This window comes from Veillonella magna (assembly GCF_959600285.1).
Taxonomy (GTDB): domain Bacteria; phylum Bacillota; class Negativicutes; order Veillonellales; family Veillonellaceae; genus Veillonella_A; species Veillonella_A magna.
Genome location: NZ_CAUGKU010000001.1, coordinates 1 through 57,671, shown reverse-complemented (window position 1 = coordinate 57,671; position 57,671 = coordinate 1). Strand labels below are relative to the sequence as shown.

Sequence of the window (57,671 nt, the reverse complement as noted above, 5' to 3'; positions counted from 1 at the left end):
GGAGAGCGATATTCTTTCTTGTGGTAGTTTATCTTTTCGAGTAATTGAAACGCCGGGACATACACCGGGTGGCGTGTGCTATTACGGGGAAGGAGTTTTATTGGCCGGAGATACTCTCTTTAGGGAGTCTGTGGGGCGTACAGATTTTCCCGGTGGATCGTTTGATGATTTGGCGGCAGCTGTCAGTGAGAAGCTATTTCCCCTACCGGAAGAAACGGTCGTATACCCGGGGCATGGTCCGGAAACAACGATAGCACATGAGAAAGAATATAATCCTTTTGTGCGATAGGTGGTGAAACTATGGTACAGCGATCGACCCAATACTGGTTACGCTTGCTATTGCTGGTCGCTGGTGTAGCATTGCTTATCTGGGTTACGCCAGTGACCTTACCGTTGCTACTGGCGTTAGTACTTACTGTAATTCTTTTGCCGGTAGTCAATGGTATTCAAGATTATACGCGGAAAAGAGTGGGGTTGAAATGGTTTCCACGGAGCCTAGCCATTTTGCCGGCTTTCTTATTGGTAGCGTTGGCGACAGTAGTTATTATTCAATATATTATTGTCCCATTTTTGGTAGAATTTACAAAGCTGTTAAATAATTTGCCGATACTTATTAATCAGCTTCTTCATGTATGGAAAGAAACACAAGCGCAATATGCGCTGGTGTTACCGCCGGAGATAAACGGGCTTATTGGGAGTACGTTGAATAAAATAGGAAATTATAGCGTTGATCTAGCTCAGCGTGGGATTTTTGCTATCGTATCGTTGGCAACGACATTATTACAGCTGTTACTAGTACCCATCATGACTTTTTACTTACTGAAGGATGGGCGTATATTGAAACAACGTATGGTTTCTATCTTTTCAGAACCGATAGCTTCACATTTGGATGAGATTGTTAATCAAGTACATCATACGATGGGTGGCTATTTGCGAGGGCAATTGGTACTGGCGACTAATATGTTTTGTATTATTTCCGTGGTGGCGTACATTTTTGATTTACCATATCCTTTAGTTTTGGCATTGTTAGCCGGTATAGCTGAATGGATTCCCATTATAGGGCCTATTGCGGCGGCATTGCCGGCTATTATTCTAGCAGCTTTGAGTAGTGGTACATTAGCTTTACAAGTTATGATTACTTATATGGTAATTCAATTAATTGATGGACAAATTATTATGCCGAAGATTATGGGCCGTGTCATTAAACTACATCCTTTGGTAATTATTACAGTTATTTTTATCGGAGGATATCTATACGGTATTATCGGCATGATGACGGCGGTTCCTATTACCGCTATTTTACAAATTGTTATCAATAAACTTTGGTATTTTAATCAGTATTACAAAAAGGATGGAGCGTTATGAACACAACATTAGAAAAATTAAAAGAACGTATTAAAGACAAGAAATATAAATTAACCACGCAGCGACAAACCATTTTACAGGCGTTCATTGATGCGGAAGAAAAGCATCTCAGTGCAGAAGATGTATATGTACTGGTAAAAGCAGTGGCACCGGATATCGGCTTGGCAACAATTTATAGAACATTGGATTTATTTACGGAATTGGATTTGTTAAAGCGTCTTGATTTTGGAGATGGTCGTAATCGTTACGAGTTGAATGATGAAGAATTCTCTCATTTCCATCATCACTTAATCTGCGTGAAATGTGGTTGTGTCAAAGAATTTGAAGACGATATGTTGGAAACCTTGGAATCTATTATCGCAAAAAAATTAAACTTCCGTACTATTGACCATCAGCTCAAAGTGTATGGTTACTGTGGTGAATGTCAGGAAAAAATGAAAGAGGAAGAAGAAGCGCGCAATGCACAATAAGTATCATTACGAAGGGCCGTTACCGCTAGGATCGGTAGTAGCTCATAATTGTGCTGGTGCCGGACTGTTTGTTGCTACTCACGGTGAGGAGGTAGCATGGCGTCTAACGGGTTCGGAAGAAAATGGTTTCTACACACTTTGCATAGTTGGACCGAATCAACAGACAAAGCGTTTTTCCTCGGAGGCTACAGCTGAGGGGCGGCGTATTATTGGACGTGATGTGTTGTATTATTTACGCGAAGCCCAAGGGTTTATCCGCGTGGGAAAGTGGGGTAGTTTAGTCGGCGTACGTCCAACCAAGCTTTTTCACAAATTGTGGGATGAGACAGGTAAAGCGGGAGTAGCGGCACAAATACTGAGGGATAGATATGACATAAGCCTGGAGAAGTTGTCTATATTACAGTCGATTACAGAGTTGCAACGACCATGGGTGGCAGTCGATGAAGAAAGCGATCGACGCATCAGCGTGTATGGTGGAATTCCTTTTTGCGAGAGCCATTGCACATATTGCTCTTTTCCGTTTGGACTTGTACAGCAATACAATAGATTGGATGAATTCGTGCAAGCATTTGTTCAGGATGCTTCACAACTGGCGGCTTTGCAAAGAGAATTTAACCTAAGCGTGGACAGCTTATATATGGGGGGCGGAACTCCGACCAGTTTAAATCATGAAGCATTTGAGAAGGTCGTAGAGGCTTTGGCTATGTTACGCATGGAAGGAAAGGAATTTACCGTGGAGGCTGGTCGCCCTGACTCGGTGACGCCGGAAAAAATAGATACGATGCTTCGACATGGTGTGAATCGCATGAGTATTAATCCGCAAAGTATGCAGGATCATATATTAAAGGCTGTCGGTCGCGCCCACACAGCTGGGGCTGTGGTTGATTTATATGACTATGTACGAGAGCATACCTCTTTGGCAATCAATATGGACTTTATTGCTGGATTGCCACAACAGACAATGTCGGATATGCAGGAAAATATGAAATTCATTTGTCGTACTATGCCGGAAAATGTTACAATTCATACATTGGCATTAAAAAAAGGCAGTCCTCTCTATGATATGAGGGAAACGGCATTGCTACCTGAAGAAAGACAGGTAGAGGAAATGGTTTCTTATGCAGGAGAATACTTGCGTAAGATAGGCTATGTGCCGTATTATCTATACAGACAGAAATATATGACGGGGCAGATGGAAAATATAGGCTATACTCTGCCCGGTTATGCCTGCGAATATAATATTCGTATTATGGAAGAGCGGCAGACAATTGTAGCCGTCGGACCGGGGAGCTCATCGAAATGGATGCGCGCACCGGAATTCCGTCAACTGCAATTGCATACGCCGAAGGATGTGTCGGTTTATATTGATACATTGGATACGCTGTTGGCAAAACGCCGAGAGCGATGTGAACAATTTTGGGAGGCTTGAGGAACGATGGCAATTCAAAAACCGAGAGGAACACAGGATATTTTGCCCAGCACAATAGCAAACTGGCATTATATCGAAGGTCGTATTCGTAAACTTTGTAAGACATATGGCTTTCAGGAAATTCGTACACCTATGTTTGAGGAAACAGGTTTATTTTTGCGTGGTATCGGTGAGACTACCGATGTAGTGCAAAAGGAAATGTATTCATTCCCCACGGGTGACAAAAAGGAGCAAACCTATACATTGCGTCCGGAAAATACCGCATCAGCAGTGCGTGCATACCTGGAAAATAAAATTTACGGTCAAGAAGCATTAACAAAATGGTTCTATATCGGGCCTATGTTCCGTCATGATAAACCGCAGGCAGGACGTTATCGTCAATTTCATCAGTTTGGCGTAGAGGTGTTGGGAACACAGGCGCCGATGGCAGATGCAGAAGTTATTATGTTAGTCTTGCAACTCTTTAAGGATTTTGGTTTGAAAGATTTAAGTGTAGAGGTTAATTCGGTAGGATGCCCGAATTGTCGTCCGGCATATCGTGATAAGCTCATAGCTTTCTTTGAACCGAAGAAAGATCAGCTTTGTGATGACTGTAAATCGCGTCTCTATAAAAATCCGTTGCGCATTTTAGACTGTAAGAATGAAAGTTGTAAGGCATTAACGATAGGTGTTCCGGAAATTCATGAAAATCTTTGTGACGAGTGTCATGATCATTTTGAAGAATTAAAACAATATTTGACAGCAGCCGGGGTTAACTATAATGTGAACCCTCGTTTGGTGCGCGGTTTGGATTATTATACCAAAACAGCCTTTGAAGTGCAGTATGCACCGTTGGGGTCACAAAGTGCAGTGGCTGGTGGCGGTCGTTACGATGGTTTAGTAGAGGAATTAGATGGGCCTCATACACCGGCAGTTGGCTTTGCCATGGGAATGGAACGACTGTTATTAGCTTTGGAAAAACAAGGGTTGTTGCCGGAAGAGGTACAGGAACCATCGGTATTCGTGGTTTCTCTTGGAGATGCCGCCAAAGTAGCAGGCTTTACATTGGTGAAAGAACTTCGTGAACGTTATATTATTGCGGAAACCAGTGGTGAAGCAAAAAGTATGAAAAGCCAATTAAAACATGCTAACAAAATTAATGCAAAATATGTTATTATAGTGGGTGATGACGAATTGGCTCGTCGTGAAGCTATCCTTCGTGATATGGAAAATGGCGAGCAAGAAACCGTAGCTATCGATGCGATAGTAGATCGGGTAACTTCACTAGTGAAAGGATGACAATAATGGAAACAATGAAAGGTTTGCACCGTACCCATGGTTGTGGTACCATCAGCGAAGAACAGGTAGGTAAAGAGGTTGTTCTTTGCGGTTGGGTAGAACGACGTCGCGACCATGGCGGGCTTATCTTTATCGATTTGCGCGACCGTTCCGGGGTTGTACAGATTGTAGCTTCTCCGGATCACAATATGGAATCGTTCCATAAAGCAGAAGATGTGCGCAATGAGTATGTGCTTTGTGTACGCGGTACTATCACTAAGCGTGATGCAGATGCAGTAAATCCGAATTTGGCTACCGGTGCCTATGAAATGTACTGCGAAGAACTTCGTGTCTTGAATAGCTCTAAGACACCGCCGTTCTACATTCAGGATAATGTAGATGTTGATGAAAATATTCGTTTGAAATATCGCTATTTGGATTTACGTCGTCCAGAAATGCAACGTAATTTAATGTTGCGTCACCGTGTGACCAAGGCTATGCGCGATTATTTGGATTCTCGAGATTTCCTTGAAATTGAAACACCGATGTTAACGAAAAGTACACCGGAAGGGGCGCGCGACTACTTAGTACCGTCTCGTGTGAATCCGGGAACTTTTTATGCGTTGCCGCAGTCTCCTCAAATTTTTAAACAAATTTTAATGGTGGCCGGTTATGAAAAATACTTCCAAATTGTTCGTTGTTTCCGTGACGAAGATTTGCGAGCTGACCGTCAGCCGGAATTCACGCAGCTGGATTTGGAAATGAGCTTTGTTGATCAGGAACAAATTTTGGCTCTATTGGAAGGTTTGGTAAAACATGTCTTTAAAGAAGCCATGAATGTAGATGTGGTGACACCGATGCATCGTATTACCTGGGATGAAGCCATGGATAAATACGGTTCCGATAAGCCGGATTTACGATTCGGTATGGAATTTACGAATGTAACAGAATTAGTGAAGGATACAGAATTTAAGGTATTCCGCAGTGTTATTGACAATGGTGGTGTTGTTAAGGGAATCGTAGTTCCGGGAGATGCCGGTATTCCGCGCCGTGAATTGGATGCGTTGGTTGATTACGTAGGACAGTATGGTGCTAAGGGATTGGCCTGGGCATGCTTTAATGAAGACGGCTCTATTAAATCCCAGATTATGAAATTCCTCGGTGAAGATACGATTCGTGCCATTGGTAAAGCCATGAATGCACAGCCTGGTGATTTGGTACTTATGATTGCCGATAAACCTGCCGTAGTAGCCAAAGCATTAGGCGAACTTCGTTTAGAAATGGGACGCCGCATGAATCTTATTGACGAAGATAAGTTGGCATTCACATGGGTAACGGACTTCCCCATGTTCGAATACAGTGAAGAAGAAAAACGTTATGTGGCTATGCACCATCCGTTTACTTCTCCGCGCGAAGAAGATATGGATAAATTAGAAACAGCACCGGGTGATGTAAAAGCAATCGCTTACGATATGGTATTGAACGGTGTCGAAATCGGTGGCGGTAGTATCCGTATTTATCAGTCGGATGTACAGGAACGTGTATTTAAAGCCATTGGGTTATCTGAGGAAGAAAGTCGCCAGAAGTTTGGCTTTATGCTGGATGCCTTCCAGTTTGGTGCGCCTCCGCACGGAGGCTGCGCATTTGGGTTGGATCGCCTTGTTATGCTCATGGCAAAACGACAATCTATTCGGGATGTAATTGCTTTCCCGAAAACACAAAGTGCTTCTGACCTCATGAGCCAAGCTCCGTCCGAAGTAGCACCGAAGCAATTGCGTGAGCTTCACATTAAGACGGATACTACAAAAGAAAAGCTAGTATAATTAAGGTGTCTTGCTGAGAAGCACAGTTCACGGGGCGGGGTGTTGAAAAGAACAATTTGTAATTGTCAAGACCTACACAATATCAAATGAGTATTACTCCATTTGTGAAAAGCCTTGAAAATACTGGATTATTCTGTTAATATAATAGCAAAGATATCCCTGCTGTGTGCGTGTGGTATCGCAGTTTTGAGCCAACATATTAACTTAGGGAGCCTGGACTCTCGTATCGGCGCTACGCCTGTGAAGGACAGCAATGTTATGAGGAGGGCACCCACCTGCCCTTGCAGGATCAAAACGCGGTACATATACGGCATGGTGGGGCTCTTTTTATATGTACTTTGTAAGGTCGCCGTAAGCGACCTTTTTTTGTGCATAATTTAGTAGAAGGACCATTTATAAAAAAATAAAGCGATGAATGGTAATTTGAGAGAGGTGATAAAGATATGGCAATGGACAATCTATTTGCATCGCTGGAAACACATAATTTTGAACCTCTGGCGGTACGTATGAGGCCTACATCACTGGATCATTTTTACGGTCAAGAAAAGGTGGTTGGAAAGGGCAGTTTTTTGCGAGCTATGATTGAGAAGGATACGATACCGTCATTACTTCTTTACGGGCCATCGGGCACAGGTAAGACGACATTAGCGCGGATTATTGCAGAAATGACACATAGTCGTTTCGTTTCATTAAATGCTACCAATACGGGTACAGGTGAATTGCGCAATGTCATTGAGGAGGCACGTAAACATATTCGTGCCTTTCAGCAACGAACGATTTTATTCTTAGATGAAATTCATCGTTTTAATAAAAGTCAACAGGATGTACTCCTACCATGTGTTGAGGATGGTACGATTATTTTAATCGGTGCAACTACAGAAAATCCATTTTTTGAAGTGAATCGTCCGTTGCTGTCCCGTCTGCGATTGCTTACTTTACAAGCATTGTCGCCAAAAGCAGTCGCCAACATACTAAAAAGAGCATTGACAGATGCTGATATAGGGCTGGGCCATCGAAAATTAAAGGCTGAGGAAGACTTATTGGAAGAAATAGGAATTTTTGTCAATGGGGATGCCCGTATGGCTCTCAATATCTTAGAACAAGCGGCGGCTATGATTGAAGATGGCGGTACTATTAATGGAACGGTGTTGGAGCAGGTTATCGGTCGACGCATATACAGCTATGATAAAAAAGGGGATAACCATTACGACACAATTTCAGCGTTCATTAAGAGCATGCGCGGTTCCGATCCACAAGCAACCAGCTATTACTTGGCAAGAATGATAGAAGCCGGCGAAGACCCTAATTTTATTGCAAGGCGTATCGTTATATGCGCAGCAGAAGATGTAGGCTTGGCCGATCCGAATGCTTTGATGGTGGCGAATGCAGCCGCACAGGCATCACATTTGGTGGGTTTTCCAGAAGCACGCATCATTTTATCGGAAGCGGCTTTATATGTAGCGTTAGCTCCTAAAAGTAACAGCGCTTACTTGGCAATCGATAGTGCTATTGCGGCAGTGCGGCATCAAGTAAATGGAGAAGTTCCGTTGCATTTACGGGATACGCATTACAGTGGTGCATCTAAATTAGGACACGGGACCGAATATAGGTATGCACATAATTATCCGAATGGGTATGTAAAGCAACAATACTTACCGAATGAATTAGTAGGGACTGTGTATTATAAGGGAATACAACGAGGAAAAGAAAAAGAAATACTTTTAAATTGGTGCGAACGTACAGGCGAAAAAATATGATGGAGTATAGGTATATTCATTGGTTATGTGCTATAATGGATTGTTGAAGAGATTATAGATTAACGTAATAGGAGTGTACTGTATAGATGGCAGAAAGGAAAAAAAGGACAACGGCCGGAAAGGCTAAGACAACTGCAAAGATGGCCGGCGGTAGCACACAACGCAAACGCGTCGTACGTAAAGCAACATCGAATACGGCCACGGCGAAAAAGGTAAAGGCAGCATCCGGAAAAGGTTTTACCCTGCGTAAGGAGATTAAAGGATTATTGGTAATGGTGTTTGCCATTATTATATTGTTAGGCATAATAGGATATCCCATGGGAACCGTAGGTGAGTTTATGTCAAAGGTCTTTATGTATGCCTTTGGTCTTGGCGCTATGATTCCGGTACTCTTTTTTGGGTATATGGGATGGCGCATGTTATATTCGGAAAATGGTTTGAGAATAACACGGCGAGGAGTTCTTTTTTCATCCCTATTCCTTTTGCTTGTTACAATAGTTCCTTTAGTGTCAGTTGATGCTGGCCATGAACTGGATACGGATGTATTGACTACTAAGGGTGGTATTATTGGTGGCGCATTAGCTGCTATGTTGCGGTCTTTGGTAGGTGACGTGGGTAGCCTATTGTTGACAGTTATTCTATTGATAAGCTGCTTACTTCTTATTACACGATTATCTTTACGAAAGGGTCTTCATAAGGCTAAAGAACATACAGAGGTTGGGTTGGATAAGGCTATTGGTATGGCCGGTGAAACGGCACAAGTGATGAAAGAGCGTTTTGAAGAGTGGAATGAGCAACGCAAGTCTCAGCATGCAGTATATAATCAGGTTGAAGATACACGTTTTGGTCGAAGTGCAGCAGCCGAGGCTATTTTAGCCGCCTCGCAAACATCATCGGATGCCAAAGAGAAAGCAGCGCTAGAGCTGGCTCAGGCAGAAGAAGAGCAGCATGAGGCGGATAGTAGTAAGAATAATCTCTATCCCGATGGCAATAGAGAGTTCGATTCTGATAGCGATAGAGAGTTTGATTCCGATAGTGATGGAATAATTAGCTCTGCTGAGATAGAGCGTATGCCTTGGGAGACTGCAATAGTAGAACAAGGGGAAGAGCACACTGCAGAGCATGAGAAATATGACTTACAAGTAAGCGCGGAAGAAGAGACTGTTACGGGTAATGATTGGATAGAAGTTGATCAAAACCGATTAGAAGATATGGAAGACTGCGAAAATAAAATGGACCTCCACGCTGAGAGTCAGACCCAAGCTATGGCAGGTGGGGTGTCGCCAATGCTTCCAGATACATCTGTTCGGAATGCTGTAGAGAATACATCGACGTTAGTACCGACTATGGAAAGTACTGATGCGGATATTGCTGCTGTGGCTGTATCTACGGAAGGGGAACAACGTCTTCGGCGTCCGGAGCGCTTGTATCGTTTTCCTTCTCTGGAAATGTTATCTAAAGGTAAACCCAGTGAAGTATCGGCAGAGGAAATCAACCAGAATGTAACTACGTTGGAATCTACTTTAAAAAGTTTTGGTGTAACGGCTCGTGTTGTTAATGCCACGAAGGGGCCGACGGTAACGCGCTATGAACTGGAGCCGGCACCGGGGACAAAGGTGAGCAAAATTTTAAATCTTACCGATGACTTGAAGCTAAGCCTAGCGGCTACAGATATTCGTATTGAAGCACCTATTCCCGGTAAATCGGCAGTGGGCATCGAAGTGCCGAACCGCACCGTTTCTCCGGTACATTTACGAGATGTATTGGAATCTGATGACTTTAAAAAGGCTAAAGGTGGTATTCCCGTGGGCCTAGGTAAAGACATTGCGGGTAAGGCTATTATAACCAATTTGGCAAAAATGCCGCATTTGTTAGTTGCGGGTTCGACGGGCTCCGGTAAATCGGTTTGCGTGAATACATTGATTGCCAGCATTTTATTCAGTCGCAAGCCGGAAGAAGTAAAGCTAATTTTGGTGGATCCTAAAATGGTAGAGCTGTCGAATTATAACGGTATCCCTCATTTGATGGTGCCGGTTGTGACAGATATGAAGAAAGCAGCCGCTGTATTACGTTGGGCAGTTCGTGAAATGGAGGCACGCTACCGTACGTTGGCTACGGTGGGCTTACGTAATATAGACAGCTATAACGAGCAACACCCTGATACGGCAATGCCATTTATTTTAATTATTATCGATGAAATGGCAGACTTAATGCTTACAGCGCCGGATGTGGAAGAATCGATTAATCGGTTAGCGGCAAAAGCACGAGCTGCAGGGATTCATATGGTGTTGGCTACGCAGCGTCCATCGGTTAATGTAATAACAGGTACAATTAAGGCAAATGTGCCAAGTCGAATTTCTTTTGCAGTAGCGACACAGATTGATTCTCGAACTATCCTTGACATGGCAGGAGCCGAAAAATTATTAGGGAAAGGTGATATGCTTTTCCATCCTATAGGAGCTAATAAACCGATACGAATTCAAGGAGCCTTCATTTCTGATGATGAAGTTGAAAGTCTAGTAAATTTTGTAAAGACACAAGGTGAACCGGAATATGATGAATCTGTAACAGCGGCAGAGGAAGAAGCTGTAGCGACAACGGAAGAAGAAAAAGAGGAAGAGCCGCGCGATGAATACTTGGAACGGGCGGTAGACTTGGTTATGGATTCAGGACAAGCATCGGTTTCCATGTTGCAACGGCGTTTTCGTATAGGATACACGCGAGCGGCACGTTTAGTGGATACGATGGAAGACATGAAAATCATCGGTCCCAATAATGGTAGCAAAGCACGAGATATTCTTATGTCCCGTGAGCAAGTAAAACAGTTATATTTTTCGAATACAAGTAATAACGTATAGGAGGAATTACAGTGGCATCCATCGGAGAAGAATTACAGCGTGAACGCCATCGAAGAGGTCTCACATTACATGATGCGGAAGAGGTACTGCATATTAAAGCTGCCTATTTGGAAGCACTGGAACAAGATAATTATGGAGTTATCCCCGGAGCTGTGTATGTAAAGGGCTTTATTAGTAATTATGCTGAGTTTCTCGGATTGGATAAACAGCGACTGGTCGATGCGTACAAGGCTTCTATTGGTGAAACAATAGGTGTTCCTTTGCGTCGTATGCAACCACGTAAATTAAGAGCACATGAAGATGTCGAGCATAAGCCAGAAATGATAAAGCCTACACCGCAACGCTTGCCATACACAACGCGAAGGGAACGGCGTAAAAAGGTTATGGCACAAGAAAGAATTACAGTGGCAGTTATTGCCGTGCTGGTAATAATCTTTTTATTTTGGCTGTTTATTTTTTAGAACAAAGTACGCCGTAGAAAGGTACATAACAGTATGATGAATGAATTTTTGATTACTACATCGGAAGAAATGAAGCAACGAGGTTGGGAAGAGTTGGATTTTGTTTTGGTTACCGGTGATGCGTATGTGGACCATCCTTCTTTCGCCGGCTCCGTTATTGGACGTTTGCTGGAGCATAAAGGCTACCGTGTTGGTATTATTGCTCAACCGGATTGGCATGATGTTAATGCATTTAAAGTTTTGGGAAGGCCGCGCTTGGCCTCATTGGTGACGGCCGGAAACTTGGACTCGATGTTAAATAAATTTACGGCGGCCAAACGAATTCGACACAATGATGATTATTCGCCGGGGGGCGAAGAAGGGCATCGTCCCGAACGGGCTACATTGGTGTATGCTAATCGTATGCGGGAGGCATTTAAAGGTGTACCGGTAATTATTGGCGGTATCGAAGCTAGTTTACGACGGTTTGCCCACTATGATTATTGGTCGGATACCGTGCGACGTTCTATATTGGTAGACAGTAAGGCAGATGCATTGATTTACGGTATGGGAGAGAAGCAAATCGTGGCATTAGCAGAGGCGCTGGATAAAGGACGATTTGAAGAATCTCTACCTAATATTAAAGGCATTACATATATGGCTAAGCAAATACCTGATGGGGCAGTACAATGTCCTTCCTACGAAGCGGTAATAGCAAGCAAACATACTTTTGCGGAAGCGTTTAAATTACAGTATGATGAGCAGGATCCGTATTATGGTCGTACCGTAGTGCAGGCACATGGTGATCGTTATGTAGTACAAAACAGTCCAGCTATGCCGTTAAGCCAGGTTGAAATGGATGAAATTTATAGTTTACCTTATGCACGCCACTGGCATCCACGTTATGATAAACAAGGGGGAGTACCGGCATTGCATGAAGTACAATTTAGCCTGGTTAGCCAGAGGGGATGCTTTGGTAGTTGCTCCTTTTGTGCTATTACCAGTCATCAAGGACGTATAATACAGAACCGCAGTCATGAATCATTATTGGCAGAAGCTAAACGTATGATTTCTATGGATTCTTTTAAGGGATATATTCATGACGTAGGAGGGCCTACAGCAAATTTTCGACATTTAGCATGTAAGAAGCAAGCCATTTATGGCGCATGCAAGGGAAAAACATGTGCAGCTCCGAAGGTGTGTCCTAATTTAGATACTAGCCATGATGATTATGTAGCACTGCTTCGTAAGCTACGAGCTCTAAAAGGCGTAAAAAAGGTGTTTATCCGATCCGGATTGCGTTATGATTACGTATTAGCGGATGATAATATGGATTTTATTAAGGAGCTATGTCAATATCATGTGAGCGGACAGCTTAAAGTAGCTCCAGAGCATGTCGCTGATAAAGTGACTTCTATTATGGGAAAGGCTGATAAAGCGTGCTTTTTAAAGTTTAAGGAAGCCTTTGAAAAAGCGAATCATCAATTAGGGCTGAAGCAGTATTTGGTCCCTTATTTTATGAGTTCTCATCCGGGATGTACATTGGATGATGCTATTGAATTGGCTGAGTTTTTGCGCGATCAGCATATGACTCCGGAACAAGTACAAGACTTTATTCCTACACCGGGTAGCTTGTCAACGGCAATGTATTATACAGGAATTAATCCTCTCACGGGAGAATTGGTTTATGTTGCAAAAAAAGCAAGAGAAAAGGCCATGCAGAGAGCTTTAATGCAGTATAAAAATCCTGATAACTATAACTTGGTTAAGGAAGCACTCCTAATAGCCGGGCGTCAAGATCTTATTGGATTCGGGGAAAAGTGTTTAATTCCGCCGCGTCCTATTAAGGAGTATCGCCATAGAAATACGAATAAGAGCAGTCATAAACGAATGAAAAAAGCTAGACGAGAAGCTACTGCATTCGATGGTGCGTCTCCAGCATCACAGCGATTGAAAAATCGGGTGGGGAGAGAAAAGAAAAATGACCTACATCATATAGGTATAGGTAAAAAAGAAAACAGACGAAAAAAAGAAGGGTTTTATAAAGGCCGTGTGTAATTAGTGGAAGGGAGAGGAGATGAATGCGAAGATATTGGCTAATTGGCCTGTTAATTATCTTTGTACTCAGCATTCTTGGTATAGGCGCCTATATAGAAAACAGTAGACAACAAGAGAGAACGGCCATACCTATACGTGCGGAGCTTACTATGTACAGTGACCTTCCTAACACATTGACAAAGCTTCTGACACAGCAATATGAGCTTTTGTATCATGTACGTGTGCATGTGCTACCGCTTACGGAGGAACAGATGGCAGTACGTATGACGTTATCGGAAGCCGACCGTACCGGAGATATTGTATTGACATCACGGGATAATCTACATATTGGTGAAAAGTATGGACAGTTTATACCGGTTCTAAGTGAAGGAATTGATGAAATATCTAATCGATTTAAACAGCCGGATGGGCTGTGGGTTGGAACATGGTATGATCCGGTTGTATTTGTACAAAATATTCAGTTTTACAATGGCGAAGGGCGTTATATTAATACATGGCACTCCTTGGCTATGCCCGGTGACTGGACGGTAGTCATGACTGATTTTGTAGCGGCCCGAGGCGCTGCCAATATTTTATATGGATTCATAGAAACGCGCGGTGAAGCAGAAGGTCTACAGTATTTTATGGAGCTAAAACCTCATGTAGTCCAGTATGCTAAGTTCTTAACAACTCCGGTGCGATTAGCTGCATTAGGGGAAACCGACATAGGCATCGGGAATTATTCCGATGCACATCAATATGAAGAGCACAAGTATCCGTTGAAAGTAATTTTTCCATTAGACGGTACGCCATATTATTTAACGGGAACTGCTGTGTTAAAGAGTACAAAAAATAAAGAAGAAAGTGAGCGTTTTATTAAGTGGCTGCTTTCTAAACAGACGGCACAATTCCTTCAGAGTAATGACATGTATTTCGGATTTACTAATCCGGAGGTGACACATTTGACGGATTCGTTAGGTAGTGAGGCAGTGCTGTTAGAAACTAAAGGCGATTATACAGAAGAAGGCAAGAAACGTTTGCTAAATGATTGGATTAGTCAAGTGCGATTTAGAAAGGGTAATTAACAGATGAACAAAAAATTAGGCTATGTGAGTTTAGGCTGTGCTAAAAATTTAGTAGATACCGAGGTGATGCTAGGCGTATTAAAAGATAATGGATATCAAATTGTGGATGATTTATCAGAAGCATCAGTAATCATCGTTAATACGTGTACCTTCATTGAAAAAGCGAAAGAAGAATCCGTCAATACTATATTGGAAATGGCGGAGTACAAAAAGTTTGGCTCCTGCAAGGCATTAGTGGTAGCCGGATGTTTAAGTCAGCAGTACCAAGAAGAATTATTCCGAGAAATTCCTGAAATTGATGCACTTATCGGTACCGGATCCTGGCACCGGATTATGGAGGCCTTGCATGCGGTAGAGGATGGTAATCGAGCATGTATTATGGATTCAATTACCAATATTTATAACGAGCGTATGCCTCGTATGCAAACAACACCGACCTACAGTGCCTATGTAAAAATATCGGAAGGCTGCAATAACGGATGTACCTTTTGTATTATCCCAAAAGTGCGTGGGCGCTATCGTAGCCGTAGTATAGAGTCGATTGTAGAAGAAGTTACTAAATTGGCTGATATGGGCGTGAAGGAAATTAATTTAATTGCTCAAGATACAACGAGTTATGGCGCTGATTTGAATAATGGTACGCCGATGTTGACAGAGTTACTGAAAGAGCTAGTTAAAATAGATGGCATTCAGTGGTATCGTTTGTTATATTTGTATCCCAAATATTTTACCGATGAGTTGCTAGATGTTATTGTTAATGAACCGAAAATCTGTAATTATATTGACTTACCATTGCAACATATCAATGATCGTATATTGAAACGTATGAATCGCAAGGATTCCAGAGCTGATATTGAGCGCTTGTTAACGAATGTTCGTGCGAAAGCAAATCATGTAACATTGCGTACGTCAATTATTGTTGGGTTCCCGGGAGAAACGGATGAAGAATTTAAAGAGCTGTGTGATTTTGTAAAAACAGTGCGTTTTGATAATATGGGCGTTTTCACATATTCTCGTGAAGAGGGAACTCCGGCCGGAGCTATGGAAGATCAGGTACCGGAGGAAGTTAAAGAAGAGCGATACCATACGTTAATGGCTATCCAGGCGGCTATATCAGAAGAGAATAATCGAGATTTAGAAGGAACACACCATCAAGCCATTATCGAAAGTATGGAAGAAAATGAGGATGGTACTTTATTAGCTAAAGGGCGCTTAGAGGTACAAGCTCCTGACGTGGATGGCAATATGTATATTGAAAATGCAGAAGGTTTGTCAGAAGGTGATATTGTGCCTGTTACAGTAGTACAAGGGTTTGCTTACGATGTTATTTGTGAGGTAGAAAAATGATAGTAGAACTAATATCCACGGGCTCCGAGCTGTTATTGGGAGATACGATTAATACCAATGCAGCCTGGTTGGCCCGCGAGTTCAATCGTTTGGGATATTCGGTGACACATCAGACGACAATTGGTGATAACAGTCAACGTATGTGTGACAGTTTTATTGCGGCGGCCGGGCGTGCCGACATTGTAGTTAGTACCGGCGGATTGGGTCCCACACAGGGAGATATAACCAGAGATTCACTGGCTATAGCAGTCGGTAGTGAATTGGTGAAAAATGAAATGGCGCGCTGTGAGGTGGAGGAATTTTTTAAGAAGCGTAAACGTGAAGTTCCTCCGGCCAGTGAGCGAGAAATGATGGCATTGCCAGATAGTACAATTCTCCACAATAGTTGTGGTGTAGCTCCGGGAATTGCTTATTATGATGATGCAACGGAAACAACTTTTATTTTACTACCGGGGCCGCCGGCAGAAATGAAGGCTGTGTATACCGAGGCGGTAGTGCCGTACTTACAGCAGCATTTTGGTAATCAGGGTGTTGTCTTATCGGAGCGTTACGCGGTATATGGCTACCGTGAGTTGGCGCTTGAGAATATGTTTATAGATTTAGTAAAGTCACAGTCTAATCCTACAATTGCGTTTTTAATAAAGAACGGCTATATAGAACTTCGCATAACCGCGCATGGTGAGAGCAAAACTGCAGCAGAGCTGCTATTGGCACCGTGGAAGAAATATATTGAAGGGCGCATTCCCACCGATCGGCGTAGAAGTTTGACTGATAATATTGAAGAAACTGTGGCGAAAGCATTGCTTGTAAGACAGGGAACTGTAGCTACAGCGGAATCTTGTACAGCCGGTTTGGTGGGTAAACGTTTAACAAATTTACCTGGGAGTAGTGCTTACTTTATGGGCGGCATTTTATCGTATAGCAATGATGTGAAAGCGCGGTTATTGGAGGTTCCAGAAGAAATGCTCGTTGAATATGGCGCAGTTAGTGAGCAAGTAGCTAAGGCTATGGCTGAAGGAACCCGACGGAGTGTGGGCACTACCTATGGTATTTCGATAACCGGTATTGCCGGACCCGGAGGAGGTACAGCCGAAAAACCGGTAGGCCTTGTTTGGTTTGGTGTTTCTGGACCAAATGGTACAAGAGCTTTTCGCAATGATTTTATTGGTAACAGAGAAAGTATCAGACAAAGTGCAGCAGAATATGCATTGCATTGTTTACTTGTGTATATGCAAGAAGAAAGGAAATGAGTATGGACGGCAGAGAACAGGCGTTAGATAATGCGTTAAAAAAGATAGAAAAAGATTATGGTAAAGGAGCTATCATGCGCCTTGGCGATGTGGTCGATCGTATGAATATTGAGGTTATTTCCTCAGGGTGTTTGGCTATTGATTTGGCTGTTGGTGTTGGGGGATTTCCTCGTGGACGCGTAATAGAAATATACGGTCCTGAATCGTCCGGTAAAACAACAGTGGCGCTGCATGCTATTGCAGAAGCACAAAAAGCGGGTGGTACAGCGGCATTTATTGATGCGGAACATGCATTGGATCCGGTATATGCCCGTAACTTAGGCGTTGATATTAATAATTTGCTTGTATCGCAGCCTGATTGTGGTGAACAAGCCTTGGAAATTACGGAGTCGTTAGTGCGCAGTGGCGCGGTTGATATGATTGTTGTTGACTCCGTAGCGGCTTTGGTGCCTAAAGCGGAAATTGAGGGCGAAATGGGGGACGCTCATGTAGGCCTTCAGGCTCGGTTAATGAGTAAGGCACTGCGCAAATTGACAGGTATTATTAGCAAATCAAGGGCTGTGGTTATTTTTATCAATCAATTGCGTGAAAAGGTAGGCATCATGTTCGGCAATCCGGAGACGACTACCGGTGGTAGAGCATTAAAGTTCTATTCAACAATTCGTTTGGATGTACGAAAAGGCGAAGTAATTAAGCAGAATAATGAAAATGTAGGTAGCCGTACTAAGGTTAAGGTAGTAAAAAATAAAGTAGCACCTCCATTTAAGACAGCGGAATTTGATTTGATGTATGGCACAGGCGTTTCTTATGAAGGCACGTTAATCGATATTGGTGTGTCTATGGATATAATAAAAAAATCCGGAGCATGGTATTCTTACAATGATGAACGTATGGGACAGGGAAAGGAAGCAGCCAAAGACTACTTACGCGAACATAAAGAGATTGCTAAAGAAATTGATACCATTATCCGAGATACACTAATGGCAGAACCAGAAACATTTGATGTTGTTGGTGAAGAAGCTCACGAAGATGAATAAATCGTACTTCAGTGATAGTGTGTGATAGCTTATGGGATTTAAAAGAAAAACGGTTGATACCTATGAAGCGGCTATGGATCAGGCCATGCGATTTTTAAGTGCTCGATTTTTAAGCTGTATGGAATTGCGCCAAAAATTACGTCAAAAGAAGGTTCCAGGAGAATTAATAGAGCGTGTTGAACAACGATTACTGGAATTAGGTTACTTGGATGATGAGCGACTTTCTAAAGAAGCATTACGTCTATACATGGAAGCTGAAAAATACAGTATTGTCTATATTCGCCAAAAAATGCAGCAACGTGGACTTTCTATCGGTTCTGCGTTTTCTTCATATGATGAAACGGTGGCAGCAAAACGGATTTTACAGCAAAAAGGCCTATGGCCCTTTGAAGATGACTCATACGTGTATATGGATGATGATACTGACATAAACATGGATGGATTATCAGAAGTGTATGATACTGCACAGATTAATACGGCTACTTGCCAAGCGACACAATATAAAATAATGAAGATATTACATAACCGTGGTTTTTCTATGCATACAATTCGAGAGATTGTAGCGATGTATGAAGCAGATACAAGTAGAAATGTATGATGGTGTAAATGGCATGCGACATATGGAATAGAGTATATGCTTCTATATAAAGTGAATAAAGACCGTGTATGTGCCAGACCTTGACATCTCAAGGTGTACAGAATACAATTAAAGTAGCCTTAATAGGCTATAACAATTGATGGTAGATAGACGGCAAACCGGGAGAAGCCGATACATATCGGCTTCTCACTTTTGTATAGAGGAGGTGAGAACGATTTTAGAGTACAGTATTATTGCAGTTGTAATGGTACTCATCGGTCTTGGCGTTGGTTATTTTCTGCGTAAAAATATTGCGGAAGGTAAATTAAATCAAGCAGAGGTGGAGGCATCACGTATCATCGCTGACGGTGAACGTATGGCTGAATCCAAGAAAAAAGAAGCTTTGTTGGAAGCTAAGGAAGAGATTCACAAGCTTCGCGCAGATGTAGAAAAAGAACAGCGTGATCGCCGAGTAGAATTACAACGTATGGAACGCCGTATTCTCCAAAAGGAAGAGCACTTGGATAAGAAACTCGACACCTTGGAGAAAAAGGAAGAAACCTTGCAGCGCAAGGAACATGAAGCTAATGCATATCGTGAAAAGATTCAAGGTCTTTACGATAAGCAGATGGCAGAGCTGGAACGAATTTCCGGTATGACATTTGAAGAAGCAAAAAACATGTTGCTCTCAAACGTAGAGCAGGAAATTAAACATGAAACGGCTGTTATGGTTAAAGAATTGGAACAGCAGGCTAAAGAGGACGCGGAAAAGAATGCCCGCGAAATTATTGCCGGTGCTATCCAACGATGTGCTGCCGATCATGTAGCGGAATCCACGGTTTCTGTAGTGGCACTTCCTAACGATGAAATGAAGGGTCGTATTATCGGCCGTGAGGGGCGTAATATTCGTGCATTAGAAACGCTTACAGGGATTGATTTAATTATTGATGATACACCGGAGGCGGTTATTTTATCGGGCTTTGATCCGATTCGACGCGAAGTGGCACGTATTGCGTTGGAAAAATTAATTGTTGACGGACGTATTCATCCGGCGCGCATTGAAGAGATGGTTGGCAAGGCGCGTAAGGAAGTAGATCAGACGATTAAGGATGCCGGTGAACAGGCAACCTTTGAAGCCGATGTACATGGCTTGCATCCTGAAATTATCCGGATTTTGGGTCGCTTGAAATACCGTACCAGCTACGGTCAAAATGTACTTAAGCACTCCATAGAAGTATCTCACTTAGCCGGGATGATGGCAGCCGAATTAGGTTGCGATGTAGCTTTGGCTAAACGTGGTGGATTACTTCATGACTTGGGAAAAGCCTTGGATCATGACATGGAGGGCTCACATGTACAGATCGGTATAGATGTGGCTAAGAAATACCATGAAAGTGCAGCTGTACAAAATTGTATTGGTGCCCATCATGGTGATGAAGAATTTAAGTCCGTAGAAGCAGTGCTGGTGGCTGCGGCCGATGCTATTTCGGCAGCACGTCCAGGAGCACGTCGCGAAACATTGGAAAATTATTTGAAGCGCTTAACGAAGTTAGAGGAAATTGCCGAGTCCTTTGATGGTGTTGAAAAATGTTTTGCTATTCAGGCGGGCCGTGAAATTCGTGTGATGGTAAAGCCGGATAAGGTTGATGAAGCAGAAGCTACATTACTTGTTCGTAATATCGTTAAACGAATTGAAGCTGAGCTTGAATATCCGGGACAGATTAAAGTAGTTATTATTCGTGAAACCCGTGTTGTGGATTACGCAAAATAATAATCAATGAAGTAAGGACTGCGTTTTCATCGCATAAAAGATGAGGACGCAGTCTTCTTTGCGTTTGGGAGAATAAGCTATGTGAGGTGGAGAAGCTTGTATGATTTTTATGAGTTACGATTTGTATAAGGGAAGGAGATTAGCAGAAACAGATTGTTAATATAGGCAAAAGATAGATACGGCTGCCAAGTAAATGAACGGCATAGAACAGATAAAGAAAAATCATAAAGAAAAAGAAGGATTTCAAGGAAACGTATGGAATTGTAATATATGTCAGTGCTACAAAAGAAACGGATTGGTTAAATTTAAAGGGGAAAGTTGTTGTGAAAAAAAGGAGAATCTGTATTTTTTGTAGAACTAATATAATGTGAGTTATAGATAGGATGTGAGGAAATGAGCAGACATTTTGACAATGACTTAATAGAGCGTATTAAGGAAGCGAATGATATAGTGGCGGTCATTTCTGAGCATGTGGCATTGAAGAAGAAGGGAAAAAACTACTGGGGCTGTTGCCCGTTTCATAATGAGAAGACGCCCTCCTTCAGTGTGACTCCGGAAAAGGGCTTTTTTTATTGCTTTGGATGTCACGCTTCCGGAAATGCTATAAACTTTCTAATGCGATACGAAAATCTCACCTTTCCAGAGGCTCTAGAACGGCTGGCAGCAAGGGCCAATATTCCCTTGCCAACGGCGGAACTGAGTGCTGAAGAAAGAAAGCGCAATGCGCATCGGCAAGAGTTATATGAAGTAAATCAATTAGCAACTACATTCTTTCATAATTGTTTGACAAAAACAGAAATGGGAAAGACTGGTCTTGCGTATCTACGAAACCGTGGGTTATCAGATGAGACTATTGCACGGTTTCAGTTAGGCTTTGCTCCGGATAGTTGGGATCGGTTGTATCGTGCTTTTACGGAACGCGGAATTTCCCCAGGTCTTCTGGTAGAGACGGGGCTTTGTAGGCAAGGGAATAATGGCCGTGTATATGACTATTTCCGAAATCGCGTCATGTTTCCTATTTGTGATGGCAAAGGAAGAGTAGTCGGCTTTGGTGGACGGGTGCTCGATGACAGTACGCCTAAATATTTAAACTCACCGGAAAATGTTATTTTCAATAAAGGGCATTTATTATTTGCCTTTGATAAAGCATATCGTGCTATCCGTGAAAAACGACAGGCTATTTTAGTTGAAGGTTACATGGATGTTATCAGTGCTCATAATCGTGGTGTTACTAATGTGGTGGCTTCGCTGGGAACAGCGTATACTAAAGACCACGGGAGACTACTGTTGAGGCAGGCGGATGAGGTTGTGCTGGCCTATGATATGGATGGTGCCGGACAAAAAGCGGCACGGCGAGCTATTGAATTATTGCAAAATACAGAGTTTAAAGTACGTGTTGTGGCCATGCCGGATGGCAAAGATCCAGATGACTATGTGCGCAATCATGGACCGGAAGCCTTCTTAGCATTGGTTGATAAGGCGGTAAAGCCTTTCGAGTTTTTACTAAATGATGCGCTGATACGTTATGATAGTACAGATATACAGGGAAAGCAGGCTGTATTAGAAGAGGTATTCCCTTTTATTGCGGCAACCAGTAACCAAGTGCAGAGAGAGGGTTATTTACGTGCTTTGGCTTTGCCCTTATGGATGGATACATCTAGTGTATTTCGTCATTTTAGACAATTTTTGGCGAAAGGGAATGTAACATTAGAAAAAGAAGCAGCTCCTAATGTAACTGTGGAAGCGTCATCGTCGGAAGAGGATGCGCTAATGGCAATGACAGTCGGAAGTAAGGCGGCTTATGAACGAGTGATGGCGTATTTACCGAAAGAGGATATTACGATGTCGGTTCATAGGTCTATGCTGGATAAAATGGCAATGCTAAGTGCTTCGGGAGAAGCCTGGACATTCACCGCATTGGAGTCTGTATTTGATGAAGAGGAGACAAATGAATTGTCTCGGTTGATGGTAATCGGTGATGATGCCTATGAGGAAAGTAAGCTTGATGTATATATACGAGCGGTTCGCATTCGTTCATTGCGTGAGCAGTACAAGGCACATAGTGTACTGGCGGACCAACTGAGTAGAGCTGGCGATTCAAAGTTTGTGGAAGAGTTAAGACGGTGTCAGGAGATACAAGCATTAATTAATGAGTGGTCGTAATGATACGAAAGGAAAGGAAGAGCGCTGTGGCTAAGAGTGTATCTAAGAAAACAAAATCCCGATTAGAGGAAATAATAGAGCAATTGTTGGCTAAAGGTAGAAAAAATGGGTCGTTGACGAGTAAGGAAATTACAGATGCTCTTCATGAAGAAGTAGAACTAACAGCAGAGCAGCTGGATGATATGTATGAAATTTTGCAAAAAAGTAATATAGATGTAATTACCGATGACGACACAGTAAACTCGCAAGATGATATTATTGACGAAGATGATGAAAGCGATGATGTACGTGAAGCCAAGGAAGTAAGTCTTGATTTGAGCATTCCGGAAGGCGTTAATATTGACGATCCCGTACGCATGTATTTAAAGGAAATCGGACGAGTACCACTGTTGTCGGCAGATGAAGAAATTCTCTTGGCTCAGCAAATTGAAGCCGGTGCCAAGGAGGACGCTTCTTATAAAGAAATGAAAGCCGGAGAAAAAGCTAAACAGAAGTTGATCGATGCAAACTTACGATTGGTCGTTAGTATTGCCAAGCGCTATGTCGGTCGTGGTATGCTATTTCTTGATTTGATTCAAGAAGGAAACTTAGGCTTGATTAAAGCCGTTGATAAGTTTGATTACACCAAAGGGTATAAATTTTCTACCTATGCTACGTGGTGGATTCGTCAAGCGATTACCCGTGCCATTGCAGATCAGGCACGTACGATTCGCATTCCGGTTCACATGGTAGAAACGATTAATAAGTTGATTCGTATTTCTCGTCAATTATTACAGGATAAAGGCAGAGAACCTCTACCGGAAGAAATTGCCGAAGGTATGGGAATCAGTGTAGAACGCGTTCGTGAAATACAGAAGATTGCGCAGGAACCAGTATCGTTAGAAACGCCGATTGGGGAAGAAGAAGATTCGCATTTAGGTGATTTTATCGAAGACCAAGATGCAATTGCGCCGGATGATGCGGCCAGTTATATTTTGTTGCGCGAGCAGATTCAAGAAGTATTTACTTGTTTGACGGAAAGAGAGCAGCAGGTGTTGATTCTTCGCTTTGGACTAAAAGATGGTAAGCCACGTACATTGGAAGAAGTAGGACAGCATTTTAATGTTACACGTGAACGAATTCGTCAGATCGAAGGCAAAGCACTGACAAAACTGCGTAACCGAGGGAAACGTGACAAAATTAAAGACTTCTTATAATGTGTAGGTTGCTTATGCTTGACGAAAGTCCCATCTATTGGCTATAATATACGGGTACGAAATACGTAAGTATTTCCCTATGGGCCTATAGCTCAGGGGTAGAGCAACCGGCTCATAACCGGTCGGTCCCTGGTTCGATCCCAGGTGGGCCCACCAAGCATACACTTACGAACCTCCTGAAGCGGATACAGCTTCAGGAGGTTTTTTTATACGAGGAGGAAGTCATGAAATTGACAAAACGGTTGGAAACGGCATTGGCTATCACTCCGATGAGTAGAACAATAGCTGATGTAGGTACTGACCATGGATATTTAGCAGTAGCGTTAGTGGAAATGGAAAAAGCACATCGCGTAATTGCTATTGATGTAAATGAAGGACCATTGCAATCGGCGCAGGCCTATGTGGAGGAAGAAAATATGACGATGCGCGTCGAATGTCGCTTAGGAAATGGATTAACCGTTACAGAGAAAGGGGAAATAGACGGAGCCATCATGTGTGGCATGGGAGGTTTTTTGATGAAGGATATTATCGAAAGTGGACCGGAGTTATTGCCGTATTATGTATTGCAGCCACAGAACGGGCGTAGAGAGCTTCGACAATGGTTGGCTAAGGCAGGCTATGGTATTACTGACGAGCGATTAGTATATGAAGGACGACACTTTTATGATGTGTGGCTTGTAGAAAAAAATCAATTTGCATCATCGTATTATGCAGAAGTGCCTTTGGCATCGGTACAGTGGGAAGTCGGTGGCTTGGCAGGAGCTTTGGGTGATCCGCTGTGGAAAGCATATGTATCGTATTTAATTACTAGACGACAGCGCGTTCTTCGCGCGTTAAGAAGCGGAGCAGAAAGTGCTGAAAGTGCACAAAAGATGGTGGTTGTTGCTGGCGAGCTGGAAGAATTGGAGGAGATGTTATGAATACTGATGTACGTGTAAAAGATATACAATGCGCTGTTGAGGCGTTAGCTCCGTTACATTTAGCCGAATCCTGGGATAATCCGGGATTACAGATCGGTGATTGTGAAGAGAAGGTTACCGGAATTTTGACAACATTGGATGTAACACCGGAGGCGGTACAGGCTGCTATTAAAGCAAAGGCAAACATGATTGTCAGTCATCATCCATTATTTTTTAAAGGCTTGAAACACATTGATTACAGTACAACAAAGGGGCGAATGATTGCTGATCTTATTATGCATGGCATAGCTGTGTACAGTGCGCATACAAATCTTGATGTGGCACGAGGTGGATTAAATGATTTAGCCGCGGCTAAAATCGGTTTGATGGATGTAAAGGGATTGTCGAAGACAGGACAAGACATGATGTATAAAATTGTTTGCTTTGTACCGACAACGCATGTAGAAGAGGTTCGCCTAGCTATGGGGGATGCCGGTGCCGGTTACATCGGAGGCTATAGCCATTGTACATTTAGTGCTAACGGTGTGGGAACCTTCAAGCCTCATGCAGGAACGAGCCCATTTATCGGTCGTATTAATGAAATGACAGCTGTTGAGGAAGTTCGTTTGGAAACGATTGCCCCTCAGAATTGTTTGCAGGAGATAATTGCTGCTATGAAAGTGGCGCATCCGTATGAAGAAGTTGCTTACGATGTATACGAATTGGTTGAACCGACTACCGTGCATAGTATTGGACGCATAGGAACACTGGCGGATACCTTAGCATGGAATGATTTTGCATCTTTGGTAAAAATTGCTTTTGCCCGCAGTCAACCGCGTTTTGGTGGAGCAAGAAAAGAAACTGTCAGTCGTGTTGCTCTCTGTACGGGCAGCGGTGCAGAGTTTATCGGAGCAGCGGCATCGGCAGGCGCTGACGTTTATATAACAGGAGATGTAAAATATCACGATATGCAGTTGGCTAAGGAAATGGGAATCACCGTAGTAGATGCAGGTCACTTTGGCACCGAAGAAGGTGCTGCTGCATTGTTGGCGGCACAAATTAACCTTAATTTGGCAGAAGCGGAGAAATCTGTACCAGTAACAGTCTTTAACGGACAAGAAGACTTTTTCTTTTAAATATAATTGACCAGTCTATCCATGTATGGTAGACTTAGGAACAGCAAGTATGAAAGGCGATTGCGAGTCGAGTCTTTGGCTCGAGGAAAGTCCGAGCTCCATAGGGCAGGATGCCGGATAACGTCCGGCGTGGGTGACCATAGGGAATAGTGCCACAGAAAAGTAAACCGCCGCGTATGCGGTAAGGGTGGAACGGTGTCGGTAAGAGCGCACCAGCGATGCAGTAATGTATCGGCTCGGTAAACCCCATCCGGAGCAAGGCCGAATAGGAAAGGGTTAAGGGTGGCCCGCCTACCTTTCGGGTTGTGCCGCTTGAACATATAGGTAACTATATGTCTAGAAAGATAATCGCCACTGCTTTGCAGAACAGAACTCGGCTTATTGATTGCTTGCTCAAAACCGCTCCTCGGAGCGGTTTTGTTTTATATGTGCGTAAAATTTTTTGGTAAAGCAATATTTTTAAGTTTATCAATAAAAATTGATAAAAATCAGACGTTAAAAATGGTATACTTATGATGGATAAAAGTTTTATCCAAGAATTATGAAGTTGATAATAAAGTTATATGTAGTATTAGGTATGTAGGTACCATGGGAGGATAATTATGGCATTGGAAGTTGTTCATACGGCAGAGGCCTTTAATGAATGTCTCAACGTAGATGATCGTCTTGTGTTAGTCGATTTCGAGGCCACATGGTGTGCACCGTGCAAGTTGATGGCCCCGGAAATTGAAAAGTTAGCAGAGAGCATGGAAAATGAGTTGAACGTGGTCAAAGTAGATGTAGATGAATTGAAGGAGTTAGCCCTTAAACATGAAGTACAAGGGGTACCAACTATGATTGCGTTCCGTAAGGGGAAAGAAGTTGATCGCATCGTTGGCTATAAACCGGCAGATACGGTTGTATCCATTATTAACTCCATTAAGTAGACAACGACTAAGTAGATAACAATACTGTTGTTGATACGAGTTGCAAGTTACTGCTTAATAAAATTAATATAATCCAAAGAGAATTATAGTGGTTTTTACGGAGTATTTTTCTATACTGTGGTTAACTACTCTGTGGAAATATAGCATCGGACCCTTTATAGACGCTGCGGTGGGTATAAAGGCTTCGAGCCGGCAAACGTGTTGTTGAGTGACAAAGAGGAGGTCTACCTGTGAAAGAAAAGACCAATAGCCTTTGGAATTTATTCCGGGAAAGAAAATTAAGTCGTCGTACATTTATGAAATCGTGTGTAGCATTAACCGCGATTTTGGGTATGCCGCCAACCTTCTTGAATCGTGTAGTAGAAGCGGCAGAAGCTAAAGAGTTGCCGACGGTAATTTGGTTGCACGGTCATGAATGTACAGGCTGTGATGAATCTTTTATTCGATCCACTTCGCCTTTTGCATCGGATGTTATTTTAAACATGATTGCTTTAGAATACACTGATACATTGGCAGCTGCTGCGGGTGAGCCGTTCGAACATCATTTGCATGATATTCTTAAGACAAAACGGGGTAAATATGTATTGGCCGTAGAAGGTGGTGTACCTTTGGATGACAATGGTACTTATTGTATGGTAGCAGGTCGTCCGTTTGTGGATGTTCTTAAAGAATGTGCCGAAGGAGCTGCTTTTATTATCGAGTACGGATCTTGTGCAGCGTGGGGAGGTATACAGGCGGCAAAGCCTAATCCGACCAATACTGTTTCTGTATCTTCGGTGGTGTCCGGTAAGAAAATAATTAAGGTACCGGGCTGTCCTCCGATTCCGGAAGTTATGACCGGTGTTATTATGCATTACGCATTGTTTGGTGAAATTCCGCCGCTTGATGTAGAAGGTCGGCCAAAACAATTTTATGGTAATCGTATTCATGATACATGCTATCGTCGTCCGTTCTTTGACTCTGGGTTGTTTGTAGAACGCTTTGACGATGAAGGCGCTAAGGCAGGTTGGTGCTTGTACAAGATGGGATGCCGCGGTCCTATAACATATAACTCTTGCGGTAACCTACGATGGTGGAATGGCTTGTCGTATCCGATTCAGTCCGGTCATGGTTGCATCGGTTGTAGCGAACGCGGCTTCTGGGATAACGACAATTTCTATCAACGCTTACCTCAGGTACACACGGCTAATACGATTACGAATGCCGATACACTGGGAACAATTGCTGGTTTCACCGCTTTTGGCGCCGTGGTAGCTCACGGTGGTATAACGTTGGCTAAACATAAATATGACAGCATTCAGGAAGAAAAGAAATTAGAAGCTGAAATGGCGGCTAAGAAAGAGGCACAGAAGTCTGCGCTGACGGATGACGAAGGAGGTAATCAGTAATGAAACGTGTAGTCGTTGACCCCGTAACGCGTATTGAAGGTCATTTGCGCGTAGAAGTATCTGTAGATGAGGCTACCGGCCAGGTGCAAGATGCCTTGTCCAGCGGCACGGCTTGGCGTGGTATCGAGCTGGTTGCCAAGGACCGTGATCCTCGTGATGTATGGGCATTTGTACAGCGTATTTGCGGTGTATGTACATCGACTCACGCATTAGCATCATTGCGTTCTGTAGAAGATGCATTGGGAATTCAGATTCCTAAAAATGCTAACTATATTCGCAATATTATGCATAGCTGTTTGGATGTGCACGACCATATCGTTCACTTTTACCATTTGCATGCGTTAGATTGGGTAAGTCCTTTGGAAGCATTGCAGGCAGATCCGGCAAAGACGGCAGCTTTACAGGAAACTGTTTTAAAAACCTACAACATCAGCGGTTTGGAACCGGCCGATGTACAATCTAAAACATCGGCATATCCTAAGGAATTCCCTAAGGGAAATGCTACGTACTATGCAGCTGTACAGGCAAAGATTAAGAAGATTGTTGATAGTGGTCAACTTGGGATTTTTGCAGCGCAGTGGTGGGATCACCCGGATTATAAATTGTTGCCTCCGGAAGTACATCTTATGGGTGTAGCTCATTACTTAGCTGTGTTGGATCGCCAGCGTGATATTGTAACCCCGCATGTTGTTTTCGGCGGTAAAAATCCGCATCCGCACTATATCGTAGGTGGTATGCCGTGTTCTATCTCTATGGATGATATGAACGCACCTATCAACACGGCTCGCTTGGCCGTAGTAGATGAATCCATTTCTATGGCACATGATTTAGTAGATTATTACTATTTGCCGGACGTATTGGCCATCGGTCACATGTATGTAAAAGCCGGCATGGTAGATGGCGGTGGTTTGTCTAAAAAACGCGTATTGGCGTATGGCGGTTATCCTGACGAACCATATAGCGGCATCAGCAATGGCGATTATTTCAAAAAGGCTATGGTACGTGCTAACGGCGTTGTTGAAAACTTTGAACAAGGCGTGGACAAAGCTGTCTTTACCAATTTGGAGGGTAAAGACTTGATGGATCCGCAATTCCTGACGGAAGAAGTAGAACACTCGTGGTACAACTATCCTGACGGTACTAAGTCATTACATCCGTCGGAAGGAATTACAAAGCCAAACTATACCGGTCCTAAGACGGGGACTAAAGAACATTGGGAATTTTTGGATGAAACCAAAAAGTATTCCTGGATTAAATCGCCAACTTTTCAGGGCAAGGCTTGCGAAGTAGGCCCGTTGGCTAAATATATCGTAGTGTATACCAAGGTAAAACAAGGTATCATCAAAAATCCGACATGGGCAGAAGCGTTGATGGTAAAACAGGTTGATACGGTGTCTTCCGTACTCGGCGTACCGGCTCATGTGTGGATGTGCAGTACTGTAGGTCGTACCGCATGCCGTGCATTGGATGCACAAGTAGCAGCTTCGCTGAGTCAGTATTTCTTTGACAAGCTTGTAAGTAATATTAAAGGCGGCGATACAGTAGTAGCTAATACGGAAAAATTCGATCCGAATACATGGCCGAAGGAAGCTAAAGGTGTTGGCGTATTAGATGCCCCGCGTGGTGGTCTTGGTCATTGGTGTGTTATCAAAGACGGTAAGATTGATAACTATCAGTGTATTGTGCCGACAACTTGGAATGCATGTCCAAAGACTATAGCAAACGAACACGGTGCCTATGAATCTAACATGATTGATACGAAGGTGAAAATTGCGGATAAGCCGTTGGAAATTTTAAAGGGAATTCACTCCTTCGACCCATGCCTAGCTTGTTCGACACATCTCTATAACAAAAAAGGTGAGGAAATCGTTTCTGTGAATACGGATGCCTTGTGCAAATAACGAGGAGGGATGTATATGCTGCAACGACAGAAAAAGCCTTACCGTGTGTTTAGCCTATGGCTCAGAATTTTCCATTGGACTATGGTACTTAGTGTAACGGCTCTATTTTGGAGCGGGTTATATATTGGTGACCCGGGATTTATTAACTTTACAGGACGGGAACCGGCAGAGGCAATTAATAGCTGGTTTTCTATGGAAATGATACGCCGTATTCATTTTACAGCGGCATTTATCTTGATTTTTTCCTTTGTGTTCCGTATCTACGGAGCTATTCGCTATCGTGGAGACCGCTTGTTGCCTCGTTTCAACAAACGTCGGTATTGGCGTGGCTTATGGCAGACTACAACACATTACTTGATGCTGCCGCAACAACGTGAACACCGGGTGCTCCGCAATTCATTGGCACGTACCAGTTATTTCATTATCTATATTTTATTCGTGTTGGAAATTGCAACAGGTCTGGCCATGTACTCGCAGATTCGACCGGACAGTTGGTTGGCTTTAATTTTCAATCCTTTGAACATGCTGTTTACGGAATATGAAATCCACATTATCCATCACTATATTGCGTGGGCTTTCTTACTCTTTACCGTTATGCACGTGTACTTGGCATTCCGAGAAGATGTTATGGAAGAGTCCGGCGAAGTATCCAGTATGGTATCGGGCATGAAGTTTTACCCGGATGATCCGGAGGATATAGAGGATTTGTATGGCGACAGAAAATAGTATTACTCTCTTGGGGGTAGGCAACATACTTCTTAGTGATGAAGGCGTTGGAGTGCACGTAGTAAATGAAATGCGCCAAGACTATACGTTTACGCCGGAAATTAATATTGTTGACGGCGGCACGATGGGAATGGAGCTCCTTAGCTATATGCGCGGTATGAAAAAATTATTGCTGGTAGATGCGGTGCAAGGTGGCGAGGCCCCGGGAACGGTGTATGAGTTTTTACACCAAGAAACAGAAACATACTTTACGGAGCACATTTCCGTACATGAAGTTGGTATGCAGGATATCTTGCGGATTCGCGCTCTCCAGGAAGATCCGCTGGATGATGCGGTGGTTATCGGGGTAGAGCCGATGAGTCTCGATATTGGATTGGAACCGACACCGCTTGTTCAGCAGGCTATACCGGATATGAAACAGCGGATTATAGCCGTGCTGACGGACTGGGGAGTGGAGGTGAAGAAAAAAGATGATTGAGAATTACAGTAATGTAGCAACTATTTTGGGAGAGCTCAAATTAGCATTAAAAACATTACGTGAATCCGGTGAAACATATACTCTTTATATTGAAAATACGGGATTGACACAGGAAGAACAAGTAGAAGTATTGGAAACATTAGGTCGTGGTCATATAACGATTACCTTTTCCGAAACGGATCAACCGGTGGAATGGTATGAAACGCGATTTTCCGGTATTTGGGTAGGCACGTTCCGCAACGGACGTGACGAAGCCATCGTTTATACGGTTGAGGTGGCGCGGTATCCATCGCTGTGCGGTGCCTATGAAGAAGATATGGAAGAAGCTGAAAACGAACTGCAAGAGTGGATAGAAGCAGCCACACTGTAATAGCAAATCGTCTCCCGTAAGGGGGACGATTTTTTTAACTGGTAATTTTCCTCTTAGTATTGTAAAATAGAGTATCGGATAGACGATGGAGGAATGACATGCTTTTATCGATAGTAGTTCCTGTATATAATGAAGAGGATAATATAAAGAAGTTTTACTCATCTGTTAAGGACGTATTGGCAACTTTGCCGTATGAACATGAAATTATTTTTGTGGATGATGGGTCTTCTGATAACTCGGCTGTTATGTTACACCATATTGCTGAAGAAGATGCTTCGGTGCGCGTGTATTTGTTAGCACGTAATTTTGGACATCAATTAGCATTAACCTGTGGCCTTGATCATGCCAAAGGGGATGCAATTATAACTATGGACTGTGATATGCAGCATCCACCGGCACTGATTCCCGAACTGGTACGGCATTGGGAAGAAGGCTACGATGTGGTACGTACTATACGAGATTCTACGGAAGATGCCAGTTGGGCGAAGGCATTTACGTCTAAATACTACTATAAACTAATGAATTTGATGGCGAATGTGCCTATTGTAGAGGGTGGCTCTGATTTTAGACTAATGAATCGCAGAGCGTTAGCCACTCTTCTTAAATTCCGTGAACATGGGCGATTTCTACGTGGTATAGTCGGCGATTTAGGATTTAAACAGGCAGAGGTACATTTTGTAGCACCGCCTCGATTTGCGGGGAAGTCTAAGTTCAGTGTACGGAAGATGCTTCATTTTGCATTGGACGGAATAGCGGCTTTTTCGAATGTGCCGTTGCGCATGTCGTTTTATATCGGCTTATTGTGCGGGCTCTTGAGTCTGCTTATGATTTTACATATTTTATTTGTTCATTTCTTTACGGACGACGCAGTCAGTGGCTGGGCTACGCTGGGAGTAGCAATTTTCTTCCTCGGTGGTGTACAGCTTATATGCATTGGCATTATCGGTGAATATGTAGGACGTGTGTTTGAAGAAGTTAAGCATCGCCCGTTATATTGGGTGAAAGATAGTTTTCACTTTGATGCGGATGATGAGAAAAAGTAGAGTATAGTTTGTAAAAATAGCGAGGACCATACATGAGACGCAGTTATAAAGCAATACGAGTGATGCTAATGGCGGCTTTGCTGGTAGGTAGTACAGCTGTTGCACAGGCAGCGGGCTATAAATACGGCGATAAAGGCGGCGATATAGTAGATCTCCAAAAAAAGCTGGTTACCTACGGATATAAGGCACGTGTTAACGGTGAATACGATGCTAATACTAAATGGGCGGTCCGCCTGTTTCAACGAGATCATCATATGGAAGTAGACGGGATTACCGGTCCGGATACCTATAAGGCTATTATGGGTAAGCCGTTCAACGAAAGTCGGGTAGGTAAGATTACCCGAATGGATAAAGCCAAACTGGATAAGGAAATGGCAGACAGCCGTGCGGCAGCGGCAAAGCGAGCTGCGAATAGCAAGCAAGGAGTCGGAAAAAAGGTCGTGCGCAAAGGCAGTGCTGACGACAGTTTATTTAGCGGTATTCATCGCGATCCTGTAGATGAAGACTTTAAGTTTGCAGCGACGACAACAATGTCGAAGGAAGTGAAATCATTGCTGGCCGTAGCCGAACAATATAAAGGTGTTCCTTATGTATTTGGGGGAACGACACCGCAAGGATTTGATTGTTCCGGTTACACGCGCTATGTATTTGCAAAAGCCGGTATTAACCTACCGCGTATGGCTGATGAACAGTATAATGTGGGTAAAGCTGTAGATAAACAGCACTTACAACCAGGTGACTTAGTATTCTTTGAAACCTATGAACCAGGTGTTTCTCATTCCGGTATTTATATCGGTAACGGACGCTTTATTAGTGCTACTAGCAGTCGAGGCGTAGCTATTGCCGATTTATCCGGTGGATATTGGGGAAGTCGCTACATTGGCGCTAAGCGTGTTATGTAGTCAGGCTATAACTATGCATTGGTCATAGATAGACAATATATACGGAATTAGAAAGGAGGCGTAAGCCTCCTTTTTGATACTGCATGGTAATCATAAATAATATATACAGAGTTTTGTCAGGAGAGATGATATGGGTGAGATTCGCTTGGAAAAGGTGTACTTTTCCTATGAGCAAGAAGATATCGTACAAGATTTATCATTAGTGATACCGGCAGGAACCTTTACTATCGTAGTAGGACCAAACGGAGCCGGCAAGACAACACTGCTACGGCTTGTTGCCGGACTGCTTTCACCGGAAGAAGGAAAGGTGACTATCGACGGACTGAGCGTTGACGAGGCACAACGACAGGGACTCATTCACTTGGTACCGCAAATTTACAATAAAAATGCTTCACAATTTCCTGCGACGGTATATGAAATTGTAGGATTGGGCTTATTGGTACAAGCCAATGTATCACGCCATGAACGACAGCAGCGAATAGAAGATGCCCTGCACAAGGTAGGTATGTGGGAGTTGCGCGGTCGCCGTATAGGAGAATTGTCCGGCGGTCAGCAGCAACGAGTTATGATAGCGCAGGCATTAGCTCGACATCCTAAGTACTTATTATTAGATGAACCTACCAGCGGTGTTGATATGAAGGCTAGTGCTCATATTTTTGAACTGTTGCGGTCCTTGTGCCGACAGGGTTTGACTATTATTATGGTTACCCACGATATTACGGAAGCTGCCAAGGCGGCAGATGAGGTGATTTGCGTGGATCGCCATGTATGTTACCAAGGGGACTGCCAAGGATTCTTGGAAAGTCATATGGGAACAGCATTGTCTTGGCATATAGGAGGGTAAGATGGATTTATTGGCATATTCCTTTATGCAACGGGCGTTACTGGCAGGTGTTATTGTCGCTGTTATGTGCCCGTTAATCGGCATGTTTATTGTTATTAAACGGCAATCATTGTTAGGTGATGGATTAGGCCATATTGCCTTTGCCGGTGTTACCGGGGCATCATTACTTAATTGGTATCCACCACTGGGCGCCGCCGGTTTGACAGTGGCCGCTGCCGTGGGAATCGAGCTTATACGGCGACGTCAAAACCAATACACGGATATGATTTTAGCATTGTTCTTTTATGCCGGTTTGGCATTGGCTGTTATTTTTTCGACAATTACAAAGATGCCCAGTACGGGATTGCTGAACTTTTTGTTTGGTAGCATTCTAACCGTTAGCAAAGCAGATATTATATCTATTGGTGTGGTGGCTTTAGTTGTGATTGGTATTATTAGTCGAATTTATTCGCGCCTATTATTGACATCCTTTGACGAAGAAGTTGCAGTCACAGCCGGTGTCAATGTAGGCCGTATCAATATGCTGTTTTCTATATTAACAGCCTTGGTTATCGTCATGGGCATGACGGTTGTGGGAATCTTGCTCATCAGTGCTTTGATGATAGTACCGGTGGCAACGGCTCATCTCTGGCGCAAGGGCTTTAAAACTACTATGGCTTTGGCGGTGGCGTATTCACTGATATCGGTGGTGGGGGGGCTTTTGATTGCTTTCTTCGGCGATATTGCGCCGGGCGGTACCATTGTAATGACAGCTATTGCGTTGTATGCGATTACCTTCATCAGTTCGTTGCTATACAAATAGAGAAGATATGCGGTATAATGAAGAGTAAAAATTTACTAGGAGGCTGGGACTCATGAAAGGTAATGAACTGCGGCAAGCATACTTGCAGTTTTTTGAAAGTAAGGGACATTTAAAATTAGATAGCTATCCGTTGATTCCGGAGAATGATCCGTCGCTGCTCTTAATCGGTGCGGGTATGGCTCCGTTAAAGCCGTTTTTTACGGGTAAATTAGTGCCGCCGCGCACACGCGTGACGACCTGCCAAAAATGTATTCGTACCGGTGATATTGAAAATGTTGGACGCACGGCACGTCATCATACATTCTTCGAAATGTTGGGTAACTTTTCCTTTGGCGATTACTTCAAAAAGGATGCCATTCATTGGGCTTGGGAATTCTTGACAGAAGTGATTAAGCTCGATAAGAATCGTTTATATGTAACCGTGTATCCGGATGACCAAGAAGCATATGATGTATGGCATAAAGAAGTCGGATTACCGGACAGCCATATCAGTCGTTTGGAAGACAACTTCTGGGAAATCGGTGAAGGACCGTGCGGACCGGACAGCGAAATCTTCTATGACTTAGGTGAAGAACGCGGTTGTGGTAGTCCTGATTGTGCACCAGGATGTGACTGTGACCGTTATCTGGAAATTTGGAATCTGGTATTTACACAGTTCAACCGTACGGCGGAAGGCACCTATGAACCGTTAGAAAAGAAAAATATCGATACCGGTGCCGGCCTAGAACGATTGGCTTCCGTATTACAGAATAAAGAAAGTAATTTTGAAACAGATTTAATCTTCCCGATTATTGAACGCGCCGCACAGATGGCGAAGGTAACGTATCATACAGATGCTAATACCGATGTATCCTTGAAGGTTATCGGTGACCATATTCGCGCTATTGCCGTGCTTATCGGTGATGGTGTATTACCATCCAATGAAGGTCGTGGTTATGTATTGCGTCGTATTTTGCGTCGTGCTGTACGTCATGGCCGTTTGTTGGGAATCAAGGGACTGTTCTTGACGGAACTTATCGATGTGGTTGTGGATATTCTGGGACCGGGCTTAAAGGATTTAGTAGAAAAGAAATCCTTCATTAAGCGTGTTGTGGCTAATGAAGAAGAACGCTTCAATCAAACGCTGGAACAAGGTTTGGCCATGTTGACGGCACTAGTGGATGAGTTGAAGAAGAATGAAGCAACGGTTATCGGCGGTGCTGACGTATTCAAATTGTATGATACCTATGGATTCCCTTGGGAACTGACGGAAGAAATTGCCGGTGAATCCGGATTGTCTATTGATATGGAGGGCTTTGAAAAAGCTATGGCCGAACAGCGTGCCCGTGCTCGCGCAGCCCGTGAAGATGTGGATGCCAAGGTAGCTACCCCGGATATTACCTTCTTGGCTAATGAAACATTGACTGCTGATGAAGAGGCAAAAGCTTCGGAAATTCTCATGATCGGCCGTGGCGCTAACCGCGTTGATCGTGCGGAAGACGGTGAAGAAGTAACCGTAATCGTTCGCACTACACCATTCCATGCCGAAGGCGGCGGACAGTTAGGTGATACGGGATATATCGTAGGCCCTATGGGTAAATTGGAAGTGCACAATACTAAAAAATTACCGGAAGGTACGACGTATCACATTGCTACTGTTGTAGAAGGCAGTGTGGCTGTCGGTGATGACGTAACCTTTGAAGTAGATACAGCTCGACGTCTTTCCATGGCGCGCAATCACACGGCAACGCACTTGTTGCATGCAGCGTTGAAACGCGTATTGGGTGATCATGTTAATCAGGCCGGTTCCCTGGTAATGCCGGATCGTTTACGCTTTGACTTTACTCATTTTTCGCCGGTAAGCGATGATGAAATGAAAGAAATCACTCGCTTGGTAAACGAAGAAATATTAAAGGCGCAGAACCTTACTATCCAGGAAATGGGAATGGATGAAGCGAAGGCTTTAGGGGCAATGGCTTTGTTCGGCGAAAAATATGGTGACCGTGTACGCGTTGTTACGGTGCCTGACTTCAGTATTGAATTGTGCGGCGGTTCGCATGTACCTAATACGGCGGTTATTGGTAGCTTCCGTATTGTTTCCGAAGGAGGCATCGGCTCTGGTGTGCGCCGTATTGAAGCTGTAACAGGGGCAGCCGCTCTCAAATTAGCACAGGATGATCAGGAAAAATTAGCTACATTGGCAACTATGGTTAAAGCAAAACCGGAAGCGTTAGTGCAGCGTGTACAGCAGTTATTGGATGAAACTAAAAATCTCGAACACGAATTGGCAGCAGCACGAAAAGAATTGGCCAGCGGTAGCATGAATGATGTCTTAGCCGGTAAATTCGATGTTAATGGTTTAACCGGTGTGGTAGCTGAAGTAAAAGCTAACGATATGGAAGAGCTTCGCAATATTGCCGACATGGTACGCGATCACATTGGATCTGGCGTGGTATTGCTCGGTATGGCCGGTGAAGGAAAAGTTAACTTTGTTTGCATGGCTACGAAAGATGCGGTTAAACAGGGAATCCATGCAGGTAATATTGTAAAACAGACAGCGCAGGCTGCCGGCGGTAACGGTGGCGGACGTCCTGATATGGCGCAAGCCGGCGGTAAGAAACCGGAAGTATTGTCCGAAGCATTGGCCGTAGGTAAACAAGCCATCGTAAATATGGTACAATAGTTGTAGGCGAAGAGTACTTTGCTATAAAAGGAGGGATTTCGGATGAGTGTATCTGATGAAACAATGGTATTTAACAAAGTGGATGAAACGCTGACCGCCGCAGAGGTCCTGGATAGTGTGTATCATTCTTTGCAGGAAAAAGGCTATAATCCGATTAACCAAATAGCCGGATACCTTATTTCCGGTGACCCGACGTATATAACGAATTACAACAATGCTCGTAGTACCATTCGTCTGTTGGAGCGAGATGAACTGATTGAGGAATTGGTAAGAGAATACGTAAAGGCAAAAAGGTTATAATATGCGGATTATGGCATTAGACGTAGGCAGTCGCACTATCGGTGTGGCCTGCAGTGATGCGTTGTATATGACGGCGCAAGGCGTAGAAACTATTCGTCGCACATCGTGGGCTAAGGATTTTGAACGTTTATTGCAGCTCATTAACGACTACGAGGTGGAAGAAATTGTAGTGGGGATGCCGCGGAACATGAACGGCACCAAAGGTGAGCGTGCAGAAAAGACGGAAGAATTTGTAGAACGCCTAAAAGAGGTGACAACGTTGCCCATTACCTATTGGGACGAACGCTTATCTACGGTTATGGCTGAACGATCGTTGATTGCGGCCGACGTAAGCCGTCGTAAACGCAAGGCAGTGATTGATAAAATGGCGGCTGTGGTAATTTTGCAAGGTTATTTGGATAGACGACAACATACATTATAGGAGGTGCACAATGATAGAACAGGGTTATGAAGGTGAAGTATCGGTCGTTGTAGTGGATGATGGTGAAGGTAACGAAACCTATTACGAAGAAGAAGTAGTGATTGCATATGACGGTAAGAACTTTGCCGTACTCGTATCATTGCCGCCGGAAGAATGTGAGCCGGGCTGCAAATGTCATGAGGAACCGACCGTTATTATAGCGCGCATTGATCGTGAAGACGGCGAAGATGTGTACGTAGCTCCGACGGAAGATGAATACGAAGCAGTAGTACAGCTTTACGAAGAAATGCAGTAACAGTATATTGAAATACATGTTTTTCAAGTGATGCATTTGAAAGATTGAATAGTATGAGAGAAGAGGGGCCGAAAGGCCCCTTTTCGTGACTTATGCGACTATATTTGCTATAATAAAGTGTTCAAATTTTACGTTAAAAGGAGTTTGCGGCGCATGAGTACTACCGTAAAAAAGAGGATACTTCCGTTGCTTATTATCATAGTCATGCTGATAGCATCTCTGGCCAGTGTTCTCTACTTTTTACCTAATCGATTTACTAAGCACCCAGAGTTGGTGGTAGTAGTCGTCGAAAAAGATATGATAGGCAGTGAAATCGGTGATGTGCTGTACGAAAAACAGTTGGTTCGTTCTTCGCTATTATTTCGTGTAGCTCTTAGAGTGACAGGGACCATGGACAAATTACAACATGGCTATTATCAATTACCGGATAATGCCAGCCTGTATGAAATTATAGGGTTGTTACAAAAAGGTCATCTACAAACCGTAAGGGTGACTATTCCGGAAGGTTTTACGATACAGCAAATTGCCGATGAATTAGCACGCGATGGGTTGGTGCATAAGGAAAACTTTTTAGCGGAAGCAAAGACCTATGTTCCTTATATGTACATGTATGGGCCGGAAAAAGTAGATTACCGTGTGGAAGGCTTTTTATTCCCCAGCACCTACGAGATTCCGGTGAAAAGTACGGCAAAGGATATCTTAGCGATGATGGCAAAAGAGATGAATACACAGCTCACGCCGGCTATGCGTAAGGAAATCGAAGCGCAGCATATGACGATATTTGAATTTATTACCTTGGCCTCATTGGTAGAAAAGGAAGCTAAATTCGATGAAGATAGACCAATTATTGCGGCTGTGTTTAAGCGTCGCCTAGCGGTAGGTATGCCGTTGCAGTCGTGCGCAAGCATCCAATATATTTTAGGCTATCCGAAGCCGTTATTATCGGTGGAAGACACAAAAATTCCTAGTCCCTATAATACGTATATCAATAAAGGATTACCGCCGGGACCGATTGCTAACCCCGGTAAAAAATCTATGGAAGCCGTACTATATGCACCGCCTACGGAATACTTATTCTTCGTAGCCGATGCTGAGGGACATCATATTTTCTCTAAAACCTATGAAGAACATCTAAAGGCAGTGGAAAAAATTTATGGAAATTAAGGAAATCTTAAATGAACAACGTATTTATGCGGTCATCAATAAGGTGCCGATTTTACGCGAGTCGGAAGTACATTTATTTGAAGAGCTAATTGATTTGTATCAGCCGCATCGCATATTGGAAGTAGGTACGGCTATCGGCTATTCTACGCTTTTGTTAGCGCAGCATGCAGCCAAGGACGGAGAAGTAGTATCCATTGAGCTTGATGAAGTTCGCCATGAAATGGCTCGCTATTACGTGGGGAAATCAGTGTATCAAGACAATATAACTTTACTAAAGGGTGATGCCAATGAGGTATTGTATCAGGTAGAAGGTCCTTTTGATATGGTGTTCTTGGATGGCCCGAAAGGACAGTACTTGAGACAACTTGAGATTATTTTACCAAAGTTGGTCCCGCAGGCGGTTGTTTTGGCGGATAATGTACTGTTTCGCGGATATGTACGAGGAGAAAAAGCAGCGCCGCATCGCTATAAAACCATCGTTAAACGACTACGTGATTATTTGGACTATGTAGAAAATAAAGAGCTTTTTAATACAACAATATATCCCTTGGGGGATGGAATGAGTGTAAGTATATGGAAAGGATATAGTAATGAGCAGACCGATTGAATTGTTATCTCCGGCAGGGAATATGGATAAGTTAAAAATGGCTATCCGCTACGGTGCCGATGCCGTATATTGTGCAGGACAGGCGTTCGGCCTACGTGCGGGCAGTGCTAATTTTAATAATGAAGAGTTGAAGGAAGCCGTTGAATTTGTACATGCCCATGGTAAGAAAATTTATGTAACCTGTAATATTATCCCTCATAATGAAGATCTGGTAGGTCTGGAGGAATATTTGCAATATTTGGAAAGTATTCATGTGGATGCCATTATTGTAGCAGACTTAGGAATTTTCCTATTGGCGAAACGAGTAGCTCCGGGATTGGAACTTCATGTAAGTACGCAGGCGAATACGACAAACTATTTGACGACAGAATTCTGGAAGGAACAAGGGGCAGCCCGTGTTGTAGTGGCTCGTGAAGTAAGCATTAAGGATATCAAGACGATGCGCGAATCCGCGGATATTGAAATTGAAGCCTTTATTCATGGTGCGATGTGCATTTCCTATTCCGGACGTTGTTTGTTGAGTAATTACTTTACCACTACCCGCGATGCTAATCGAGGTCAGTGTGCACAGGCATGTCGTTGGAAATATTCATTGGTAGAATCCAATCGTCCCGGCGAGTACTATCCGATTGAAGAAGATCAACACGGTACGTACATTTTTAACTCTAAGGATTTGTGCCTGTTAAAACATATTCCAGAGCTATATGAAGCCGGAGTGGATAGTTTAAAAATCGAAGGACGTATGAAGAGTGTGCATTACGTAGCCACCGTTACCAAAGTGTATCGGGAAGCCATTGATACATATTTAAAAGAAGGCAAGGATTGGTATGTGCGTGATGAATGGATGGAAGAATTAGAAAAAATTTCCCATCGACCGTACACGGAGGGATTCTCGGTAGAAAAGCCGGATGAAACGGCACAAAATTACGGTAAGTCAAGCAATACGCAGACCCATGATTTTATTGGGCTAGTGGAAGGGTATAATGCCGAAGAAGGCTTTGCCTATATGGAGCAGCGTAATAACTTTAAGGTCGGCGATGAAGTTGAATTCTGTCAGCCGCACGGTGCATTAGTATATCATGTGATCACTAAAATGACTGATGAAAACGGTGAAGAAATCACAGTAGCGCCGCATCCGCAAATGAAAGTGCGCTTATATATTGATACGCCGCTGGAAACCTATTCCATGATGCGTCGTAAGTGTAAAAATCAATAGGCGAGGCGATAGACATGGAAGCGATACATCACGAAGACTCGTATGTATACTTTACAATTAATCCGGCACACACGAATTATGTGAATCGTATATTGGAAGGTTATGAGTATCTTGGCGTTATGACTACAGTTAATCGTAGCGAAGGACTTTGTGTAGTGCGAAGTACGGAAGATACGCGTGATACGGTAAAAGAGGTTCTTAGTTCCTTAGATATCGGGTTAACCTTTGTGGATCCAAATACATTGTAGCCACTGTACAGCTTATATTGGCTATAATAACCGGTGACAGTAGCAGTAATTGGAATCGCAGTAACAGTGTACAATTTCTTATAATTACTATAATCGTGTGATGCGGATACAACTCGTATGCTAATACGATACAGGTAATAAGATTGTAAAATTAAATTTTGCAAAATATATATTGACAGTATGATTAGAAAGTGATAGAGTATGGTCATACAAAGAGAAAGGTAAAGCGAAGGACATGATGGTTACGTCAATCATGGTACAGAGAGAGACGCCTTGGCTGTGAGCGTTTTCCATGACCGTAGACATTACCCCCTTCAAACCGATTTTCCGAAGGCTTGTTTGCCACCGGCGCGATTGACCGTGCAGATAAGAGGTAAGAAAATCCGTTGGGCCCGTTATCGTCCGTAAAGTGAATCGCTTGGCGATTAACTAGGGTGGAACCGCGAGACCTTCGTCCCTTGAGTGGATGGAGGTCCTTTTTTTATACTTGATTTGTGATCGGCGTTCCCGCCGCCGCTCATACCTAAGGAGGAATTACAATGACTGAAGTAAACATTATTTTACCGGACGGTAGTAACAAGGCGTATGCGGCCGGAACTACATTGGGAGAAGCTGTAAAGCAATTGTCTAACAGCTTGGCAAAGAAAGTATTGGCAGCAGATGTAGATGGTGAATTGACTGATTTGCGTGAAGTCGTAAAAGATGGTTCGCATGTTAGCTTTTTAACTTTTGAAGAACAGGGTGGTAAAGATACGCTTCGTCATAGTGCATCTCATGTGATGGCGCAAGCTATTAAACGCATTTGGCCGGAAGCTAAGTTGGCAATCGGTCCGGCTATCGAAAACGGCTTCTATTATGATATCGATATGGAACATGTTTTGGTTCCGGAAGATTTGCCAAAAATCGAAGCAGAAATGAATCGCATCGTCAAAGAAAATTTCCCTATCGAAAAAGAAGTTGTCAGCCGCGACGCAGCCTTGGCTTTATTTAAAGAAAAGAATGAAGACTACAAGGTAGAATTGATTAATGATTTACCGGCTGATGCAGAAATTTCTTTGTATCGTCAAGGTGAGTTCGTTGATCTTTGTGCCGGTCCTCATGTTGCCTCTACCGGTAAAGTGAAGGCCTTTAAGTTGCAGAGCTTGGCCGGTGCTTATTGGCGCGGTGACGAAAAAAATAAAATGTTACAGCGTATTTACGGAACGGCCTTTGAAAAGAAGGAACAGCTGGAAGAGTACTTACATCTTTTGGAAGAAGCAGCTCGTCGCGATCATCGTAAATTGGGTAAGGAATTGGGTCTCTTTGTTATTAAAGAACAGGGACCGGGTTTCCCGTTCTTCTTACCAAAGGGCATGGCAGTGCGCAATGAACTAGAAAACTTCTGGCGTGAAGTACATCATGATTTTGATTATGAAGAAGTACGTACACCGATTATTTTGAATCGTCAGTTATGGGAACAGTCAGGTCATTGGTTCCATTATCGTGAAAATATGTACACTACTGAAATCGATGGTGAAGATTATGCAATTAAACCAATGAACTGCCCGGGCGGTATCCTGGTATATCAGAATGAAATGCATTCGTATCGTGATTTCCCAATACGTATGGCAGAGCTCGGTCTTGTTCATCGTCATGAATTGAGCGGCGCCTTGCACGGTCTCTTCCGCGTACGTAGCTTTACGCAGGATGATGCGCACGTATTCATGTTACCGTCACAGATTAAAACAGAATTAATTAAGGTTATTGAACTGTTCGACCGTATTTACAGTCAGTTCGGCTTGACCTATCGTGTTGAATTGAGTACGAAGCCGGATAATGCAATGGGGGATGATTCCATTTGGGAAGCCGCTACTAATGCACTTCGTGAAGCCATTGAAGAAAAAGGCATTCCGTATCAGATTAATGAAGGGGACGGCGCTTTCTACGGTCCGAAGCTTGACTTCCACATCAAAGATTCGTTGGGACGTACTTGGCAATGCGGTACAATTCAGCTGGACATGAACTTGCCGGAACGCTTCAACATGGAATACGTTGGTGAAGATGGTCAGAAGCATCGTCCGATTATGATTCATCGTGCTTGCTTTGGATCTTTGGAACGCTTTATCGGTATCCTTATCGAACATTATGCAGGTGCATTCCCAACTTGGCTCGCACCGGTACAAGTTAAAATCTTGCCGATTAGTGAAAAGCATGTAGACTATGCTAACAAATTGAAGGCCGCTTTCAAGAAAGCGTATGTACGTGTAGAAGTTGATGATCGTAATGAAAAAATCGGTTATAAGATTCGTCAAGCACAAATGGAAAAGGTACCGTACATGCTCGTAGTCGGTGATAAAGAAGAACAGGAAGCAACCGTTGCTGTTCGTAAACGTGGTGAAGGTGAAGTAGGTACCGTAGCTTGGAAACAATTCTTAGAAGATATTGTTAAAGAAGCTAAGGAACGTAAATAATCAGTGCAAACATGCATATACAGATTGTATGTTTGCATAGATAGGTGAAAAAAATAATTTATGCGAGCATATACTGCATTAGTGATGTGAGCATGCAGTAAATGAAAAAGAGGGACGTAATGAACGATCTATTCTGCGAATTAGAGCATAGAATTAATTTGCGGGATAGGATGTTGATCGTCTCTCTTTTTTGCTATTTATATGCTATCTATAGGCATGCAACAGTAAAACGTCAAACTATTTTCTGTAGAATGTGGAGCTGTGGTCTGTACTCTATAGAAAGCTTAGTTACCTATAAAAATTTTTGTATAAAAAATATAAAATAACGGACGTTTTTCGTGATTATTGCTGGGTTTATGCACTACATGGTATTGTCTATAGAATATAAGAATATAGAAATAAAAGTGATAACTGTGCATCTTTTTTATTTGCTTAACAACCGAAATTATCCGTATTATACTATCATCGAACTAAGGGAACAGCCCTTAGCAAGGTTGACTGAAAGCAATACAATAAGTAAAGAAAATGATGGTAATAACGTATGGTTAGTGTGGTAATTAAAAAAGGAGAGAACAATCATGACAACGTTTGAAGACACAATGGAAGAAAAAAAGGTACAGGTAACGAAGGTAGTAAAGGATGCTAAAAAACATCAAGACGAAGCTCATTTGGCATATCCGATGACAGACGAAATGCGTAAGATGATGGCTGATAGCTATAAGGTAATTCACAAATAATCGATCGATAATACTTCGTATAACATATCGCGTATATGTGTGTCGGCAAAGAGAGGCACGATAAAAATTACATAGGACCTAATAAACTAAAGGTCATACAGTCTGAAATCAAAAGTTAAAGTGGTTGTAATTAATTAGTACAACAAAATAAGCAGTGAAATAAAAAAGATAGTCAGTATGAAGAGCCGTTCTTCATATTGACTATCTTTTTTAGTAGGCTATCACATAGTACTGAGCAATACGCATACTACATCATTGACAGTAAGGATAATGGTATCGGTCTATAGTAAAAGAGATACCGCTATTGCTCCATTAAATGATTGCGTTATGCACGAGTCCCTCGATATCTGAATAGGCTGCAATTTCAATAGCACAAAGCTGCTTAGCCTTTTCATAAAAAATATGACCGGCCTCTGTAAGTTGAAAACTCGATCCACGCTGACCGCGTCGGATGTGAAGAAGCGGTGTGCCAAACTCAGCCTCTAAATAGCGCAACTGCTTACTCAATGCAGGCTGCGTCAGATGCAGGCGATTGGCAGCGCGTGTCATATTGCCGGTGTTAACAAGGGTTACAAAATTGTGATAATACGATGTGTCCATGATAATCCTCCTGCACGTAAATAACTGGCATGGTAGATTGTCATGAATAACTATAGTATGGGCGTACTATAGTTATTATTGTAGCTTGTATGAAAGGAAAAGTCTATATACAAACGGTTTTTTATACAAATTTTATCGATTGCACTTTGTATTTTCTATAGCTTACATTCTGTATGTAAAAGAAGCGAAAAAAGGCGGTAAAAAGGGTGATTATGGGACTTTTATCACGATTAAAAATTTTTTGGAAAAAATTTCCGGCATTTATTAATTTATTAGATAGCAAAGATATGGCATAAAATGTTATCCTTGCTATAGCTAAAGAAGTCCGATTTAACAGCAGTGAGGGGGATATAGGCCCATAGACATGCGTATCGTCAAAAAAATGACAAAAAAATATAAAATTTATAAAAATCCTGAATTTATTAATTAAAATACAATGAATACAAAGTGCAAAAATAAAAGCCAAAAAACGGCTGTTACTATAACTTTTTTTTATTTCCATTTTGCATTCGAGGGGAGTATACTGTCATCGTAAGCTAGTCGTGGGCTGTGCAGAGCTTAGTAATTTAGTTGATGAATTACTATTGCTTTGTGGCGGTGACTAGTAAATTAAATAGTATAGTGTTCTCCGATTTGATCGTAGTAATAGAGTGATTTTATGTTAGCCTGAAATCACGACAGATATGTTTCGGTTGCAGGACCCGAAATACATCTTCGTTCAGTGCGAGCATAAAAGCATCCATGTCCGGAAAAAGCGGCTTTCTCTTTTGAGAAAGCCGTTTTTTCCATTTATATCCTAGTATTTAGATGAAAAGTGAGAAAGGGATTATGCTTTTACAGGAATAGCTACCATGATGGTATCCCCTATATCCCAAGTGAGTCGACCGTTGCATATGTCAGTCAGCTTAGTCTCAAGTTGTGATACTTCTTCCGGCTCGGCAAAGAGGATTACCGTCACAGATTCGTCAAATTTAACTTCGTAGCTATACTTACCTTCTTGCAAATAACGTTCTACACTACCAAATAATGAATAATCAATACGTATGGTGATACATGTTCGAGGAGCATGTAATTCTTTCGGTGCCTGGTGAAGAGCTTCGGCGGCGCTGTGCGAATATGCACGAATTAAACCACCGGCACCGAGTTTAATGCCACCGAAATAGCGAGTGACCACAATGGCAGTATCGGTGATTCCCGTCTTTTTTAAAACCTCTAAGATTGGTTTTCCCGCAGTGCCGGAGGGTTCACCATTATCGGAAGATCGTTGTTGCTCTTGACGAGGCCCCAATGTGTAGGCGGTGCAGTTATGAGTGGCATCCCAAAACTCTTTAGTGATGCGGGTAAAAAAAGCCTGCACTTCCTCTTCGCTTGTACAAGGTGCTGCGGTAGCGATAAAGCGTGATTTTTCAATGACATACTCAATACGACACTCGTCGGCAATGGTGGTGTAGTTGATGGGAATCGATGCTTGACGATTATCAGCTGTTTGATTGAGTGAGGCCTGTGAAGTTGTATTCGATTGAACGGTAGCGGCTGCTGCGCCAACCGGATTTTTTTTCTTTTTTGCCAATGTAGGATACCCCCTTTAAAGAATGAGAAAAAGCAAAATATGGCTTCACCTTTATAGGAACACAAAGGCGAGTAATGCAGTGCAGAGTCTCTTTTTACTATGATACGGAATCTATTGTATTTATACAATACCCCTATGTTGACGATTTTTGATATAAGGTATAGCATATAAGTAGGAAATAAATACCCCTGGGGGGTATATAGCGATGTAAAAGAAATGACAGCAAATAAAATTAATAGGAAAGAAGGAGAAAAGAATGTTAACAGATATGGAAATAGAAAAATTAAGTCGTAGACTGCGTCGTATTCGAGGTCAAATTGAAGGAATCGAACGAATGATTAATGAACACCGCTATTGCGTGGATGTGCTGCAGCAAATAGGGGCTGCGCGGGCCGGTCTGTATCAGGTAGGCATGATTATGCTCGAAAGCCATTCGCGTTCCTGTGTGGTGGAAGCAATTAAAAATGGTAAAGAGGATGACGCTATTACCGAATTAATGGGTGTGTATCGCGCACTACATAAGTAATAAGATGAGGTGGTATGATGAGTGGAAAGCAAGAAGAATTTGATATTACAGGTATGCATTGCGCTGCTTGTGTGGCACGTGTCGAACGAGTGGTGTCACGCTTGCCCGGTGTAGCGGATGTAAAGGTTAATTTGTTAACGCGTAGAGGATCTGTTACTTACACGGCAGATAGTACGCTGACTGCCGATGATGTAGTGGCGGCAATTACAGGTATTGGCTTTGGGGCGGAGCTGGCCGAAGCAGATACAATGGAAATGAAGAAGGTGGACATTAAGCCACAGTTGTATCGGATGATTTTGGCAGCGGCCATGGCCATCCCTATGATGGTGAGCATGATCGGTCATTATGTGTTTAGTTGGCCCATGCTACCGGCGACAGTAGAGTTTGTACTGGCGACCATAGCGCAATTCGGTCCGGGGCTCGTCTTTTATAAAGGTGCTTGGAGTGCTATCAAAAGCGGTTCCTTAACGATGGATGTATTGGTGGCACTGGGGACGACTGTAGCCTATGTGTTCAGTATTTATAACATGCTTATGGGCAATCACAATTTATACTTTGAAACATCGGCATGGCTTATTACATTTATTCTTTTGGGGAAAGTTTTGGAAGAAGTCGCCAAGGGACATACGTCGGATGCTTTGGAAAAACTGATTAAGCTACAGCCGGCTATGGCTCATGTACAGCGCAACGGTGTCTTTACGGACGTCCCTACAAAGGACATTGTCGTCGGAGATATAATTGAGGTACGTGCCGGCGAAAAGATACCGGTAGACGGCACTGTTCTTACCGGTAGCTCGGCAGTAGATGAATCAATGTTGACCGGTGAAAGCTTGCCTGTAGAAAAAGAACAGGGCAGCAAGGTTATCGGAGCCACAGTGAATGCAACGGGCACATTTACGATGGAAGCAGAAAAAATCGGTGCCGATACGATGTTGTCACAGATTATAAAAGTAGTGGCCGCAGCGCAGACCTCTAAAGCATCCATTCAGCGTATTGCCGACGTAGTGGCTGCGTACTTTGTTCCCGTAGTTATTAGCTTGGCGGTGCTAACTGCATTGGTGTGGTACGTTGGCTTTGATGCCACTTGGGGTGTAGCGATTATGCACGGTACAGCGGTACTTGTCATTGCTTGCCCTTGTGCATTGGGCTTGGCTACACCGACATCCATTATGGTAGGTTCGGGCTTAGGTGCGGAACATGGTATTTTAATCAAAGGTGCCGAGTTTTTAGAAAAAACGGGATCTTTACAAGCCATTGTATTAGATAAAACAGGTACCTTAACACAAGGTGATTTGCGCGTCACTGCATCAGCTACGATTAATGGTGATGAAGCCGTGAACACATCGTACATGACGGCACTGGAGTCTAAGACAATACACCCTATTGCCAAAGCGTTATCGGAGTCCGGAAAGGAATTCTTAGGAGCGAATGGTATTTTGCCGGAAGTAACAGACTTTGAAGAATTACCGGGGCACGGGATCCGTGGTCGCATTGACGGACATACAGTAGAAATCGGACACAATCGTTGGTTTGTTGAATGTGGTTATAGTAATGATGAATTAACACAGCGTGTACAAGCGGAAGAAGCAAAAGGTGCTTCGGTATCACTGATGGCAGTGGATGGTACGGTACATGCTATGTGGGCTGTAGCCGATGAACTCCGTCCGGAAGCAAAGAATGTAGTGCAGCGCTTACAGTCACAGGGAATTGAGGTGTGGATGATTACCGGCGATAATCGTCGCACGGCGGAGTACATTGCTAATAAGGCCGGAATTACTCATGTGATGGCAGAGGTATTGCCCCAGGATAAAGCGGCAAAGGTAGCCGAGCTACAATCCAAAGGTATGTCCGTAGGTATGGTTGGTGATGGTATTAATGACGCACCGGCATTGGCTACGGCAGATATTGGCTTTGCCATCGGCAAAGGAACGGATATTGCCATCGAAGCAGCCGATATTGTATTGGTGCGCAATGACTTAACCACGTTGGCAGAAGCTGTAACGCTGAGTCGTAAAACCATGGGAAATATTAAACAGAATTTGTTCTGGGCGCTTATTTTTAACTGTATCGGTATTCCGCTGGCTGCTGTAGGGATGTTGACACCTATCGTAGCCGGTACGGCAATGGCATTTAGTTCGGTAACGGTAGTATCTAATTCGTTGCGATTGAAACGAGCCGGTTTAGAAGGATAACATTACACCTCTTCGCATAAAGTAATTACCGGATCGCCGACTTCATCGAAGTGTATACTGCGCAATAACGTTTGCCAATAATGGCGGCGCTCGGTATAATGCCAGTGCGGATACAAATGATGACAGCTGAGGTAAAAGGTGAAAGCTGAGCTGATGGAGTCGCGTTTGGTAAGACGCTCCATGACGCAGGGTAAGGCGATTAAAAGTTTTTCCTCCAGCTCCGCTTCTTTTAGGCGAAAGCTGTGCGATGCAATGGGCGACCCGGTCGGTGACGGACAATGGTAATAGATGTACTGCCGTGTTTTGTAATGACGGGTTAAGCCAACGAGTCGCTTCCCGCAGTGCGGGCAGTGAAGGAGCCCCGTAAAGAGGTAAAGACGATGCGGCGTTTGATGATAGCGCCGTTGTTCCTCAAGCAGGTGCTGTACGGCGGAAAAGGTCTCTTGCGAAATTAAAGGGGGTAGGTACTGCGGATCACCGTAAGCAAGGCCTGTATATTTTTCGTTGCGTAACAGCTTGACCATTGCCGGATATGTGCGTTTGATGTGATAGCGATTATAGAGATAATGCATGGTAGCCCGTATGGATTTTACCGCCAGATAATGATGAAAGATATCGCGCACCACCGCAGCATGCTGATTGGGGACGATGCGCTTATTTTCGATGGTATACCCTAAAGGGAGCTTACCGGAAATCGCTTCGCGGCGTTTAATCTTATCGGCGAATACAAAACGTATGCGCTCGGCAGTGGTGTCCGACTCATTTTGAGCGATGGACAGCTTGATATTTAAATATAAACGCCCTTGGGCCGTGCTGGTATTGTAATCTTCTTCGGTGGTTTCCCATTCTACGTGATGAGCATCAAGAATGGCCTGGTATGAATAATAGTCAGATACATTGCGGAACCAGCGATCCAGTTTTATAAATACGATGATTTCAATGCGGCCGGCGGTGACATCGTGCATCATGCGTGCAAACTCACGGCGATGGCCGGGACGATGACGGGCGGATACGCCTTCATCTTTATATACATCGATAACTTCATAGCCTTTAAAGGCAACATACGCACGGAGTCTGTTCTCCTGTGCCTGTAAGGAGTAGCCCTTCATAGCCTGTTCTTCATGAGAGACACGGATATAAAGGGCTGCTTTTTTGTGGTCTGTCATAATAACCTCCCGTAGTGTAACACTGTTTGACAGCGAACTTAGATTGATAAATAAATTCCTTCTTTTCGCTGCATTGAAGCAAGGGAAATGTGATATACTTAAACATATAAAATTATATAATAACGGAGCAGTATAGACCGTTGCATTGTTATGACGATATGCACACGATACATTGCATTGTCACAATGTAATAGGCAAAGTACAGGAACTGTTTAGCGGTTACAATGTAACGTGTATGAGTTGTGTCATTGTTACGATGTGAAATGAGGCAGTGTATTGTTACAAGAGGCGGCGATTGCTTCGTAGGATGGAGTAGGTGGACATAGATGACGACAGGTATTCGCTTATTGGCGATAGATTTAGACGATACCTTGTTGCGTGACGATAATACGGTGTCGGCATATACAAAGGACATATTAAAGGTAGCGCAGTCCGAAGGTATTGAAGTGCTGATTGCTACAGGACGCATGTACCAAACGGCAGAGCCCGTCGGTAAAGTGCTGGGTATCGGTGATGTACCGATGGTACTGTATTCCGGTGGCTTGGTACAGTGTATTGAATCGGGACGCAAGCTGTATGAGAAAACAATTCCTCTTGCTACGGCACGTAAAGTACTGGCTATGGCAAAAGAACGAGAATGGTATATTCAGGCCTATGTGGATGATGTGCTCTATGTACATCATGAAACGGAATTTTCAAAAAGCTATGAAAAAGCAACCGGGGCCACGGCAGTGTATATCGGCGATGCCTTATATGAGCTTGACGGGGAACCGAATAAGCTGCTTATCATTGAAGAACCGGCAGTGATTGATACTATCAGTCGCACGCTGCATGAAGCTATGGGCAGTGATCTGGCTATTGTGCGTAGCAAGCGGCATTTCTTGGAACTCAATCCGCCGCAGACTTCCAAAGGGGAAGCACTTCACTTTATGGCGCAGCGATTAGGCGTCCCCGTGGAAGCGATGGTAGCCTTCGGTAATTCGGAAAACGATATTTCCATGCTCAAGGAAGCCGGTCATGCTATTGCGGTAGCTAATGCGGAAGAAATGGTTAAAGCAGTAGCCGATGAGGTGTGCCTGAGCAACGAAGAGGATGGCGTAGCACACTGGGTAGCTACTCACGTGCTAGGCCAAAATGAAGTGTAGGGAGGAGAATATCATGGAGAACAATTTTAGGTTGATCATAGTGACGGGCATGTCCGGTGCCGGCAAGACACAGGTCATGCAGGCATTGGAGGACATGGGTTATTTTTGTGTCGATAACATCCCACCCGTTTTGATTCCCAAGTTCAGCGATTTATGTCGCCAAGCAGGTGAACGAATTAACCATGTGGCCTTAGTGGTGGATATTCGAGGCGGTGAGTTTTTTGAATCCTTATCGGATGCACTGAAATCGTTGAAAGAGATGCAGGTGCCTTATGAGATTGTATTCATGGAAGCAACGGACGAAGCGTTGATCCGTCGCTATAAGGAGTCGCGCCGCAGTCATCCGTTGGCTCCGAACGGCCGCATTACTACGGGTCTCAAAGAAGAACGTCGTATGTTGGATAGTATCCGTCATCGTGCGGATTATATTATCGACACGACAGACATGAAAACGAATAATTTAAAAAGCTACTTGCGTCAGCGCTTTGCGGAAGGAGATAATCCGGATCGGCGCCTAGCGGTGACTGTAGTGAGCTTTGGTTTTAAATACGGAATACCGCTGGATGCGGATATGGTATGGGATGTACGCTTTTTGCCGAACCCCTATTATATTCCCGAGTTCCGCCACAAAACAGGGCGCGTACCGGAGGTCAACGATTACATTCATTCCTTTGACATAACAACGGAATTCAAAAATCATTATTTCAAGACCATGGATTTCTTGCTTCCTAATTATGAAAAGGAAGGAAAAAGCCAATTTGTTATTGCCGTTGGCTGTACGGGCGGTATGCATCGTAGTGTGGCGATGGCAGAAGCATTGTACACACATATACAGAAGCTGGGCTATCGGGTCAGTGTAGAACATCGAGATATGATGAAGAACAACGTAGAAGAGGATTTCAATCCTCACGAATTTACGGCGGAATCCTCGGAAGGGGCGAAATAACATGCGAACACGGTTCTTTCGGTGGTTGGCACCGGGACTGAATATAAAGCGCTGGTTGTTCTTGTTTTCTACCGGTGTAGGATTATTAATCCTCGGTGTGGCCCTGATGCTTAATTATCAATGGCTTGCCTATTTTGAAGATGTATTTTTACAGCTCATTTTTGAAACGACGGGCTCTTATAATTACACAGTAGTAGCTACCATCGGGTTTATTGCTATCATATTGGGGATACTCTTTATGATTATGGGGACGCGGCGGGTGATTAAAACCATCATTCGCGCGGTTATCCCGGCGGACTCCGAGAAGGTAAGCGATTATATTTTCCAAAATATTCGCCTCGGGCAGGGACCGAAAATCGTAGTTATCGGCGGTGGTACGGGTCTGTCTACCCTATTGCGCGGATTAAAACGGCGCACGGCTAACCTGACGGCTATCGTTACGGTAGCAGATGACGGCGGTTCGTCCGGCCGTTTGCGCGAAGACTTTAAAATGATTGCGCCCGGCGACTTGCGTAACTGTTTAGTTGCTTTGGCAGATAAAGAAGGACTTATGGAAAAGCTGTTCCGTTATCGCTTCGGTGGTGAAGGGGATTTAGCGGGGCACAGCTTCGGTAACTTATTTCTTACTGCGCTGACGCAGGTATTGGACGCGGACATCGACAAGGCACTGGAAGCGTCCAGTAAAATTTTAAAAGTACGTGGGCGGGTTATCCCGGCTTCCACGGAAAACATACGCCTTATGGCTGAGATGGAAGACGGCACGATTGTGGCCGGTGAAAGTCATATTCCACATGCCGGTAAGCCAATAAAGCGCGTCTTTACGGAACCGGCCTTGCCGAAGCCGGAAGGGGCGGCACTACAGGCTATTGACGAAGCTGATGCTATCATCTTGGGCCCGGGGAGTTTATACACGAGCATTATGCCAAATCTGTTGATTGATAAAATTGCCGAACATATACAAGCCAGCAAGGCGGCTAAGCTCTATATTTGTAATGTGATGACCCAGCCCGGCGAAACGGATGGCTATACGGCAGCCGATCATGTACGGGCGTTACAGGCACAGGGCGGTGCATCTCTTATCGACACCATACTTGTGAATGACACATATCCGGAAGGTGACTCCGTAGAGGCCTATCGCGAAACAGGATCCGAGCCGGTGTTGGTTAATGCCGATGAGTTGGCTGCCTTAGGTGTGCGCACCATTCGGGCCAGCTTGATGGATGACAGCGGTCGACCGGTACACGACTCCGAACGCTTGGGCAAGGTGGTTATGGACATAGTATATGCATTGCAAACAGATATTGAACCACATATTTTAGAATACTATTTGAAGCGAAATGATCATTAAATAAGAAAGGAGGCCCCTATGTCATTTGCAGAGGATGTGAAAAACGAATTATGTCAGTACCAAAACGAAACGCCTTTATCGGCAAAGATAGAAGCCTCCTGCTTATTACGCATGGGCGGATCCTTGCTTCTGGGCATGCACGGGCGCGTAGGTATACGCTTGGCGACGGCCAATAATGCGGTAGCGCGGCGTGTACTGGGAATTTTACGCTCTCAATATTCGCTGCATACATCAGTATTGATACGGCGAGGACTGAATCTGCGCAAAAAAAATGTGTACACTCTAACCGTTGAGCCTACGGAAGCAGGACGCATTGCGTTGGAAGACATGGCGCTGTGGCCGGTGACGGCGTCGATTACCGATGACTGGCTTGATACGATGGAAGCACGGCGTGCTTTTTTGCGTGGCGCTTTTTTGGGCGGTGGCTCCGTTAACAAACCGGAAAGCGATTACCATCTGGAATTTATGACCGGTAATCGTGAATTTGCCGAAGCCATTGTACATGTATTACACATGTTCCGCATTACGGCGCGGGTAACAGAGCGCAAAGAGGAATACGTTGTTTACCTTAAGGAAGGTGACTCGGTTACCTCGTGCTTGCAGATTATGGGAGCCACGTCGGCGTTGATGGAATTTGAGAACGTCCGTATTATGAAGACGGTGCGCAATCAAATTAACAGACAGGTCAACTGTGAAACGGCAAATTTGCAAAAAACAGTAAATGCGGCGGTGCGTCAATTGGAAAGTATCCGCATTATCGAGCGGCACCAACCCCTAGAGGAATTAAAGCCGAAGCTCTATGAGGTGGCGTTGGTACGCCGTGAAAATCCCGATGCCAGTTTGCAGGAGCTAGCAGATATTTTGGGCAGCGGTCTCAGTAAGTCAGGGGTTGGCCATCGATTGCGAAAATTAGAAAAAATTGCATTAGACTATGAACCTCATGGACTGGATGAGGTATAATAGAAGAGAACCTTACAAGAAACGGGGCGCCTCGCATAGTGCGGAGCGCCCCGTTGAAAGGTTTTAACGAGGTTCATGAACTAGATAACTAAAAGAAGGTAAGACAACAATGAAAAAGAAAAAGAATGTAAGCGCCGTCATGGCAGCCTGTTTGGCCCTAGGGACCTGGATAGGCGGAGCGTCTCCGGTACAGGCAGATGGAGTTCCGTCGGATGACGGCAAAACAATTTATTACACGGTACATAAGGAAACCGGCGAATCGGACACAGTGAATCCGAATGCAAACGATACACCGGCGAAGGTAGACAACGCGGTGACACAGTCGGAAAAAGAAAAGACCGTAAAGACAGCAACAAATGATACAACGCATACCGATGCGATGGTGCCGGAACGTAAAATCAAGCTCTTGGGACAGCGCAACGATACGACGATCAGCGTCTCTAATGTACTTCCCAGCCAACGTATTAATATAGACAACTACCAGTTTGGAACGGTACCGGTGAAGGTTATTAAGGAAGAGGGAACATTGCTCTTGTCGGACAGCCCCGAGTACGTATCGTCGGATGGTGTTTTGGCAGCAGGCACGCTGCAAGGAAAGAGCCGTGTGTATTTTTATCATGTGAATGAAGCGGACCAAGATAAGCAAGTAGCTATTGTGTTAGAAAATAATGGCAACACGGATAGTCGTATAACGGTGAAGCGCAAGCTGGTTACGGAACCGAGCGATGCATATTTTAAAGTCGGGCGGGAATTATCCTTCAATGAATTGGTGCTGTGGCAAGCTTCACAGGAAGCTGATGCGGAACGCGCATTAGCTGCGACGGATAAAAAATATAAAAAGAAACAGCTGGCAGAAAAGTTAAAGGCCATTGATGCCAACATGCCACCGCAGCTGGGTAAAGGCTTGCGCATAGCTAAGGAAGAAAACTGGCTGTTGCCTTCGCATAGCCGTAAGTTGCTCTTTGAAGAGTTGTCGAATATACCAATAAAAAAGGATCAGTTAATATCCGGTATCGTGGACTTCACATCATCCGAACCGATTCAGGCGAAGGTATTGATGCTCAACAAGGGATCGGGTCCATTAGGCTACTCGTATATTGCACCGGTACAGCCTATGGATGACGTAGAGTTGCGCGGTACCTTTCACGGTGTGATGCGGTACATGCAATCCGAAACACCGTATAATAGCTCCTTAGGTGCTTCGGCGATAACTATCGGCAACGATCGTGAGGACGCGTTTATTAAAGGGGTAGACGAGTTAACGAATAACAAAGCGATGACGGATAAAGGAAATTACGGCGTATCCTATGATGTGACGATTCCCACTGCCGGTGATAAACGCTTTGCCGTATATTTTAATCCCTTAGGGGGTGCCTATGCAGGGTCGGTACAAATTGTAAGCGGTACACACAATAAAATTTATCAAGTGCCCGGTGCCTATGATGAATATATTGGACACGGTACAATTTACGATACCATGTATTTAGACACGTTTACACCGGGTGAACCGATTATTCTCCGGTTTATACCGGCCGGTGCCTCTAACTTGCCGGTACGCTTTCTCTTTATTCCTTTGGATTGATATGAAGTGATACATATAGTATATGTTGCCCTGGCACCAGTCGTGCCGGGGCATTTTTCTTATACTGAAATAGTAAGACGCATAAGATAAGTTAAAAGAGTAAGATACGTAGGATGCGCAGGATAAGTAAGATAAGCTAAATTAAATTAGAACGGTAAGATAAGTTAAATGGGTTAGTAAGTTAAGTAAGTTAAGTAAGTTAAATAAGTTAAATAAGTTAAATAAGTTAAATAAGTTAAATAAGTTAAATAAGTTAAAT

At 43.6% G+C, this 57,671-nt stretch carries 49 protein-coding genes, 1 tRNA gene, 2 other RNA genes and 1 pseudogene (1 of these 53 running past the window's edge); 50 read left to right on the top strand and 3 right to left on the bottom strand.

Going from position 1 to position 57,671, the window contains the following annotated elements; genetic code table 11:
• The 43 genes and pseudogenes from Q5873_RS00265 to Q5873_RS00055 form a co-directional block, all read left to right on the top strand.
• Window positions 1-289 carry the end of an MBL fold metallo-hydrolase gene (locus Q5873_RS00265; protein WP_303058835.1) on the top strand. 332 nt of this gene lie to the left of the window's left edge, so only the last 289 of its 621 coding nucleotides appear in the window; its start codon lies beyond the left edge, outside the window; the stop codon is at window positions 287-289.
• An 11-nt stretch (window positions 290-300) separates the two neighbouring features.
• Entirely contained in the window at window positions 301-1,365 is a 1,065-nt protein-coding gene (locus Q5873_RS00260) for an AI-2E family transporter (RefSeq protein ID WP_288190968.1), read from the top strand.
• The gene (locus Q5873_RS00255; RefSeq protein WP_028254754.1) at window positions 1,362-1,835 is read left to right on the top strand and encodes a Fur family transcriptional regulator; all 474 of its coding nucleotides are present in this window, start codon (window positions 1,362-1,364) and stop codon (window positions 1,833-1,835) included. The genes Q5873_RS00260 and Q5873_RS00255 overlap by 4 nt, the downstream gene beginning before the upstream one ends.
• Entirely contained in the window at window positions 1,825-3,264 is a 1,440-nt protein-coding gene (gene hemZ / locus Q5873_RS00250) for a coproporphyrinogen dehydrogenase HemZ (RefSeq protein ID WP_303058834.1), read from the top strand. The genes Q5873_RS00255 and hemZ overlap by 11 nt, the downstream gene beginning before the upstream one ends.
• A 6-nt stretch (window positions 3,265-3,270) precedes the next feature.
• Entirely contained in the window at window positions 3,271-4,542 is a 1,272-nt protein-coding gene (gene hisS, locus Q5873_RS00245; RefSeq protein WP_205087450.1) for a histidine--tRNA ligase, read from the top strand.
• A gap of 5 nt (window positions 4,543-4,547) precedes the next feature.
• A complete protein-coding gene (aspS, locus tag Q5873_RS00240) occupies window positions 4,548-6,344 on the top strand; it encodes an aspartate--tRNA ligase (protein WP_028254751.1) in 1,797 nt (598 codons plus the stop codon).
• A gap of 153 nt (window positions 6,345-6,497) precedes the next feature.
• Window positions 6,498-6,670: non-coding RNA, 6S RNA (ssrS, locus tag Q5873_RS00235), on the top strand.
• Window positions 6,671-6,793: 123 nt separating this feature from the next.
• Entirely contained in the window at window positions 6,794-8,101 is a 1,308-nt protein-coding gene (locus Q5873_RS00230) for a replication-associated recombination protein A (protein WP_303059002.1), read from the top strand.
• Between the two features lie 86 nt (window positions 8,102-8,187).
• Window positions 8,188-10,959, top strand: coding sequence for an FtsK/SpoIIIE family DNA translocase (locus Q5873_RS00225; RefSeq protein ID WP_438364084.1), 2,772 nt, complete (start codon window positions 8,188-8,190; stop codon window positions 10,957-10,959).
• Window positions 10,960-10,970: 11 nt separating this feature from the next.
• Window positions 10,971-11,420: a helix-turn-helix domain-containing protein gene (locus tag Q5873_RS00220; protein WP_303058833.1), complete on the top strand. Its 450-nt coding sequence runs from the start codon at window positions 10,971-10,973 to the stop codon at window positions 11,418-11,420.
• Between the two features lie 36 nt (window positions 11,421-11,456).
• Window positions 11,457-13,457: a YgiQ family radical SAM protein gene (locus Q5873_RS00215; RefSeq protein ID WP_303059000.1), complete on the top strand. Its 2,001-nt coding sequence runs from the start codon at window positions 11,457-11,459 to the stop codon at window positions 13,455-13,457.
• A 23-nt stretch (window positions 13,458-13,480) separates the two neighbouring features.
• Window positions 13,481-14,521, top strand: coding sequence for an extracellular solute-binding protein (locus tag Q5873_RS00210; protein ID WP_303058832.1), 1,041 nt, complete (start codon window positions 13,481-13,483; stop codon window positions 14,519-14,521).
• 3 nt (window positions 14,522-14,524) lie between these two features.
• Window positions 14,525-15,868 (top strand): 30S ribosomal protein S12 methylthiotransferase RimO, encoded by a 1,344-nt coding sequence (gene rimO / locus Q5873_RS00205; protein WP_205087452.1) that lies wholly within the window; start codon window positions 14,525-14,527, stop codon window positions 15,866-15,868.
• Window positions 15,865-17,118 (top strand): competence/damage-inducible protein A, encoded by a 1,254-nt coding sequence (locus Q5873_RS00200; RefSeq protein WP_303058831.1) that lies wholly within the window; start codon window positions 15,865-15,867, stop codon window positions 17,116-17,118. The genes rimO and Q5873_RS00200 overlap by 4 nt, the downstream gene beginning before the upstream one ends.
• The gene (gene recA / locus Q5873_RS00195) at window positions 17,115-18,155 is read left to right on the top strand and encodes a recombinase RecA (protein WP_288301629.1); all 1,041 of its coding nucleotides are present in this window, start codon (window positions 17,115-17,117) and stop codon (window positions 18,153-18,155) included. The genes Q5873_RS00200 and recA overlap by 4 nt, the downstream gene beginning before the upstream one ends.
• A gap of 31 nt (window positions 18,156-18,186) precedes the next feature.
• Window positions 18,187-18,753 carry a regulatory protein RecX gene (locus tag Q5873_RS00190; protein ID WP_303058830.1) on the top strand — a complete coding sequence of 189 codons (567 nt, stop codon included), beginning with the start codon at window positions 18,187-18,189 and terminating at the stop codon, window positions 18,751-18,753.
• Window positions 18,754-18,958: 205 nt separating this feature from the next.
• Entirely contained in the window at window positions 18,959-20,503 is a 1,545-nt protein-coding gene (gene rny / locus Q5873_RS00185; RefSeq protein WP_028254742.1) for a ribonuclease Y, read from the top strand.
• Window positions 20,504-20,896: 393 nt separating this feature from the next.
• Entirely contained in the window at window positions 20,897-22,666 is a 1,770-nt protein-coding gene (gene dnaG / locus Q5873_RS00180) for a DNA primase (RefSeq protein ID WP_288301633.1), read from the top strand.
• Window positions 22,666-23,862 carry an RNA polymerase sigma factor RpoD gene (gene rpoD, locus Q5873_RS00175; protein WP_071838080.1) on the top strand — a complete coding sequence of 399 codons (1,197 nt, stop codon included), beginning with the start codon at window positions 22,666-22,668 and terminating at the stop codon, window positions 23,860-23,862. Before dnaG ends, rpoD begins: the two co-directional genes overlap by 1 nt.
• Window positions 23,863-23,943: 81 nt before the next feature.
• Window positions 23,944-24,018 (top strand) — tRNA-Ile (locus tag Q5873_RS00170).
• Between the two features lie 68 nt (window positions 24,019-24,086).
• On the top strand, window positions 24,087-24,782 hold the full coding sequence (locus Q5873_RS00165; protein WP_303058829.1) for a tRNA (adenine(22)-N(1))-methyltransferase: 696 nt from the start codon (window positions 24,087-24,089) through the stop codon (window positions 24,780-24,782).
• Window positions 24,779-25,897, top strand: coding sequence for a Nif3-like dinuclear metal center hexameric protein (locus tag Q5873_RS00160; RefSeq protein ID WP_303058828.1), 1,119 nt, complete (start codon window positions 24,779-24,781; stop codon window positions 25,895-25,897). Before Q5873_RS00165 ends, Q5873_RS00160 begins: the two co-directional genes overlap by 4 nt.
• Window positions 25,898-25,940: 43 nt before the next feature.
• Window positions 25,941-26,294: RNase P RNA component class A (gene rnpB, locus Q5873_RS00155), an RNA gene on the top strand.
• A gap of 205 nt (window positions 26,295-26,499) precedes the next feature.
• The gene (gene trxA / locus Q5873_RS00150) at window positions 26,500-26,823 is read left to right on the top strand and encodes a thioredoxin (protein WP_303058827.1); all 324 of its coding nucleotides are present in this window, start codon (window positions 26,500-26,502) and stop codon (window positions 26,821-26,823) included.
• A 230-nt stretch (window positions 26,824-27,053) separates the two neighbouring features.
• Window positions 27,054-28,211 carry a hydrogenase small subunit gene (locus Q5873_RS00145; RefSeq protein ID WP_303058826.1) on the top strand — a complete coding sequence of 386 codons (1,158 nt, stop codon included), beginning with the start codon at window positions 27,054-27,056 and terminating at the stop codon, window positions 28,209-28,211.
• On the top strand, window positions 28,211-30,112 hold the full coding sequence (locus Q5873_RS00140; protein WP_288760591.1) for a nickel-dependent hydrogenase large subunit: 1,902 nt from the start codon (window positions 28,211-28,213) through the stop codon (window positions 30,110-30,112). The genes Q5873_RS00145 and Q5873_RS00140 overlap by 1 nt, the downstream gene beginning before the upstream one ends.
• Before the next feature lie 15 nt (window positions 30,113-30,127).
• Window positions 30,128-30,838: a Ni/Fe-hydrogenase, b-type cytochrome subunit gene (gene cybH, locus Q5873_RS00135; RefSeq protein ID WP_028254734.1), complete on the top strand. Its 711-nt coding sequence runs from the start codon at window positions 30,128-30,130 to the stop codon at window positions 30,836-30,838.
• Window positions 30,831-31,316, top strand: a pseudogene (locus Q5873_RS00130) (HyaD/HybD family hydrogenase maturation endopeptidase); the annotation flags it as partial. The gene cybH and the pseudogene Q5873_RS00130, both read left to right, overlap by 8 nt.
• On the top strand, window positions 31,309-31,686 hold the full coding sequence (locus tag Q5873_RS00125; protein ID WP_205087461.1) for a hydrogenase expression/formation C-terminal domain-containing protein: 378 nt from the start codon (window positions 31,309-31,311) through the stop codon (window positions 31,684-31,686). The pseudogene Q5873_RS00130 and the gene Q5873_RS00125, both read left to right, overlap by 8 nt.
• Before the next feature lie 98 nt (window positions 31,687-31,784).
• Window positions 31,785-32,729: a glycosyltransferase family 2 protein gene (locus Q5873_RS00120; RefSeq protein ID WP_303058824.1), complete on the top strand. Its 945-nt coding sequence runs from the start codon at window positions 31,785-31,787 to the stop codon at window positions 32,727-32,729.
• A gap of 32 nt (window positions 32,730-32,761) precedes the next feature.
• Window positions 32,762-33,631 carry a C40 family peptidase gene (locus Q5873_RS00115; RefSeq protein ID WP_288189878.1) on the top strand — a complete coding sequence of 290 codons (870 nt, stop codon included), beginning with the start codon at window positions 32,762-32,764 and terminating at the stop codon, window positions 33,629-33,631.
• Window positions 33,632-33,761: 130 nt separating this feature from the next.
• A complete protein-coding gene (locus Q5873_RS00110) occupies window positions 33,762-34,475 on the top strand; it encodes a metal ABC transporter ATP-binding protein (protein WP_288301641.1) in 714 nt (237 codons plus the stop codon).
• A gap of 1 nt (window position 34,476) precedes the next feature.
• The gene (locus Q5873_RS00105) at window positions 34,477-35,277 is read left to right on the top strand and encodes a metal ABC transporter permease (RefSeq protein ID WP_303058823.1); all 801 of its coding nucleotides are present in this window, start codon (window positions 34,477-34,479) and stop codon (window positions 35,275-35,277) included.
• 52 nt (window positions 35,278-35,329) lie between these two features.
• The gene (alaS, locus tag Q5873_RS00100) at window positions 35,330-37,939 is read left to right on the top strand and encodes an alanine--tRNA ligase (RefSeq protein ID WP_303058822.1); all 2,610 of its coding nucleotides are present in this window, start codon (window positions 35,330-35,332) and stop codon (window positions 37,937-37,939) included.
• 42 nt (window positions 37,940-37,981) lie between these two features.
• A complete protein-coding gene (locus Q5873_RS00095; RefSeq protein ID WP_028254726.1) occupies window positions 37,982-38,239 on the top strand; it encodes an IreB family regulatory phosphoprotein in 258 nt (85 codons plus the stop codon).
• Between the two features lies 1 nt (window position 38,240).
• Window positions 38,241-38,660 (top strand): Holliday junction resolvase RuvX, encoded by a 420-nt coding sequence (gene ruvX, locus Q5873_RS00090; protein ID WP_028254725.1) that lies wholly within the window; start codon window positions 38,241-38,243, stop codon window positions 38,658-38,660.
• A 10-nt stretch (window positions 38,661-38,670) separates the two neighbouring features.
• The gene (locus Q5873_RS00085; RefSeq protein ID WP_288189874.1) at window positions 38,671-38,955 is read left to right on the top strand and encodes a DUF1292 domain-containing protein; all 285 of its coding nucleotides are present in this window, start codon (window positions 38,671-38,673) and stop codon (window positions 38,953-38,955) included.
• A 153-nt stretch (window positions 38,956-39,108) separates the two neighbouring features.
• On the top strand, window positions 39,109-40,119 hold the full coding sequence (mltG, locus tag Q5873_RS00080; RefSeq protein WP_288301646.1) for an endolytic transglycosylase MltG: 1,011 nt from the start codon (window positions 39,109-39,111) through the stop codon (window positions 40,117-40,119).
• Window positions 40,109-40,726 (top strand): O-methyltransferase, encoded by a 618-nt coding sequence (locus Q5873_RS00075; protein ID WP_303058821.1) that lies wholly within the window; start codon window positions 40,109-40,111, stop codon window positions 40,724-40,726. The genes mltG and Q5873_RS00075 overlap by 11 nt, the downstream gene beginning before the upstream one ends.
• On the top strand, window positions 40,710-41,942 hold the full coding sequence (locus Q5873_RS00070) for a peptidase U32 family protein (protein ID WP_303058820.1): 1,233 nt from the start codon (window positions 40,710-40,712) through the stop codon (window positions 41,940-41,942). The genes Q5873_RS00075 and Q5873_RS00070 overlap by 17 nt, the downstream gene beginning before the upstream one ends.
• Before the next feature lie 14 nt (window positions 41,943-41,956).
• Window positions 41,957-42,190, top strand: coding sequence for a DUF4911 domain-containing protein (locus Q5873_RS00065; protein WP_028254720.1), 234 nt, complete (start codon window positions 41,957-41,959; stop codon window positions 42,188-42,190).
• A gap of 539 nt (window positions 42,191-42,729) precedes the next feature.
• Window positions 42,730-44,640, top strand: coding sequence for a threonine--tRNA ligase (thrS, locus tag Q5873_RS00060; RefSeq protein ID WP_303058819.1), 1,911 nt, complete (start codon window positions 42,730-42,732; stop codon window positions 44,638-44,640).
• Window positions 44,641-45,218: 578 nt separating this feature from the next.
• On the top strand, window positions 45,219-45,377 hold the full coding sequence (locus Q5873_RS00055; protein ID WP_303058818.1) for a hypothetical protein: 159 nt from the start codon (window positions 45,219-45,221) through the stop codon (window positions 45,375-45,377).
• Window positions 45,378-45,689: 312 nt separating this feature from the next.
• On the opposite strand, the gene Q5873_RS00050 is transcribed toward Q5873_RS00055, so the two are convergent.
• Together Q5873_RS00050 and Q5873_RS00045 are read right to left on the bottom strand one after the other, a co-directional pair.
• Window positions 45,690-45,977, bottom strand: coding sequence for a LysR family transcriptional regulator (locus Q5873_RS00050; protein ID WP_028254718.1), 288 nt, complete (start codon window positions 45,975-45,977; stop codon window positions 45,690-45,692).
• A gap of 826 nt (window positions 45,978-46,803) precedes the next feature.
• Entirely contained in the window at window positions 46,804-47,433 is a 630-nt protein-coding gene (locus Q5873_RS00045; RefSeq protein ID WP_303058999.1) for a YigZ family protein, read from the bottom strand.
• Window positions 47,434-47,803: 370 nt separating this feature from the next.
• On the opposite strand from Q5873_RS00045, the gene Q5873_RS00040 reads away from it, so the two are divergent.
• The gene (locus Q5873_RS00040; RefSeq protein ID WP_028254716.1) at window positions 47,804-48,073 is read left to right on the top strand and encodes a metal-sensitive transcriptional regulator; all 270 of its coding nucleotides are present in this window, start codon (window positions 47,804-47,806) and stop codon (window positions 48,071-48,073) included.
• 17 nt (window positions 48,074-48,090) lie between these two features.
• A complete protein-coding gene (locus Q5873_RS00035; protein WP_303058817.1) occupies window positions 48,091-50,265 on the top strand; it encodes a heavy metal translocating P-type ATPase in 2,175 nt (724 codons plus the stop codon).
• Between the two features lie 2 nt (window positions 50,266-50,267).
• On the opposite strand, the gene Q5873_RS00030 is transcribed toward Q5873_RS00035, so the two are convergent.
• Window positions 50,268-51,431, bottom strand: coding sequence for a recombinase family protein (locus Q5873_RS00030; protein WP_303058816.1), 1,164 nt, complete (start codon window positions 51,429-51,431; stop codon window positions 50,268-50,270).
• Between the two features lie 326 nt (window positions 51,432-51,757).
• On the opposite strand from Q5873_RS00030, the gene Q5873_RS00025 reads away from it, so the two are divergent.
• The 5 genes from Q5873_RS00025 (at window position 51,758) to Q5873_RS00005 (ending at window position 57,412) form a co-directional block, all read left to right on the top strand.
• On the top strand, window positions 51,758-52,576 hold the full coding sequence (locus Q5873_RS00025; RefSeq protein ID WP_303058815.1) for a Cof-type HAD-IIB family hydrolase: 819 nt from the start codon (window positions 51,758-51,760) through the stop codon (window positions 52,574-52,576).
• Between the two features lie 13 nt (window positions 52,577-52,589).
• Window positions 52,590-53,522, top strand: coding sequence for an RNase adapter RapZ (rapZ, locus tag Q5873_RS00020; protein ID WP_288301657.1), 933 nt, complete (start codon window positions 52,590-52,592; stop codon window positions 53,520-53,522).
• 1 nt (window position 53,523) lies between these two features.
• The gene (locus tag Q5873_RS00015; protein ID WP_028254711.1) at window positions 53,524-54,870 is read left to right on the top strand and encodes a gluconeogenesis factor YvcK family protein; all 1,347 of its coding nucleotides are present in this window, start codon (window positions 53,524-53,526) and stop codon (window positions 54,868-54,870) included.
• A gap of 18 nt (window positions 54,871-54,888) precedes the next feature.
• Entirely contained in the window at window positions 54,889-55,830 is a 942-nt protein-coding gene (gene whiA / locus Q5873_RS00010) for a DNA-binding protein WhiA (protein ID WP_028254710.1), read from the top strand.
• Between the two features lie 109 nt (window positions 55,831-55,939).
• The gene (locus Q5873_RS00005; RefSeq protein WP_303058814.1) at window positions 55,940-57,412 is read left to right on the top strand and encodes a hypothetical protein; all 1,473 of its coding nucleotides are present in this window, start codon (window positions 55,940-55,942) and stop codon (window positions 57,410-57,412) included.
• The last annotated feature ends 259 nt before the right edge of the window (window positions 57,413-57,671 follow it).

What these genes read in the sequence shown, in the direction of transcription:
- Q5873_RS00165 (WP_303058829.1), top strand. Translation starts at nt 24,087, where the DNA reads ATGAAATTGACAAAACGGTTGGAAACGGCATTGGCTATCACTCCGATG.
- Q5873_RS00200 (WP_303058831.1), top strand. Translation starts at nt 15,865, where the DNA reads ATGATAGTAGAACTAATATCCACGGGCTCCGAGCTGTTATTGGGAGAT.
- Q5873_RS00255 (WP_028254754.1), top strand. Translation starts at nt 1,362, where the DNA reads ATGAACACAACATTAGAAAAATTAAAAGAACGTATTAAAGACAAGAAA.
- Q5873_RS00050 (WP_028254718.1), bottom strand. Translation starts at nt 45,977, where the DNA reads ATGGACACATCGTATTATCACAATTTTGTAACCCTTGTTAACACCGGC.
- Q5873_RS00210 (WP_303058832.1), top strand. Translation starts at nt 13,481, where the DNA reads ATGCGAAGATATTGGCTAATTGGCCTGTTAATTATCTTTGTACTCAGC.
- Q5873_RS00025 (WP_303058815.1), top strand. Translation starts at nt 51,758, where the DNA reads ATGACGACAGGTATTCGCTTATTGGCGATAGATTTAGACGATACCTTG.
- dnaG (WP_288301633.1), top strand. Translation starts at nt 20,897, where the DNA reads ATGAGCAGACATTTTGACAATGACTTAATAGAGCGTATTAAGGAAGCG.
- Q5873_RS00160 (WP_303058828.1), top strand. Translation starts at nt 24,779, where the DNA reads ATGAATACTGATGTACGTGTAAAAGATATACAATGCGCTGTTGAGGCG.
- hisS (WP_205087450.1), top strand. Translation starts at nt 3,271, where the DNA reads ATGGCAATTCAAAAACCGAGAGGAACACAGGATATTTTGCCCAGCACA.
- aspS (WP_028254751.1), top strand. Translation starts at nt 4,548, where the DNA reads ATGGAAACAATGAAAGGTTTGCACCGTACCCATGGTTGTGGTACCATC.
- Q5873_RS00225 (WP_438364084.1), top strand. Translation starts at nt 8,188, where the DNA reads ATGGCAGAAAGGAAAAAAAGGACAACGGCCGGAAAGGCTAAGACAACT.
- Q5873_RS00015 (WP_028254711.1), top strand. Translation starts at nt 53,524, where the DNA reads ATGCGAACACGGTTCTTTCGGTGGTTGGCACCGGGACTGAATATAAAG.
- Q5873_RS00095 (WP_028254726.1), top strand. Translation starts at nt 37,982, where the DNA reads ATGAGTGTATCTGATGAAACAATGGTATTTAACAAAGTGGATGAAACG.
- Q5873_RS00075 (WP_303058821.1), top strand. Translation starts at nt 40,109, where the DNA reads ATGGAAATTAAGGAAATCTTAAATGAACAACGTATTTATGCGGTCATC.
- hemZ (WP_303058834.1), top strand. Translation starts at nt 1,825, where the DNA reads ATGCACAATAAGTATCATTACGAAGGGCCGTTACCGCTAGGATCGGTA.
- cybH (WP_028254734.1), top strand. Translation starts at nt 30,128, where the DNA reads ATGCTGCAACGACAGAAAAAGCCTTACCGTGTGTTTAGCCTATGGCTC.
- alaS (WP_303058822.1), top strand. Translation starts at nt 35,330, where the DNA reads ATGAAAGGTAATGAACTGCGGCAAGCATACTTGCAGTTTTTTGAAAGT.
- Q5873_RS00110 (WP_288301641.1), top strand. Translation starts at nt 33,762, where the DNA reads ATGGGTGAGATTCGCTTGGAAAAGGTGTACTTTTCCTATGAGCAAGAA.
- Q5873_RS00070 (WP_303058820.1), top strand. Translation starts at nt 40,710, where the DNA reads ATGAGCAGACCGATTGAATTGTTATCTCCGGCAGGGAATATGGATAAG.
- Q5873_RS00190 (WP_303058830.1), top strand. Translation starts at nt 18,187, where the DNA reads ATGGGATTTAAAAGAAAAACGGTTGATACCTATGAAGCGGCTATGGAT.
- rapZ (WP_288301657.1), top strand. Translation starts at nt 52,590, where the DNA reads ATGGAGAACAATTTTAGGTTGATCATAGTGACGGGCATGTCCGGTGCC.
- Q5873_RS00230 (WP_303059002.1), top strand. Translation starts at nt 6,794, where the DNA reads ATGGACAATCTATTTGCATCGCTGGAAACACATAATTTTGAACCTCTG.
- Q5873_RS00085 (WP_288189874.1), top strand. Translation starts at nt 38,671, where the DNA reads ATGATAGAACAGGGTTATGAAGGTGAAGTATCGGTCGTTGTAGTGGAT.
- whiA (WP_028254710.1), top strand. Translation starts at nt 54,889, where the DNA reads ATGTCATTTGCAGAGGATGTGAAAAACGAATTATGTCAGTACCAAAAC.
- Q5873_RS00105 (WP_303058823.1), top strand. Translation starts at nt 34,477, where the DNA reads ATGGATTTATTGGCATATTCCTTTATGCAACGGGCGTTACTGGCAGGT.
- thrS (WP_303058819.1), top strand. Translation starts at nt 42,730, where the DNA reads ATGACTGAAGTAAACATTATTTTACCGGACGGTAGTAACAAGGCGTAT.
- Q5873_RS00215 (WP_303059000.1), top strand. Translation starts at nt 11,457, where the DNA reads ATGAATGAATTTTTGATTACTACATCGGAAGAAATGAAGCAACGAGGT.
- Q5873_RS00055 (WP_303058818.1), top strand. Translation starts at nt 45,219, where the DNA reads ATGACAACGTTTGAAGACACAATGGAAGAAAAAAAGGTACAGGTAACG.
- ruvX (WP_028254725.1), top strand. Translation starts at nt 38,241, where the DNA reads ATGCGGATTATGGCATTAGACGTAGGCAGTCGCACTATCGGTGTGGCC.
- Q5873_RS00035 (WP_303058817.1), top strand. Translation starts at nt 48,091, where the DNA reads ATGAGTGGAAAGCAAGAAGAATTTGATATTACAGGTATGCATTGCGCT.
- Q5873_RS00260 (WP_288190968.1), top strand. Translation starts at nt 301, where the DNA reads ATGGTACAGCGATCGACCCAATACTGGTTACGCTTGCTATTGCTGGTC.
- Q5873_RS00030 (WP_303058816.1), bottom strand. Translation starts at nt 51,431, where the DNA reads ATGACAGACCACAAAAAAGCAGCCCTTTATATCCGTGTCTCTCATGAA.
- rimO (WP_205087452.1), top strand. Translation starts at nt 14,525, where the DNA reads ATGAACAAAAAATTAGGCTATGTGAGTTTAGGCTGTGCTAAAAATTTA.
- mltG (WP_288301646.1), top strand. Translation starts at nt 39,109, where the DNA reads ATGAGTACTACCGTAAAAAAGAGGATACTTCCGTTGCTTATTATCATA.
- Q5873_RS00040 (WP_028254716.1), top strand. Translation starts at nt 47,804, where the DNA reads ATGTTAACAGATATGGAAATAGAAAAATTAAGTCGTAGACTGCGTCGT.
- rpoD (WP_071838080.1), top strand. Translation starts at nt 22,666, where the DNA reads ATGATACGAAAGGAAAGGAAGAGCGCTGTGGCTAAGAGTGTATCTAAG.
- recA (WP_288301629.1), top strand. Translation starts at nt 17,115, where the DNA reads ATGAGTATGGACGGCAGAGAACAGGCGTTAGATAATGCGTTAAAAAAG.
- Q5873_RS00115 (WP_288189878.1), top strand. Translation starts at nt 32,762, where the DNA reads ATGAGACGCAGTTATAAAGCAATACGAGTGATGCTAATGGCGGCTTTG.
- Q5873_RS00065 (WP_028254720.1), top strand. Translation starts at nt 41,957, where the DNA reads ATGGAAGCGATACATCACGAAGACTCGTATGTATACTTTACAATTAAT.
- Q5873_RS00140 (WP_288760591.1), top strand. Translation starts at nt 28,211, where the DNA reads ATGAAACGTGTAGTCGTTGACCCCGTAACGCGTATTGAAGGTCATTTG.
- Q5873_RS00005 (WP_303058814.1), top strand. Translation starts at nt 55,940, where the DNA reads ATGAAAAAGAAAAAGAATGTAAGCGCCGTCATGGCAGCCTGTTTGGCC.
- trxA (WP_303058827.1), top strand. Translation starts at nt 26,500, where the DNA reads ATGGCATTGGAAGTTGTTCATACGGCAGAGGCCTTTAATGAATGTCTC.
- Q5873_RS00125 (WP_205087461.1), top strand. Translation starts at nt 31,309, where the DNA reads ATGATTGAGAATTACAGTAATGTAGCAACTATTTTGGGAGAGCTCAAA.
- Q5873_RS00120 (WP_303058824.1), top strand. Translation starts at nt 31,785, where the DNA reads ATGCTTTTATCGATAGTAGTTCCTGTATATAATGAAGAGGATAATATA.